Below are 42338 nucleotides of genomic sequence, written 5' to 3'. Positions count from 1 at the left end.
ATTTTAACCGCTTGAAACAGTATCGCCGGGTAGCAACTCGCTACGAAAAAACAGCCAGCAGCTTCTTGGCGATGGTTCATCTGGCTTCAAGTATGATTTTGTTGCTCTGATTGTCCACACACTCTAGCTCTACCCCTACCCGAACAGTTGTTGACTGGCCGCTAAAGCAGACGTCCGATAGATTATATTCATTCAATTGACCTGCGCTGCGAAACCCACAGCCGTCCCCATATTCATCCGGCCGATCAAGACCAAACGAATTGACCGCCACAAAAAAGCCCCTGCTGTAACCTGACAACCTGACGGCATAATCGTCCGTCCTCATACAGCTGCGCCCTGGCGTTGGTGACCCACCGTCCGTAGTTGTAACGACCCGTTGGGGGTAGATTCGGCTCACCCGCAATGACACTACGCTATCTGGTGACAATACCCCGTACAGAACCGGTTTATCCCCATCATAGGGTAGATCAAAACCTAACTCCTTCGTGCACCCGGAAAGAATGCCGAATACAATCGGAGCCAGCGCCAGCTTAGTGATACTTCAAAAAGTGATTGGGTGAATATGGGAAATGACCTTGTTTATACCAGAAAGCCTGCATGGATAGCCGGTTGCTGTGTTTCATACCACAACCAGTCTTTCCATACAGGCTTTACCGATTTTCGGGTAAGCTTTCAGTCGCAGGGTATTGTATTCCCCACCGAATTATTGCCGTACCACTTTTACCGTTTTGGTTCGGGTAGGTGTCGAAATCTGAAGCAGATAGGTGCCTGCCTCCGACCCCAGCGACACCCATTGCCGTACCCCTTGCCCCGTGGGCGCAATAGCCTGGCTACTCATTAAGCGGCCCTGTGCCGATACCACCCGCAGGTGCAGCGACTCACCAGCGGGGTTACCCACCAGCACCTCTACCCAGCTGTCGGGTGTGGGGTTGCCCAGTACGACCACGTCCAGCTCCGAGACAGACTCGGCCGCTATCCGCGCAGGTCGGCTACAGAATTGGCCGAAGTCGAACACAAACGGAGTGCCCTCCACGCCGTTCTGCCGTACCCGAATCGTCACCGGCTTGGGGTCCGCCCGCAGACCGGCCTCAATCACCCCGTTGACGTTCGTTGTCCACCCCGTTATCCCAATCGCAAAGTACTCCACCGCGGCCCCATTGCCCCCCGTAAAGCCAAAGGTGATGGCCCCGGTCTGGCAGTTGTAACTGACCACGGTAGCCGCCAGCGGCCCGCCTACAGGTGGAGTGGTACCGCCTGCCCCAATCACGGTGATGACAAAGCTCGTGCTGGCACTCAGCCCACCCCCATCGGTAGCCGTCAGCGTTACCGTGCTCACGCCTGATACCGAAGGTGTACCCGTGATGGTGCTGCCACTCAGGCTCAGCCCGGCGGGCAGGCCCGAGGCTGACAGCATCAGACTAGCGGGTGTCTGGGCGTCGGTAAACACATTACCCACATTGAGGCTGTAACCCACGCCGACCGTCGCCGATTGTGGCCCTACACCATTGGCCACCGTGGGTGCCGTATTGGTGGGCGGCTGGGGGTTACCCGAGCAGAAACTACCAAAGTCGAACACAAACGACCTGCCGGCCACGCCGTTCTGGCGAATCTGCACGGTAACGGGTTTGGGGTCGGCCCGCAGACCGGCCTCAATCACTTGATTGGGGTTGGTCGTCCAGCCGGTGATCCCGATGGCCAGGTACTCCACGGGTGAACCGCTGCCGCCGGTGAAGCCAAAGGTGATGGCCCCGGTCTGGCAGTTGTAGCTCACCACGGTAGCGGCCAGAGGCCCGCCCACGGGTGGGGTGGTGCCGCCTGCTCCACTCACGGTGATGACAAAGCTCGTGCTGGCACTCAGCCCACCCCCATCGGTAGCCGTCAGCGTTACCGTGCTCACGCCTGATACCGAAGGTGTACCCGTGATGGTGCTGCCACTCAGGCTCAGCCCGGCGGGCAGGCCCGAGGCTGACAGCATCAGACTAGCGGGTGTCTGGGCGTCGGTAAACACATTACCCACATTGAGGCTGTAGCCCACGCCGACCGTCGCCGATTGTGGCCCCACACCATTGGCCACTGTAGGCGGTGTATTAGCAGGCGGGGGCGTACCGGCACAGAAGGCCAGCGCATCCCAGCGGAAGCTGACGGTGATATTGCCCTGAGTCGCAAACAGGGTGAAGGGCTCCACGTTCGGTTTGCCATCCCGGATATCCACAGCTACCTGCGCATCGACCGTGGCCGAGCAGGAGGTGGTGGGCCCAGTGATGCCGATTGCTGCATAGGTAATGGGCGAACCGTTGCCCCCGCTGGTGCGGAACTGAATCTGCCCGGTGGCGCAGTTGTAGATCGGTTCGAGCAGAGTCAGGGGGCCACCGAGGGTGCCGGGTTGTGAACCACACACACTCACAGGGGGCGGAGTCACACTGGCCGAGACGGCAAGGGTGATCTGGGCGGTGGCCGAACAGCCGTTGGGTCCTGTTCCGGTGACGGAGTAAACGGTTGATCCGGTGGCCGACGTAGGCGGGTTGATGGCGGGGGTGGTCGCTCCGGTACTCCAGCGATAGGTAGCTGCCCCGCTGGCGGTGAGGGTAAGGGTTTGTCCCTGGGTGATGGCCGAGCCGGGGTTGGCGCTGATGCTCACGGTGGGCAGCTCCTGACTAGCCTGTACGGTCACGGTGGCTACGGCCGAACAGCCTCCGGCTGCGGTAACGACTACGGAGTAGGTTCCGGCCGTTGATACGGTAGCCGTGTTACCCGGCCCTGACTGGCTCAGGCCCGGTCCCCAGAAGGTGTAACTAGCCCCGGCGGGTGAGGCTGTCAGCGTCACGGTTGGGTTAGCACAGGTAAGCGTGCCCGAGGCCACGAGCGACGCATTCACGGCATTGGTGGCGCTTTCGACCGTGGTGGTGGCCGAAGCCGTACAGCCGTTGGCGGCTGTGACAGTCACCATGTAGACCCCTCCGGCCGCGACGGTGGCCGTGTTAGCGGTACCCGACTGGTTGAGGCCCGGACCGGTGAAGCGGTAGGTGCCCTGCCCGGCTGGCGACGCGGTGAGCGTGACGGTGGGGTTGGCACAGGTCACTGTCCCCGATGCGGCCAGCGAAACCGTTGGCGGAGTTTTGTCTTCGCTAATCATCACCGACGCAGAGGCCGTACAGCCGTTGGCGGCCGTAACCGTCACCGAATACGTCCCGGCCGAGTTGACCGTGCGCAAAGCATTCGTGCTGCCGTCCTCCCAACGGTAGCTACCCCCGCCCGACGCGGTGAGCGTGGCGGTGGGATTAGTACAGGTAAGCGTGGCCGAAGTGGGGGCGATGCCCGCCGTGGGCGGAGTGGTGTTGCCCTGCACGTTTACGGTGGCTACGGCTGAACACCCTCCAGCTGCGGTAACGGTGACCGAATACGTACCGGCTGTTGAAACGGTAGCCGTGTTGGTAGCTCCCGATTGGCTCAGGCCCGGTCCCCAGAAGGTGTAACTAGCCCCGGCGGGTGAAGCCGTCAGGGTCACCGTCGGATTGGCACAGGTAAGGGTGCCTGATGCCACAAGGGAAGCGTTCACCGCATTGGTGGCGCTTTCGACGGTGGTGGTGGCCGAAGCCGTACAGCCATTGGCGGCCGTGACGGTCACCATGTAGACTCCTCCGGCCGCGACGGTGGCCGTGTTAGCGGCACCCGACTGGTTGAGGCCCGGACCGGTGAAGCGGTAGGTGCCTTGGCCCGCCGGTGAAGCGGTGAGCGTGACGGTGGGGTTAGCACAGGTCACCGTGCCAGAGGCCGACAAGCTGACCGCGGGCAGGGTTTTGTCTTCGGAAATCGTCACCGACGCGGTGGCCGTACAGCCGTTAGCAGCCGTAACGGTCACCGAGTATGTCCCGGCCGAGCTAACGCTTCGGATAGCATTGGTGCTACCGTCTTCCCAGCGGTAGTTGCCTCCACCGCTTGCGGTGAGTGTCGCAGTGGGGTTGGTGCAGGTGAGTGTGGCCGAAGTAGGGGCGATGCTCGCTGTGGGCGGGGTGGTGTTCCCCTGCACAGTTACGGTGGCCACCGCCGAACAGCCTCCGGCTGCGGTAACGGTGACCGAGTACGTACCGGCCGTTGAAACGGTGGCCGTGTTGGTAGCTCCCGATTGGCTCAGGCCCGGTCCCGAGAAGGTGTAACTGGCCCCGGCGGGTGAGGCCGTCAGCGTCACCGTCGGGTTAGCACAGGTAAGCGTCCCCGAGGCCACGAGCGACGCGTTCACGGTGCTCGTCGCACTTTCGACCGTGGTCGTCGCCGTGGCCGTACACCCAGCCGCATTCGTGACCACTACGGTGTAGGTGCCCGGCAACGAAACCGGGGCCGTGTTCCCGCTGCCCGACTGGCTCACACCCGGCCCGCTGAAGGCATAGCTGCTGCCCCCCGTGGCCGTCAGTACAACCGAGGTCTGGGCGCAGGTCAGCGTGCCACTGCTGCTCAGGGTGGCCACCGGCAAGGCATTCACCGTGACCATGGTGGTAGCCACACTGCGGCCATTGCCCGCTACCGTCAGCGTAAAGGTCTGCACACCCGAGCCTGCGGTTTGCCACACCTGGCTGAACGACAGGTTCGACGAGGTGCCCGTGCCCGTGCTGCTGCCGTTGGTGAGGGTGTAGGCATAACTGCCCGTTACGTTGCCAATCGTAGCGGTAAACGTAACCGGATTATCCGTACAAATGGCCGTTGGTGAGGCACTCAACCCGGCAATAGTGGGTAGTGGCGCATACGTGAGGGTGAACCGGTTGGATGCCCCGTTGAGGTTGCTTGCCGCATCCTGAGCGACCCCGGCAGCCACACTCACGGACACCAGGCCAGGAGTTGCGGGGATGAAGTTGGCGGTGTACGTGCTCCCCGAGCCGGCAAACCCGCTCAGACTCCCGTTGCCCACCGTGATGTCCTCCACCACAAACCCGGTGACCGACTCCGAGAAGGTGAAGGTAAGGGGAATGGGGCCGGTGGGGGTGGGGTCCGTCGCCGAACTGGTAATGGTCACCGTGGGCGCACTGGTGTCGACGGTAAACGTGTTGGTGTTGCTGTCCACACTGGTGTTCCCCGCCCCATCCGTCGCGCGGGCCCGAAGGGTGTGAGATCCCTGGGCGAGCGGGGTGCTTTGGGCGAAGCTCCAGTTGCCGCTCGCATCGGCGGTGGCGGTGCCCACGGTTGATCCATCCACGATCACCGTCAGGGTGCTCGCAGGCTCGGCTGTGCCGGTGTAGGTGGGCGAGTTGTTGCTCAGCAAAGCGCCGTTGGCGGGAGTGGTCACGACCGGAGCGGGTGGCGGGGTGGTGTCGACGGTAAACGAGTTGGTGTTGCTATTGGCACTCAGTACGCCATCGCGAAACACGCTGGCGTATACGGAATGAGGCCCATCGGGTAGTGGCGAGGAGGACGTGATTGACCAGTTGCCACTCGCATCGGCGGTAACCTGGCCTTCAATAATGTTGTCCACCCGTACCGTGACCACATCGCCCGGGGCGGCTGTGCCGGTGTAGGTAGGCCGGTTCTGGCCTGTTACGCTACCATTGGCGGGTGTGAGCACGACGGGGGCCAGAGGGGCCGACGAGGTGGTGAAGGTTTGGAGGTTGCCGTAGCTGGTGCCCGCCCGGTTGATGGCGTAAGCGCGTAGGCTGTAGGTGGTGGCGGGGCTGAGTCCGGTTACGAGCTGACTATACGTTCCCACGCCGGCCCCCATCATCACTTTGGTGTTGCTGGTGGTTGGCGTGCCTGCCCCGGCCAGATACACTATCCCGAATTCAGTGACCGTCGCCCCTCCGTCGGCAGAAACGGTGCCCCCGAGTGTGGCCGAAATGCCGGAGATGTTGACGGCAGCCGCTGTTGAGACCGTGGCAGTGGTGCTTACGAATAAGGTAAAGAGCGGAGAAAAGCCTGAGCATCCGTTGGCATCCCGAGCCCGTATGATGAACGTAAAACTGCCGGGCTGGGCGGGGTCTCCAATCAGAACCCCTGAAGGAAACAAATTCATCCCCGCAGGCAAGGTGCCACTAACCACGCTAAAGCTGTATGACCCCTGCCCACCGGAGGCCGTAAACGTTTGGCTGAATGTCAATCCCAAAATGCCCGTAGTCGTGGTTGGGTTAGTGACAGTCACGACGGCCGTGTTACTCGTTACGGTTCTGCTAACGGTTGCGGTACAGCCATTAGAACCCGTGACCAGAACTGAGTAAGTACCGGGTGTGGAAACGGCCCGCGTGGGCATGGTCGAATTATCATCCCACTGGTACGAATTGCCGCCAACGGCTACCAGATTGAGTGAGGTTGTGCTACAGGTGAGCGTGGTTCCGTTAGGCGTATTGATTTGGGCACCGGGAGTCGCAGTGTTGCTATTGACCGTAATGGTACCGGTAGCTGTACAGCCAGCCGCATTTGTAACGGTAACTGAGTAGGTGCCTGATGCACTGACAAGTGCAGTACCGGCGGTTGGGCTCTGGCTGAGGATACCCTCTCCCCCACTACGTTCAAATAGATAGTTGTTTCCGCCCGTGGCAGTCAGGGTAATGGAGGTCTGGGCGCAGGTAAGCGGCCCGGAGGCAACAAGCGACACAGATGGTGGCGTTGTATTGACAAAAATATCGCGGAAAGCTGAAGCAGTACAGCCGCTCGGAGCAGTCACCAGCACGGTGTATCGCCCGCCCGTGGAGACATCCAGCGTAGGGCCAGTGCTCAATACAGTACTCGACGGATTTTTTCGAAACTCGTACGAGCCATTGCCTCCCGCCGTAAGCGTCAGGACGGGGTTCGCACAGGTAATCGTGTTTGATGGAGACACCGTTAGTGTGGCTGTCGGCGTTTGGAAATCCACGCTAATGGTAATGCTTGTCACGGACCGACAGCCGTCGGGGCTCACGGTTGTAACGCTATATACCCCACCCGTGGTAACGACAATACTAGACGAGGTAGCGTTAGTACTCCAGGTCTGCGACGCAGCCGTTGAGGCTGCCGTAAGGGTCAGGCTCGGATTGGTGCAGGAAATCGTTGTTGAGGGTGAGGCTGTCAGTGTGGCCACCGACAGAGGCAAAACAGTATGGACAATTGTAGCCGTAGCCCGGCAACCCTGAATATTGATTGCGCTAACTGAGTAAGTGAAGACCCCCGATATAGGCGGGTTCAAGCCATACGTGCCGTTTGAGCTGCTCAACGAACCAGAAAAGGGGGTTAATAAGGTGTAGCTATCAAACCCACTACCCGACTGCAAAACTACGTTGGTCCCCTGGCAGGTATTGTTGTTACTAAGCGACAGGGTGAGCGGTGGCGAAACAGTTGCCCCTGCTGTAGCCGTAGCCTGGCAAAAGCTTGTTGGGTGGCGGGCTGTTACTGAGAAGCTGTACGTATTGGCCGTTAACCCGGCAATTACTGTATTACTCGTCAGGCCCGCGTTAATGGTTTGTCCGGAAGGCAAATAGAAAATGTAATTATCCAAACCGGGTGTGGCACGCAGCGACACGTTTTGCCCGGCACAGGCATTGGTTGCTGTCAGGCTGAGAGTGGGTTGCGTGTAATCGCTAGCAATGCTCTTGGATGCCGTGGCCGTACAGCCATTGGCTCCGGTCGCGGTCACGGTGTGCGGTCGGGCAACATTCACGTTATTTGTTTGCCCGGTTGTGTTATTCTCCCAGCGGTAAGAGGTGCCTCCGTTTGCCGTCAGGGTGATAGCCGTCGTCACACAGTTGAGTACAGATACTGCAGAACCAATTGTGACAATGGGTGGCGTGGTATTACTGGTGATAACCTGTGAATCGACGGCCGTACACCCGTTAGCACCCGTGACGGTGACGGAGTATGTCCCGGCGGTATTCACTGTGCGCGTTGCGGTGGTCGTGTTGTTATCCCAACGGTAGGTACCTCCGCCGGAAGCCGTCAGGGTGATGTTAGGCACCGTACAGGTGATTTCTGTCGCGGGTGCCGAGATGTTGGCCGAGGGCGGGACATTTACGGTCAGCGTGGTGGTAGCGAGCGCCGTACCATTCCCGCTAACAATAAGCGAGAACGTTTGTGTACCACTCCCCCCTGCCGTCCAGGCCTGGCTGAAGGCGGTCGTGTTGGCGGTGCCGGTGATGGTCTCCGTGCCGTTGGTCAGCGTGAAGGCATAAGGCGGACTGACATTGCCCACCGTGGCAGTGAAAGTAGTGGTTTGACCCGTGCAGACAGGGGTTGTTACGGGTGCAAACCCCGCGAGGGTTGGAGACGGGTTCGTTGTTTCCTGTTCGTAGAGGTCAATGGTACCGTCGGCTCGGCCCACGAGCAAATCAAGCATTCCATCCCCATCTATGTCGGTCACGCAGGGTTTGGCATTACTAACTGCGCTAATATTATTGAAGTTAGTAGTAAGCTGGGTGACACTGGTTGAATTAACTGCGTTTTGTTCAAACCGATAGATTCTCCCCCCCCCTACACCCATCAATACATCAATCCGCCCATTTCCGTCCAGATCAACACAAAACGGAGCCGTGTTGCTGGTTAGGGTAAGGTAATCTGAGTTTACACGAAAAAAATCAGGGCTGTTCACATCGCTTTGGTTAAAATAGCCCACAATTCCATCGCCTTTTCCCGTGAGGAACTCCAGCCTTCCCTCGCCACTGAAGTCTGTCATGCCAACCACGGCAAAACTGGTCGTTCCCACTCCCCCAAACGACGTTGTTACTAAAACAAGCTGTGATGACCCTATGGTCGTTTGCTCGTATTCATGAACAAGCCCATCGGAACGCCCCAGGAGTACACTAAATTTCCCGTCGCCATCTGTGTCGACAACGCTCACCGTCACACGCCCCCCCATGTCAATAGTACCATTGCCATCGCTCAGGCTACCCAAATTCGTGAAGACAGTGCCATTAACTGCAGTCTGTTCATAACGACTTACGGTGCCATCGTCCTGTCCGACGAACAAATCCAGACGGCCATCCTGATCAAAATCAACAACTGTTGGAGCCGCTTCAGTCCCAACATCTATACCAGCAAAGTTGTTGGTAACCAGGCTATACGTAAGGGTAGTATTGGTGCGAGTCACCGTGAAGGACGAAGGCGTCAAGGCGTATCCACTGGCGTTTGTTACGTTGATGAGCTGGGTTGAAGCTACTCGGGGTACTGTCACGGTCAACTGTGTATTTGAGTTTACCGTGAATGGAGCTGAAATTTCGCCAAAACGTACGCTAGTCGTACCGCTAAGATTAGTTCCATTGATCGTAAGCGTGGAATGAATAGGCCCACTCGTGGGTAAAAACGAGCTAATTGATGGTGCCTGAGCGAATCCAGCATTCGATATAAAAAGCAGGGTAAATAGGTTGACTCCCAACCAACAAATCACCTTGTAAAAAATGCCCCCCGGCAGATCAGTTATCAGATCTGCACGAAACGTTGGTCTTTTCAGAAAAGAAGTGAGCAGACTTGGCAGTCGTTGCTCTCGCCCGAGCCATTGGGAAGGTGAAACTCGAAAAGAAGACTTCGAATCTACGGAGGCTCTCAACAGAAAACAGTAACGAAGTTTCATGAGAAGGTGAAAGGGGTTAATAGAGGTAGCCTAGGTGCTAACGGTCACTACCCAGCCGAAAAGTAGTAGTGATCGTTTGGCAACTATTTAGAGCTGGTATGTTTGCGCCTGCAAGTACGATCTGGAGCTATTGGAGTGCTAACACTCACGTTACATTGATCAACACCCATGTTACATTTTTAAGAAAACAGGTCTGCACAGCTGCCTGAAAACCCGTTTTTGTATTTCTACCCCAAAATCTGATAAGGTTGCGCTGCGGACAACAAGACGCCAAATTCACAATTGGCTAAAGCCAGGGAAGGCCCCACCCGGTTGCAGTACGAGCAGGGGTATATGAATCCGTATTCGAACAATAGAGGGGGGTGATGGCCTGATCGTCGGTCTTGTTCGATACCACCTGAACAAGCCCGACGATCTTAAAAACGTTGACTACCTCTACCTGTGTACGAAATCAAAATGCCCGTCCCCCAGAGCCGTTCAAGTGTGATTACACAGCGGCTCCGGGGGGCGGGCATACTTAGCCTATATTACTTGACTTGCTACGCCTTAGTCATTGTCAGGCAATGATTCAGCTATTTGCCGAATATTGAAAACAGGTTATTGGCCAATAAAATGATCTGGGGGTTACCCATGTATCCATATCTTTTCTTGATTGTCAACCCACTCTATGAAACCTGCTGCTTCACAGCGTGAACGATAAGATCCTGCAACGTCAGACTAATGAGGTCAACAAGACTGATGCCGTAAAGAGTAGCCACCTGCTGCAAAACGGTTAGCGACAGTTCGGTGCGACCTGTTTCCTTTTTGCTGTATGCAGCCTGACTGACTCCTAACTGAAACGCAACGTACTCCTGGGGGTAGTTGTGGATTTCACGAAGCTTGCGGATTTTGAGCGCAATCGGATTCATGTGCGTGCAGTGTTTAGTTGGGTGCTTTCGCATTGATTGATGAATCGAAGTAAAGACCGTTAACAAAGACGATCAAGTTATTTCGGCGAACCATACGTCTATTTCGGCAAATACACGTATACTTACGATGTATGCTTTCACCGTTTACCCTCGAGGCAAACCTGTCTTATGCAGCAAACTATCCGTTGTTTTATTGTAGACGATGAAGCCCCTGCTCACGTTCTGCTCGAGAAATATATCAAACGCGTTCCTTATCTGGAGTTGGTCGGGCAAACCTATAATGCGGTCGACGCCCTGTTTGCCATTGAGCAGGCCAAGCCCGACCTGATCTTTCTGGATATCGAAATGCCTGAGATGACGGGTATCGAATTCCTGAAAGCCTTACCCGCCAGCCGGCCCGATTTTTTGCGTCCAGCCGTGGTTATGGTGACGGCCTACTCGGAGTATGCGGTACAGGGCTACGAACACGACGTGTTGGACTACCTGCTCAAGCCGGCCCCTTTCGAGCGGTTTATGCAGGCGATCAACAAATACAAAGCCCGGCAGGGAATAACCACCGCTACCGCGCTCCCCCCCGATAGCTTGCCCACTTTACCAGCCCCGGAGCCCCTCACGAAACCAGTAGCAGAATCGGAGCCGGTGGAGACAGCCGGGCAAAAAGGCAATTTCTTTCTGGTCAAAGAAGATAAAAAGCTGATCCGTGTAGCTCCTGCCGACATCGTATTTGTGGAGAGCGACAGCGATTACCTTACCATCCATTTAGGGGATCGGACCATTTTGACCTACATGACAATGGGTAAACTGGAATCGATGCTGCCTGCGGACGAGTTTCTGCGCGTTAATCGTTCGTACCTGATTCGGTTGGGAGCCATTAAGGAAATAGACGGGAATTTGATCACCACTTCGAATGGGAAGCGGGTACCAATCGGCGTCACCTATCGAGATCGAGTGATGGAGAAATTGAAACGGATGATGCGGTAGCGAGTATGGACGAGCAAACAAAGAAAAAGTGGTTACGAGTTGGATTGCATGTCGGGTTATGGCTACTGTTCTACTTTGGTGTAGAACGATGGATGACTACAACAATTCACAGAGATAATAACTTGGTTATAAACATAATTAGTGGCTTAGACCTTATCTTATATGTGTCTTTGTTCTATTTTTTTGGCTACTTTATCTTTCCCAGGTTCTTATATAAAAAGAAAGTTACGGTTGTGATCGTTTCTATTGTAGTGGCCTATTACGTAACTTATTTAATTAACTACTTTACTTTCAAAAGTTTGTTGAGTATTACAGATGGATATGCAGGGAACGAGAAGACATACATAAGACGTGCTTGGGACGTCTTCTTAAAAGAAGAAGGTGGGTGGCTTGGCGGTTTTACAAGTTTACGTTTGTTGGCTTGGAATTACTCAATAAGTCTTTTTATACCAACAATTCTCTTATCGATTAAATCCATTAGGGATATCCTAAACTTTCAAAGAAAAAGTGCGAAACTAGAACATGATAAGCTTATTCTGGAGCGCGATAAATTAGCCTTAGAGCGCGATAAATTAGCCCTTGAGCAAGAGAATCTTCAGTTAGAAGTCAACTTTCTTAAATCGCAGATCAACCCTCACTTCTTGTTCAATACGTTGAATAGTGTCTATGTCGACATTATGGACACCAATGAACAGGCTGCCGAGCAGGTGTTGAAACTCGCCAGCCTGATGCGATATGGTTTGTATGAGTCGAACCAGGGACAGGCTGACTTAGCAAAAGAGATGGCTTACATTCAGAATTACCTGGATCTGGAACGGGTTCGGCACGGGCATCAGGTAAGCATCGGATTTGACCAAACGGGAAACCTGACGGGGTATCAAATCGCCCCACTCTTGTTGATTTCGTTTGTGGAGAATGCCTTTAAACATGGCGTCCGCAAAAGCAAGCAAGCAGCTTTTATTCACATACAGGCGTCTATGCAGGATGGGTTATTTACGTTTATTGTCAAAAATAGCCTCGGAGTCTCCGAAACAAATAAAGCCGGGATTGAACCCGGAGGGGTTGGGTTGGTAAATACCCGTAAGCGACTACAAATTTTATATCCAGACCAGCACGAACTATCAGTTGATGCCAAGCCTGATTCTTACCAGGTGACCCTCCAGCTACGACTCGCTTAGATTCGGCGTATTCATTCGCCGTGTTTTTTTGGGTATTGGCCGGGAGTAGCCGACCGATTGGACGAAATACTTTTTTTCTCGTTTTGTACCGCCATACGTTTGTTTCAGTAATCGCACAAAAAAAACCTAAACTGTATTCTTCATGCAAACGCAACTCCAGCCCCAGCGCCTTGTTCTCGTTAAGGAGCGCATCTACAACCTTAGTTCGGACAGCGTTCAGGGGAAACAAAAATCTGGCTTTTCATGCCTGATCACGATCATTACTGCTCAGTAATCGAATGATTCCCAGTCTTATCCTTTCTCATTACGGAGCCGGCGAATGTCTGCTCACTAAGTTTGTGAATCGCACCGGCTTTCTGGATGTCATCTGGGCCGGTGCATTCACAAATGAGACCGTTGAGCATCTCCAGAACAATGAGATTGGACTGACCTTGGCCTGTTTGCCCCCCCCTGATCGGGTAATTGAACGTTCATTGCTCGACGCATTACGCAGGCAGGAAAAACTGTTGCTCACAGCGCAATATCCTTTCTATCTGTATAGTCATTATGAGCTTCACCCCACGGCGTTTCTAAATGAACCCTATTCGTTCAGCCAATTTCAATATGCTCTGGAGTTGTGTCTGTCCGGACAATTGAATGAATAACAAGTGGGTAGCTCAATCGAATAGATCGTTTTTATACCGTTTATGAGATTCTTTGCCTTTTTTTAGTAGAACACTATGGGTATCTGGTACCTATTTGCAAAATTGAAGGGACCTCTCTTTATCATTTTGCTATATGTTCACTGTTTACCCTTTTCTTTTTGTGCGTCGCCCCGTATTCTCGATCAGCAAACTAAACGAGATGCAGGACCGCCTACTTCATCATACCCTGGACGAACTCCTTCGCGAATGGTACAGTGATCCCGCTGCTCAGGAAGCAATCTATCTGGCTTCCCCCTCCCTACACGAACGCTTTACACGGTGGCTATCGGGTGAGCAACTCTCCGACGTTCATAAATTGCAGCAAACGCTTTATAAGTACGCCATTCGAATGAGCACCCGGTGTACGCCATACGGCCTTTTTGCAGGCTGTACACTGGCTGACTCTGCGGATTATACGCGCTTGAGATCCAAAAGTCCGCAACCGGTTCGGCGGCATATTCGGCTCGACATAGAGTGTTTAATGGCCATTCGGGACTGGCTGATCAGACAACCCGTTATTCGCAACGGGATCTTATTCTACACCAACAATTCTCTGTATGCCGTTGGCGGTAATTTCCGGTATGTTGAGATGCAGCAAACCACCAAAGGCCGCAACTACTTCATTACCGCACTAACGGGCGATCCGTTTCTCAAACGGTTGTTCGAGCGGGCCAGAACGGGCGCAACCGTGCCTCAGCTGGTTAGCTACCTCGTGGAAATGAACGTTGAAGCAGGCGAAGCACACGCCTTTGTTAATCAGCTGATTGATGAACAGCTGCTTAGCTGCAATCTTGACCCACTACTCATTGGGGATTCGTATCTCGATGTACTGATTACCAGAGTGGTAGCTTTGCCACACACCGAGTTGATTACCCAAAAGCTGATACAACTAAAAGAGCTGGTTGCTTCCTCACCCAATGTGATTACACTCGGAAACCAGATCGGTTCCTGGCTGGATGCGCAACAGCTCGATGCCCCCGCAGACCGGCTACAGGTCGATTCGTTCTACGAAGAAGTACTAACCCTTGGGCAGTCGGCCATGGAAAATCTGCGGGAGCAGATTAAAGAGTTGGCCATACTGAATCAGCCCCACCATTGCCCGGATATGGACGACTTTAAACGCCGTTTTTACGACCGGTACGAAGAGGAAGAAATTCCGCTGGCCCTGGCATTGGATAGTGAATTCGGCATTGGTTACGGTATACAGTCTGGTTTAGGGGTTGGTTACGCGCCCATGATCGACGATCTGTCGTTACCCAATATCGAAGGTACCGCACAAGCCCCAGCCTGGAACTGGTGGCAATCGTTTGTACTGGATAAATACTCCGAGAGCCTCTACAGTCGTATGGCCGAGGTTGACTTAAGCCCGGCAGACCTGGACCGAATTACCAAACAACGTCGAGAAACGCCCGTTTTACCCGAAAGCTTTTATGTGTTTGGCAACTGGCTGGCAAAATCAGGGGAGGCCATTGATAGAAATGAGTACCGGTTTGTGATGCAAGCCTGCAAAGGGCCGTCGGCCGCTACCTTACTGAGCCGATTTTGTGAGGGCAGCGCCACCTTAACCGAAGCGGTGCAGCATTGTGTCCGAGTCACCGAGCGCCACCATCCCGATGTTATTTTTGCCGAAATTGTTCACTTTCCGGAGAACAGAGCGGGCAATATACTAACCCGTCCCACGCTTTATCAGTACGAGATTCCTTACCTGGCGCAATCGTCGGTCGATCAGAACCATCAGATTCCGCTCGATGATTTGATGATTTCGGTGCGCGAGGGGCGGGTGGTTCTGCGTTCTCGCCGGCTCAACAAACGGGTTATACCGCGCCTGACCAACGCCCATAACTACCATCAGGGATTACCTACGTACCGTTTTCTGTGTGATTTACAGCATCAGGATAGCTACCTGGATATACGCTGGAACTGGGGCGTACTGGCTGAGCAGGCTTATCTACCACGAGTACGTTACAAGAATATTATTCTGAGCCGGGCTACCTGGCAGCTACAGGCCAAAGATCTGCCATTGGGAAATCTGTTTCAGTTGGCAATCCAGTTGAATGAAAAGGGGCTTCCCCAGCAGTTTGTGGTTGGTATGCACGACCATGAGCTACTCGTGTGTCTGCATAATCCGCATTCGTTAAACCTTTTAGTTGCTGAATTACAGAAGCGAAGCAGCGTTCGGATCTATGAGTACCTCGCTACTACCGACAACTGCCCTGTATCAGTCGGTGGGCAACCCTTTACCAACGAGGTGGTTATCCCGTTCAGTAACCCGGCTGCGCCAAAATTGTCCGGTCTGTTGCCAGGTCTGACAACCTTGCCTCAGCGTCGGTTTTCGGTGGGCAGCGAGTGGCTATACCTGAAAATTTATACCGGCGAAAAAACGTCGGACGATCTGCTGGCCAATGTCCTGTATCCGATTGCTGAGCAACTGCTGTCTAACCGAGTGATCAATCAGTTCTTTTTTGTCCGGTACAAAGACGTCGATCCCCATCTGCGACTGCGGTTTCACGGAAACCCTTACCTTGATTTTCACCACGTAGTGATGCGGAAGGTTGAAGAAGCCCTCCGCGACCGTGTACAGGAGGGCGTTGTTCACCGGGTTCAGATGGACACCTACGTCCGCGAAATTGAACGCTATGGCCACGAGCAAATCGAACTATGTGAATTAATTTTCCACTGCGACAGTCTGACGACGCTTTCATTTCTGGCCCAGCATAAAGCGGTGTTCGACGAGAGCAGTCGCTTCGCCTTTGCCGTGGCCAAAATCAATTGGTTGTTAACAGGGGTAGGATTGTCTATTGCCGAACGAAGCCAGTTAATGAACCAGATGAAAGACGGCTTCTTCAATGAGTTTAACGGAGACGTAAACCTGCGTCGGCAGCAGAACGAAAAGTTTAGACACTACCGTCCGGTAATTGATTACGCACTTGGTACCGCTTATCAGGATGTTTTGAGACAAACCATGCCGGATTGCCTGACAGTGGAGCTGATGAACAAACTCCGCCAGGCATTTCCGGGGACAAAGCAGCTTATGCCAATTCTGCAAAGCCTGATCCACATGCTTATGAACCGGCTTTTCCCGGCTAAACAACGGGCCTATGAGTTAGTGCTTTATCACTGTCTGGCTAAGTATTACGATGCGCAGAAGGCCCGACAACCTGCCAATCAGGCGTTAGCCTAACGAGGGAGCATACGTTATAACCTGGCGGAATAAACTATGACCAAATGGATTATAATACAACCAATAGTTATTGAAAACGGGGGGAAATACGGCCAATTTTGAATGGACAAACAAGCACAAACAAGACGTAATAATGGCTTTCTAAACGGATACGCTCATGAAAAAGCACATCAACCCGGAGTTCTCCTTTGAGGTATGGATCAATAACGATGCGGACTCAATGGCCGATGAAATTGGCTCGTTCGACGACAACTGGATGGTATCGGCCGGCGACTTATTCGACGGTATGGAGCTGCCAACAGATGAGCCGCTTTATCAGTACGACGAGGCCGCCTAATACCGCAGCCGCGTTATAACCTGACGGAATAAACTATAACCTGAGGTTTTTGATCGCTGCGTGGTTGGTGCCCACTTTTGTATAGGCAAAACGAAATAAAAAGTAAGCAAAATAGATAGATCATTCATACGGGTTCTACTAGTAAACATACTAATAAGAGTGCCCTGGGTAGCACAATAGCTACGCCGGAAATCATACAAAGTAATTCATACAGGTGATAAAAGCAGGTATAGAAACTCCCCCGCGCCAATACGCGGGGGAGAACTTCTACCCGAAATGGCAACTTAGTCTAACCAATAAATCAGTCGCGTAATGAGTCAGAAAATTCAGGACTTGAGTGACGAAGCGTTACTCAAACGAAAAAAGACAACAGTACTGGTAACGGGTATATTAGCTGGAATGCTTGTAGCGCTACTGATATTGGCCATCAATTTATCTATTAAGGAGAACTCCTCGGTTGGACTCCCCCTGATGATTATGCCATTTGCGCTGTCGCCGATTTTATTTCTTTGTATAAATGATATAAGAGCAGTGAAAAAAGAGTTGCAAACCCGGAATCGGGTTATTTAACAGCACGAAATTATGGACGCGAACACAACCTACTCAAGACTCACGCTGGAAGAGTTAACCGGTGAGGAAGCCAGGATTAAGAAACAGGCCTCTTTTCTCACAGCTATGGTTGGCATAGCTTTCGGCATTTTGATTTATGCTTTCGCGTTCTATTCGATTGGCTTCCGGCATTCTGCGTTGTTGATTCTGATTGCACTGCTGGCAGCCGGGGCCAACAAAAAGGGGAATGACCTGAAAGCCATTCAGGCGGAAATTAGCAGCAGAAGTTCGGCATAGCCATTTTACACGGCAATGAGTTTTGTACACACCATTAACCACCGAAGTTATATCCTATAACCAAATGGAATAAACTACAACCGGAAGTTATTGAGCACGCAACGAACCCAGCCTACCTTTGAAACAGTGAGTTAATGAGGTTTTCGCCGATTGGAAGTTTTGACCGTTTTTTTGTCAGTTCTGTCAGGAAGTAGCTGAACAACTTTGTGCCAAACCAACATAAACGGACAAAAGCATGAATGCACAGAACACCCCCAAAGACAAGCAGTCGGTCAGCGTTGACCAAACGAACGCGTCAACCATTTCGAATACCCCCCCAGCCGAGCCAAACCTGGAGGACATGGAGCTGAACGAAGAGCAGTTAGATATTATATCAGGTGGTGGTGATGGGAATAAATTGATTATCGGATGACAAGGTCATGGATGTGCATATCGTTGGTAATCATTCTATCAAATTGTATAGAAGCGAAACTGTATGCACAATCCACCTTGAAACAGAAGACAGCCACTTCTGTGAATGTAACAGCAACTCGCAATAAGGAGGTAGCCGATAGCCTCTTTGAACTGGGTTCGCACTACTACAATACGCAAGTCTATAACAAATCCTTGTTGCTGTTTGAAAAAAGCCTGGATATGTATCAGCGTATTGGAGATGGTAAGAAACAGGGAGATTGCTTCAATTTAATGGCGGTAACCCATTTTTACTTAGGCGATTTTTCAAAAGCCGCTATCAATTTTAAGAAAGGAGCAGAAGCTTTCAGAAAGATAAAGTTTGAGAAAGGGGTTGCTTCAACATTAAATAATCTAGGTGCTGTATATAAGAGCCAGGGAAACTATCTGGAAGCGTTGGATCATTTCCGACAGGCTGCTCTTCTGTTCGATAAAATGGGAGATACAAAGAATTTAGCTGCGACTACTCAGAATATAGGCTCCGTATACTCTAAGGTAAAAGATTACAACAATGCTCTAAAATATTTAGGCCAAGCTTTTACTGTTCATACAGTCCAAGGTGATCAGGAGGCAATAGCTCAGGTACTGAATGAGATAGGAAATATTTATGCAAAGCAAGGCAATTACAAGAGCGCGTATGAAAATTTGACTAACTCATTACGAGTCGCTAACAAGAAACAGGATAAGCAGCTACAAGTAATGGCCCTGTCCAGCTTAGGTGATTTATTTTATGCGCAGTCAGATTATGCCCGAGCACTACCCTATTTCACGCGTTGCCTAAACTACTCAGATCAGATTGGTAGTTTGCAAAATCAAGCTGAAGCGCAAGTGGCTATTGGTACTATTATGCACCGGCTGGGTAAGAGTAGAGACGCAGTGAAAAAATGCCAGGACGGATTACAATTAGCCGAAAAAGTGGGTTCGGTACCCATGAAAAAACGGGGATGCGAGTGTCTGTATTTATCACATAAAGCGCTCGGAAATACGCAACAGGCCCTTCGCTATTATGAGCAGACTAATGCGTTTGAAGACAGTCTGAACTTAGCGGAAGCAGCAAACAAGGTGATGGGCATAGAGTTTCAGAAGCAGCAGTTGGTCGATAGCATTGCCTATGTCAAGAAAGAACACTCGATTCAACTAAAGCACAAAGAGGAGGTGCAGCGACGCGAGAAGCAGCGTAACCTAATCATTCTATCGCTGTGCTTTATAGTCCTGGTTGCCGTCGGTTTGTGGGGCCAACTCAACTTTGTCAGGAAGTCGAGAGCGGCAATAAAACTTGAAAAAGACCGCTCTGAGGCCCTGCTGCTGAATATTCTGCCCCAGGAGATAGCCGAGGAACTGAAAGAAAAAGGCAGCGTAAATGCCCGCGATTACAACTTAGTGTCCATACTCTTTACGGACTTCAAGTCGTTCACACAGACCGCCGAGAAGATGACCCCCCAGAGTTTGGTGGAAGAGATAAACATCTGCTTCCGGGCTTTTGACCTGATCACGGAGAAGTATGAGATTGAAAAAATAAAAACCATTGGCGATGCCTACATGGCCGCCGGCGGCATCCCCCACGCCGATGAGAATTCACTGAAGAACATTGTGTTGGCCGGCCTGGAGATGCAGTCGTTTATGACGCAGCGAGCGGATGAGAACAGAAGTATGGGCCGTCCGGCTTTTGAGATGCGCCTGGGCATACACGCGGGGCCAATTGTTGCCGGGATCGTCGGGGTGAAGAAATTCCAGTACGACATATGGGGCGATACGGTCAATACCGCCAGCCGTATGGAGAGTAGTAGCCAGGTAGGAAAGGTTAATATCAGTGAGACATTGTATCAACTAATAAAGGATGAACCGTGCTTCAGCTTCGAGTACCGAGGTAGCGTTAATGCAAAAGGCAAAGGCGATATAGCGATGTACTTCGTTGAGAAAAGCGCTGTAGCTCAGTTGGTCGCTTAATTGGTGAATACGTTCCCCAAATCGTGCTATGAAAACAGAAGAAATTTACTCAAAAATGACGCCTGATGAGTTAGTGTCGGCGGAGAAAAAGTTGAAATCATGGAAGATGCCAACGGCTCTATTCATAGGGGTATTAACTGGTATCGCCATTTGGTCGGCTACACACAACGGTTCTAGCCTCACTTACATGTTGGTGATTGCTGCCATCCTGATAGGAAACGTATATTCTAAAAGGTTAAAGAACATCCAGGCTGAAATCAGCCGACGGAACACGGTCCAATAACAGAAGTTTCGCATTAACCGACTCAGGATACCAAACAGTTGTTGAGTCGGGCCTCTGCCGACTGTTTCCTGAACAGCGACTACCTACAACCTACCCTGTTATCTGCAAAGCTTGCGCTATTTACCTGATAACTAGAAAGATATGGGTAGACACTTTTGACAGTCAATTTGGCAAATTCGTCAGAAAGTATAAAGATAGCTTTGTATCATACAAATAAAGATATGGAACAGAGAAAACAAGAAATCATAGAGGCTGTCATCTCAAAAGCCTGGGAAGACGCGAATTTCAAAACGGAGCTGATAGCTGACCCAGTAAAGGCAATTGAAAAACTGACTGGCGTTAAAGTGGTCCTACCCGAGGGAAAGAGTTTAGTGTTTTTGGATCAAACCGACAAGTCCACGATCTACGTAAACATTCCCGCCGAACCCGAAATTGAAAACATGGAACTGACCGAAGAGCAACTCGAAGCGGTTGCGGGCGGTGGGCAAAGAATTTGGGGCGACTTTATCCGAAACTTGTTCCCAAACCTCAACGATTGCATTACCCTATAATACATCTATAAATAAACCAAAACAAACAAAACAATGGAGTTTACACAAGAGCAAAAATTGTACGGAGAAATTGTACAGAAAGCCTGGGAGGACACACAGTTTAAGAGTGAATTGATGGCTGATCCGGTGGGTGCTATTGAGAAACTAACCGGCCAAAAGCTCAACCTACCCCAGGGCAAAACCCTTGTGGTACGCGATCAGACTGATGAGTCTACGGTGTACATCAACATTCCTGCTAAGCCCGCTACTGAGGATGTAGAGTTAAATGAAGAGCAGCTCGAAACTGTAGCAGGAGGGGCTACGTTTCCAGGTGGGACAATCTTTGATATCATTGATATTTTGAAGCCAACACCAACTTTCCCGGTCCCTGACAAGACGGTTCAATATTAATTTATTCTTATTTAAGCAGTTATCTCAAAAAATGGAATTTACACAAGAGCAAAAAATGTACGGCGAGATCGTACAAAAAGCATGGGAAGATGCCCAGTTTATGAGTGAGTTAATGGCTAGCCCTGTAGCTGCAATCGAAAAGTTGACGGGCCAGAAGCTTAACCTGCCCGAAGGCAAGACGCTGGTTGTCCGTGACCAGACAGACCAGAGCACGGTGTACATCAACCTTCCAGCTAAGCCTAATACGGAGGATTTGGAGCTTAATGAAGAACAACTAGAAGCTGTTGCAGGTGGTACTCTTACAACAGCCATTATTGTAAGTTTACCTTTCCATATTCCCCCAACATCACCAACTACAAGTCTACCACCAGCAAACGACTAATGGTATTGTTTCTAATTTAAAAACACATAAAACATAACAATTATGATGACGCAAGAACAGCAAAAACAAGCGGAAACGTTAGTAAGAACTTTAGCGCAAAAGGCTTGGGAGAGTTCAACTTTCAAAGAGCAATTGATTAGAAATCCAGTTTCTACAATTGAATCGGTTACGGGGCAAGCTATAACACCAAACACAAAAATTGTAGTAGAGGATCAAACAGATAATTCTGTTATCTATCTAAATATTCCAAGAAAAGTTGAATTTGATGAGTTAGAACTAACAGATGAACAGTTAGAAACAGTTTCGGGTGGTTCTACTCCCTTGTGTGTTGGATATGCTGCGTATGCTGTAATCTTGATTGGTGTATTAGCAGCAGGTGTCACAGTTGGTGAATCATTAGGGAATGCTGTTAAGTAATAATATCTATGATATTGTTACTGGATGGTCTAAAATCTGCTCCTTGGTATCTGTATGCTGGGTATGTGGCAGCTTGTATTGCTTTGCTTGCAGCAGGTGTTATAGTTGGTAGAAAAATAGGGGAAGTAGTTAAACGATCAAAAATTTGAAAAATCATGAACGTTGCAGAGAATCAAGATCTTTATTACAAATTAATTTCACAATCTTGGAAGGATGAATCATTTAAAAAAAGTCTTCTAAGTAGCCCTATTCCGACAATAGAAAGCTTTATTGGAAGATCCATTAGTCTTGAAAGTGGAAAACAGAGAATTGTTGTTGAGGATCAAAGTAATAGTAGTACTGTTTACCTCAATATCCCTGAGAAACCGGATTTTATTGAACTAGAACTAACTGATGAACAGTTAGAGATGGTTGCTGGAGGTAGTACTCCACTTTGTGTAGTTGGGGGGGTTTTTCTGGTAGGAGTTGTTATTGGATATTGTGGGGCTAGTGGTAGTGGTGATAGTGGTGGAAACACTACTATTAATAATAACACTACTGTTATTATTAACAAATAATAACATATTGATATATAATTAATTTGTCAATGTAGACGTTATCAAATCGTTAAGGCGTATGCTATAAGCCAACGTTCTGACGTCGTCTGGTTATCAAATAAATTATTTTTAAGTGAATGAACTATGTATAATGTATAATGAACAATTGTATTACCTGCTGATAATCAGTCATCTCATTGTCCATTTTGCACTATTCATTTTACATTTAATTCTGTCTGACTACTTAATACTAATCATTTAGATATAAAACGGATTCGAAAAACATTAAGATTCCATTGAGAATATAGTACATTTCGAATCTGTTTTATATTTATTTTAAATTTTACAATCATGGATAAGAAAAGTTTATATCTATTTGGTGGCTTCGCATCAATTTCTCTAGCTCAAATGTTTGACGACAATCCATTTGTAAAAATTAGCTTGGCTTTGTTGGGTGTTATTCTATTATTATTATTTGGTAAACACGTATATAACAAAGGTTAAATGGGGTGTGCTAAATAGCTCATTTGTTTCATTTAAGTAAACAGTCATTGATAATAGAGTCCCATTGTATGTTTTAATGCTAAATTTATCATGTATGTTAATCTTTTACATCACATTATCAATCTGAATTTGTTTCAACAACTTTTTAAAGATTTACAGATCTTTTATACTTATTAAGTTTTAAAATTAGTATGAAGAAAAAAGGCTCTGTTGAATGACTCTTCCATGTTCAGCAAAACTACTCTAAATGTATTTTCTGCCCCCCTTTAGGTAATTGTAATTGATTCATTTACAATTCGTAGCAGTCAAGCCGGTATATTTTCATGATTAGTAGGTCTCAAAGCCAGGCTTTTTGAAACCATGCAACAAAGGCAAGAAAAACTATAGATACCTTATGAATATTTTAAACATACCATATTTTGCTGGTGGACTATCACATCTAATCCCACTATATGCTTTACACATCAAACATTTAAAAAAAGATACTGAAATTAAAAATCATTTTTTTGTCAGTAAGCACACACAAAATTTTCTTAGAGCACAGGGTATTAGTTGTGTACCATTAGATTATTTTGAGGATGTAAATGAATCAATATTGATGTTGCAAGACAGTGTAAAGACGATAAAGTATGTGACGGAAAAAGAGAGAGAGGCATGTGAGAGAGTAAGGCCTGTTCTGATTATTGAGGACACTTCTTTAACAACTCCGTTGATAGCGGAAAAAAACAATATTCCTAGGATTTCAATTCAGAGAACGGGCATTTTTAGATCCATTGATAATTATTTTAGAAACAAGAATCATGTACATTCACTGCAAAAAGGTGAGCACACAGAAAGATCATTGTTTGTTTCAGATACTATCAGTTTAAAGACAAAAATATTTAATCATTCTGAAACCCTTTTTCTGCAACAATACGTAAAACCTAAAGCAAAGATTATTCCTGGGATACCAACAATTGAGTGCTTACCTGATAACATAGAAAATAGAGAATCGTACTTTTATTCTGGACCCCTTCTTGTAATGGATAAACCTTCAAAGGAATTATCTATCAGATTAGAAGATTTCTTAAATAGAAATAAACAGAAACCAATAGTTTTTATCACTACTGGCACAATAGATAAAACACCCATAGAAAAGTTTATCGAGTATTTTGTAGAGCGTGGCTATGCTGTTATAACCACCTGTAATTGTGATATAAGGGAACCCCACAAGCAATCGGTTTTCTATAAGAAGCTACTGCCACTAAATTATATATGTGGAATTTCTAAGCTTGTAATTCATCAATGTGGCTCAGGAATGTATCATTATCCAATAATGAATAGTGTTCCTTCTCTAACAATCGGTACACTGTGTTACGATAGAGAAGATATAGCTCAAAGACTACAACAACTTGGTGTTTCTGGCCATATTCCACATCCAGAGGACAACCTAAACTATTGGGATATTTTCCTTAAATTGGTTAAGAGATTTGAAGAAAATACATTAGTAGATTTTAATGAAATAAATAGGTTACGTCTTGAAATAACTGAAACGTCATCAAACTTTAAAATAGACCAAGTTTTACAGTATGCGTTGCAATAAAGTATCTAGATTCAAAACTTCTATAAATGTACAACTTATAGATAGTGAGGCACTGATTTAAATGTACATTTTAGTTAAAATGGCTTATAAACTTTCTGTGTGAAAAGACTTAATTAATAATGGATATTGTGACTAATTCGGCAGATATTCAGATACAAATTCTTGTGTTGAATTTAGCGTCGAATTTTGCTGTTCAAAAAAAGTTTTATCAAATCAATTTAATAGGGTTATAGGTGTAAAATTTTTGAATGGAATTGTTATATGTTTTTAAATGAATATTTTTTTTTGCCTTAAAAAAGTCTACCTAAATATGAAAAAATAAGTTTATTAAATTAATCTAAATATACTGTATCAAAAAAATTGTTTGTTAAACTTATTCTTCTAACTCTGAAAAATGACAGTTCAAGCTCCATATTTGGTTAAAGAAAGCTTCAATACGATTCCGTTTGTTGAAATTCTTTTATCATACTCTAAGAATGGTAGTACTATTTCCGATTTAGGATTAGAAACTCTTCTAAATAACAAATTAGAGCAGAAATTATTAGAAGAGTTGAGTTTCGTAGCAGAGGTTACTCTACAATCGGAATTAGATAATTTTACCGCAAACGGTAATATCGATTTTGATGAATTTATTGAAAAAATGATTGTGTCATTACCAATTGATTATCCAGTTTTAGATAGGATATTAAAGGTAAAGGCCAATAATTTCTTAAATCACATTCGTAATATTTTTATCCGTTTTATCAAGGATGCTAAAAATATAGAGTCAGTATTTAATTTAAGTAACATCAAGATTGTAGATATTGATGTTAGCCTTGGTGATGGGCACAATGGCGAAGGTACTTCCTTAGTATTTTTATCAGATGGAACAAAGTTGATATATAAACCCAGAAACATTGGCATAACTACGTCATATAATTCTTTTGTTGACTGGGTTAATTTGAAGCTAAAAGCAGATTTAAGAACATTTAAAGTGTTGGATTGTAAAAATTATGGCTGGATAGAATTTGTCAATTATGAAGAAGTCAGTTCAGAAAAAGAATTACGAGAATATTACCATAAAGCAGGAATACTATTAGCTGTTACTTTACTTTTGGGAAGCAAAGACTGCCACCACGAAAACATAATTGCCTCAGGTAGGAATCCTGTCTTGATAGACCATGAAACGATTATTCAGCCATATTTTAATGATAAATCTTTTCGTTCATGGGATGATCAATTCAAAATACCGCCTTTTTCAGTTTTAGAAAGTGTTTTAATTGTGAACCAGGATACAGGGGCACCATTGGATATTGTAGGATATGGAGTGAAAGGGAATATTGAAGTAACTGAGTTAGAGAAAAAAATTATCAATCCAAATACCCTAAACTCCAAAAGAACAACTCGCTTCGCTACAAGAAGAATAGTAAATAAAAATATACCTGAATACAGCGGAGAATACATTTTTGCAAATGACTATAAAGAACATTTCATTAAGGGTTTTACTTCGGCTTATGATATGTTTTTACATTCAAAGAATGAATTGAGATCTGCAAGTTCTCCTCTTGAACTATTCAAAAATAACGAAGTGCGCTATGTGTGGAGACCCACTTTCGTATATTTCAGAATTTTAAAATATATGAGAGCAGCATCTTTTATGTCAAGTTATGAAACATATAATTCTAAGTTATACGATTTATTATCAAAGGCTTTCAAAGGAGAAAATAGATATAATTTCGGGTACATCCTAAATTTTGAAACAAGCCAAATGCTTAATGGAGATATACCGATCTTTAACCTGGGCAGTCAAGATGCCTTCTTATCAGGTAGTGGAGAAACAAAGCTCTTTGAGTACAGTTGCCTTGAAAATATAAGTTACAGGATAAATCTTCTTTCAGAAAATCACAAAAAAGAGCAATTGGACTATATCTCAAAATGGTTAAGTGTAGAAATCATGTGAGCATAAAGTTCCCTAGGAACTTGAGTGCATTCACATGTGATGCTATGTGATAGAACGAACGTATTACTAATGAAAAAGAAAGCTTTATTTATACCTGCTTCAATCAGAAGCCATGTGCTGCCTTCCTTCTTCTTAGCTGATCTTTTTTCAAAGGATTACGATGTGACATATGCTGTAACGAATAAAATTTTGGAAGAGTCTGTTATTAAGAATGGATTCAAAGCTCAACAAATTTCGAAATATAAAGTAGGAGCTAATCTTGAGAGAACATTTATTGAAGCACAGGGGAAGAAGGGATCATTTTTACAATTAGTTCAGTGCTATTTTACTAACGCTTTATATTGGCACCGTAAAAGAGAGATTGATAGGTTAGTGGAGTGCATAAAGCCTGTTGTTGTTGTCATTGATATTTACAACAGTACTGATTTTATTTTTTTTCATTCGTATTATAAGAAGATCAACGTATTATTTTTCAATCCGATGCCTTCCACGTACAAGGTGGATGGGTTTCCTATTGTTTCTGAGAATGTCTGGTTAAGAGACAATTTCAGCATCGTCACTAATAAGAGAACAAAGTTATCTGATTTTATTAAAGCACCTCAAGAACCACTTCTTGACTGGTTATCACAAAGGCAACTGCGCGAACTTATAAAATCAAGCAAAGTGCCAGTCGAGTTTGAATTTGTAAAAAACAAGTTTGTAAAGACGTTTAGAAATGTTCCTGAGTTATTATTATTACCCCTTGAGTTTGAGTTTTCTCCTATTGTAAAAAAAGATTATCAGCATTACTTAGGACTATGCCAACGTGTAGGCCGAATCGACACGGAATTGGATAATACGTTCGATGACAAATGGAAAATTATCTTAGAGAAAAAGCAGGAGGGGCAGCGAATTATTTATTGCAGTTTCGGGACGTTTTTCAAGGCTGCTGATCCTCGAATGTTAGATTTTATCAATAAAGTATTAGACGCGATCGCTACAATCCCAAATACTTTTTTGGTTTGTTCGGTTAACAAATATGTAAGTCGAACACTGCTGACGAAGAGAAAAAATATTGATAACGCTTTGTTCTTTTCTAGAGTACCACAATTAAAAGTATTAGAAATAGCTGATATCTTTATTACACATGGAGGTTTGGGAGGAATGAAGGAAAGCATTTTTCACAAAGTACCAATGCTGGTTTATCCCCTTGACCCGCATTATGACCAAAATGGAAATTCACTGAAAGTAGAACATCATGGCATTGGACTAAGGGGCAATTTTATCTACGAGCAGACTAAGTACATGCAAGCCAAAATTAAGAAGTTACTGAGTGATAGAATGTATAAGAAGAATATCATAGAGTTTAATGCGAAAGTAAATAATACATACACGCCAAGCTACCACAAAGAATTATTAGATCGGCTCTTAACATGATACTTTCCAAGTACGAAATCAGCGCTTTGGGGGCAGTCAATCGCCTTCTTGATTTAAAAAATGTGAGGATAACGGGCTTACATTTGAAAAACAAACTCCTTCAGGAACCTACATTTCCGAGTTTGTTATCATTGAGCAATGTACTTACGGACTTTACTATCTTCAATGCTCCGTTAATCATCAATCCTAAGCAGTTGGGTAAGATCCCCATTCCTGCCGTTGCTCATCTTGAAAACGGCATGGGATACGTTGTTATTAATAAAGTAGATGTAGAAAATAACCTCATTGAGTGGCATCATGAGCAAGCGGGAGCTTGTAGAGAAACTATTTCAGAATTCTGTCAGAAATGGCAAGGTGCTATTATGGTTGTGAAACCAGACGAAAAAGCAGGAGAAGACTATTATGAAACTAGTCGTATTACCGAAAAAAGTAATAAACTCAGATTGCCTTTCATCTACGCGTCTTTAGCGTTTTTGATTGGATATTTTGTTGTCTATATTTCTACTAATGTTTTAAGTATTCAAAGTGAGCTTTTTCGGAGCATTTTGTCGATTAAAATCATTGGTGTTATTCTATGCGCTATTTTAACTAGACTCAGTATTAATGCTTTGGATGGAAATAGTAAGATAACTGACGTTAAAAGTAAGTTGCAAAATAGCCTTAATTTAAGCACTCGCAAGATCTTAGGTTTTCTTAATTGGTCAGAAATTGGCTTAATCTATTTCGTTTTCGGACTTTCAACTTTATTGTTGTTAGATACTGAAAACCACAGTAATATATATGCTTTTTTAAAATGGCTTAATTTTACAACAGTACTCTACGTACTGTGGGCCATATACTACCAGAGATTTGTAATTCGGAAGCCGTGTTTGCTATGTATAGCATCAGTAGTATTGTTGTTGGGAGAGTTTTATCTTTTGTTTGCTGCTCCTTTGCTCATCGAGAAAAATAACCATTTCCCCTACAATCATTTGCTAACTAATTTTCTATTGATACTGACCTTGTGGGTTTTCATAAGGAAGTATCTGTTCAACTCAATGAGCAATGAAAGTACATACTATGCATTACAAAAATTGAAATTTAGTATTGATTACGTGCAGACTATTTTCAGCAAAAGCTCGACTACTCCGCCTATTTTTGATAAGATGCAGTTTGTAGAAGTTGGAAACCCCGATGCAGCAAATACTCTACTGGTAGTTCTAAATCCAAGCTCAGCTCTAGGTGCTATCAGGTTCAAAGAACTAATTTCTTTATCTGCATCGACCCAACAGATTAGTAGTAAAATAATACTCGTTCCTGATTCACCCAATGATTTTATTGGCATAAACATTATTAAGAACATTTTGGGCTACCCTACCAACCAACGACTAGCGGCTCTTACTGCTTGGTTTGAGTGGACTGACTTTAATAAATGCGGCTTCTCTGTTCAGGTAGAGGAGAATGATGTATTGACTGACGTTGTCGAAGAGCATATAGATTGGGCAAATTTGGCAAGGATACCGTTTACTACTCCAAGCATTTTTTTAGAGGATACTTTACTACCTGCTATCTATGCAATAAAAGAAATTCCCAAGCTTTTTTATCTCCGAAGGTTCATAGTTGAGTGAAATAGCTTCTATTCTTATAGTTGAATTAATAGATAAATCCGGTATCTGTAATCTTCGCTGCTGAACGCTAATCTCCTAAAAATCAAACTTTCTACCAATGTATACTGTAAAGAATATAACCATCAACTGGAACTCCCCCGATATTTTAGAACAGCTTGCCCAGACCATTAAGGGGCCATTGGAGACTATCATTTCAGTGGGGAAAAATAGCGGGGAGTATGATAAAGAGAAGTTAGAAGAGATCTTGTTTTCGAGCAGTATAGAGATCAGCGTAATTATTGAGGATATACTAAACAAAGCCAAAGCCAAGTCTCTGAGCGTCACGTACCACCATCAACCGGAGTTTTTTGGTATTTACGAGTCGAACGAAAACGTGCGGGGCATGTGCGCTGGGGAGGTTAACCCGCAAAAGGTGGCGAAGGTGGATCAGGAATGGCTGGTAGGACTTGAGAAAGAGGTGTACGGCAATATCAGTCAGGACTTTCTTGACCTTGGCGAACTCTCGTACAAGATGGCGGTTAGTGAGCGGCAATTGCACCGGAAAATATTTAACCTGGTGTTTCTGACTCCCAACAAGTATATCCGAATACTGCGTTTACATCGGGCTAAGCAGCTGATCGACAATTACGTGCAGCAGTCCGTTTCACAGATCGCCTATGCCGTTGGGTATAGCGACGTGCATTACTTCTCGAAGTTGTTTGCAGGCCAATATAACGTAGCGCCGAAAGAGTTGCTGCATTCATTGCGGTAACAAGCCTGTCTGATTTGACAGTGATTTTGTCAGGTTCGTCGGTGAGGGCATCGATACATTTGCTCATACTAAGCGAATGTGCAATGCATAATAGACAGTTGGTTTAGCTACTGATAATCAGACATTTCATTGTGCACTTTACCCTCTTCATTATACATTTAATTCTGTCTAAATACGTATATTATTAACTAAGCTAATCATGAAACGAGCACTTTTTTTCCTGGGCCAATTGAACGACAGAGACGTAGAATGGATGCTTCAGAATGGCAGTAAACTATCGTTAGAAACCGGCGATCGGCTAATCAACAAAGGAGAAGCTATTGATAGCCTGTACATTGTACTATCGGGCCAGTTGGCGGTGTGTGCCACCACCAATTCCGACGAGTGCATTGCCACCCTGGGAGCGGGTGAGGTGGTCGGCGAAATGTCATTTCTGGAGTCGCGGCCACCGTCGGTGTCGGTGATCGTAACCAAGCCATCCGATATTTTCCAGATCTCCCGCGACAAGATCAGCGCCCGCATGCTGACAAACGCCGATTTCAAGGCCAACTTCTACTATGCCTTGGCCCTGTTTCTCTCCAACCGTCTGCGGAAAACCACCGATCAGCTTGGCTTTGGCAACCCCGAAGAAGAAGACATGGTGGAAATGGGCGTGCTCGATGGCGTAGCTCAGGCTGGATCGCGATTTACTAAAATCTTACACCGGTTTTCCGAGGTGTAAACGGGCGCACCCAGTCCGGTTTTGCGAACCAGTGGAGGGTGAATATGGAGTACATCAAGCTATCGTATATAGGTATACGTTATTAGATCAATTGGTAGAAAATGAGAAATTTTATACTCGTAGTATGGCTGCTCTGGTTAGGGTTAGACCACTACGCGAACGGGCAAGCAACGATCAAGACAAACCTTCTCGACATTGCATCCAGTGCGCTGGCTAAGAACCCAACCATTGTTCGCAGTGAATACGCCGTGCGGAGTGCGGAGTCGAATTTACAGATTCAGCGGAGCGCCTTCGATCTCAATTCGTTCTCTGAGTTGTTGCTGCAGACCAATCAGTATGTGCTACCCGGCGCAGACCCCCGAACAGCACTGGTTGAAAACAGCCTCCTGAAGTCGAACACGCTGAACATGTCTGCGGGGGTTCGCCAACGACTCCGAACGGGACAGTTGACGGAGGTAAGCATGAACTATCGGTTCTCCAACAACAATTACCCGTTGAATACCTATAATCAGCCGATTAGCACCTTCCTGGGTAACAACGCGGGTACCCTCAACCTGTCTCTGACTCAGCCCCTGCTGCGGGGTCGGGGACGTAGAATTACCACTGCGCTCGAACAGTCTTACACGTTGTACGTCGATAATGCCAAAAGCAACAATGAGTTCGCCAACTCCTACGAGCTGTGGCAGATCGCAACGGCCTATTGGGGCTACACGGCAGCGTACAAGAACCTGGATATTTACAAACAAAGTGAGAACCGGCTCCGCAACGTGCTGTCCGTTACCGAGGAGCTGATTAAGGGCGACAAAAAGCCCGCGGGTGATCTGGTGCAGATTCGCGCCGACTTAGCCAGTCAGGAGCGGCTCACGCTGATGGCCGAGCAGGAGCTGTATGCGGCTAAAATCTTCCTGGGCAAAGTGGTTGGCTTTAGCCCGGAAGAAAGTCAGCTGCTGGACATCCCCCAGAACGATTTTCCGAGCATAGCGGGGTCGGCATACAGGCCCGACCTGGAGAAGGCCGATTTTGTTCGCGTAGCGAAGGAGCGACGAGCTGATTTGCGGGCAGCCAAACAGGGAAACGAAGCCCTGGAGCGGCAATACCAGTTCGCACAGAACAATGTGAAGCCGCAGTTAGACTTGACCGGCTTTATCTCATACGGGGGCGTAAGCACCGGCAACGGCATGACCGACGCACTCTCGTCATTCTCAAACTACCAGGGGCGAACCGTTGGAACGGGGGCCAAACTGACCTTCACGTTTCCAGTAAACAACAACCTGGCAAAGGGTAATCTGGTGAAGAGTTATGTGGCGATGAATGATCAGAACGTGGTGGTGAACAATCTGCTGCGCACCCTTGAGCTGGACATCAGCAATGATCTTAACTACCTGAACAATAGCGTTGCGGGCCTGCAGAAAGCCGAGGAGGTACTGAACTACAACCAGGATGTATACAACAACGAGCGGATCAAGTTTCAGTCGGGCCTGACGACTATGTTGAACCTCATTCTGTTTCAGGACCGCCTGACATCGGCGCAACTGAAGTATCTGCAGGCCTACCGGCAATTTGCCAATGCGATTATTAACCTCCGGCACGATACCGGAACGTTGATTCGATCCGACGCGAAAGGATTTACCATTGATCAGAACGTATTCTACACGATTCCTGACCCAACTAACAATTAACCGAAACAGCCATGTCAGCAGGTTTTTTTAGAAAGTCAGCCTTAGAGAAGCTGTCAACACCCGAAAAATTAGATCAATTAATTAAGGTGACCGGCCCCAAAGCCTGGATTACACTCTCGGTCGTTTTCGTTGCCCTGGCCACGGGTATCACGTGGTCTGTCTTTGGACGAGTAAGTACCAAACTAAATGTGACGGGCGTCGTACTGGGGGGCGAAGTCCACGAAGTAGTGGCTACCGCTCAGGGGCAACTGATGAAACTGAACGTACGAATTGGCGATAAGGTCGCCAAAGGAGACGTCATTGCTACGATTCAGCAACCCGAACTCCAGCAACAGATTGAAAACGCCCGGGCGGTTGTGGCCGAAAAGAAGAACGAACTGAACAAAGTCATTTCGTACGGCAGCAAAGGAACCGCGCTCGAGGGCGAACTCATTGTTCAAAATCGGGTCAGTATTCAGGGCGAGATCGAGGCCGAGAAAAAGAAGCTTTCGTTCCTGTCGAATCAGTTGGAATCGGAGGTGAATTTGCTCGAAAAAGGGCTGATCGTGAAGGCGCAGGTAGCCAACACGAAGCAACAGATCGACGCTTCCCAAAATACTATTGAGCGGCTGAAAGGGCAATTGGCCGAGATGTCGAGCCGGCAGCACGATGTGGGCTATGGGATGCAACAGAAAGTCACCTACCAGCAGCAGCAGATTGCCGAAGCCGAGCGTAGCTTACAGTTCCTGACCGAACGCTACGACACTCAGTCGAACATTGTCAGTTCGTACAGTGGCGAAGTCGTGGAGGTACTCACCGACGCCGGGGTTGTGGTTGGGCCGGGCACGCCCCTGTTCAAGCTCAAAAACGGGCAGGAGGGGCAATTAGTTAGCCTGAAGGGGGTGCTGTATATTCCGTCGCACGATGGCAAGAAGATCAAGCGAAACATGGAAGCCTTCGTGGTGCCTTCCACGGTTCAGCCCCAGGAATACGGCTTTATCAAAGGCAAGGTTACCTACGTTTCTGACTTTCCGATTACGCAGCAGGGCATGATGACCTCCGTAAAAAACGATCAGTTGGCAAAGGGGCTGCTTGCCCTGGGGCCTCTTTTCGAAGTGCATGTCGAGTTTGAAAAGGACACCGAATCGCACAGCGGCTTCCGGTGGACGTCGGCGAAGGGACCAGATATTGCCATCAAAGAGGGCACATCGTGCATGGGCCAAATCACCGTCAAGCAGGAGAACCCCATCTCGATTGTCGTTCCCGCGTTCAAGAAATTCTTCAACCTGTACTGATCCGACTTTTCGAGATGGCAACCACAACAACATTTCCCATTGGGAAACAGGCCGGCCCGGTCAAGGTCCCGACGGTTTTACAGATGGAGAGCGTCGAATGTGGCGCAGCCGCACTCAGCATCATTCTGGGGCACTTTGGCAAATTTGTTCCGCTGGAGAAACTGCGGATTGCCTGTGGTGTTTCGCGCGATGGCCTCAAGGCAACCAACATTATCAAAGCCGCCAAACAGTTTGGGTTAGAATCGAAAGGATACGCCAAGTCGGTGGAGAAGCTGATGCAGATCGAGACTCCGGCCATTATCTTCTGGAACTTCAACCACTTTCTGGTGCTGGAGGGCTTTACCAAGAAAAAGGTGTTTCTGAGCGATCCGGCCCAGGGGCGCTACAGTGTGACGTACGACGAATTCGACGAGGCTTATACCGGCGTAGTGCTCACGTTTAAACCAACCGAGCAGTTTGAAAAGGGTAACGAAAAGCGGGGGTTGGCCTCGTCGCTGGCGTCGCGGATTACCAATTCCAAGCTGAGTATTGTTTACATTCTCCTGGCCAGTCTTTTTCTGGTTGTTCCGGGTTTGGTGATCCCCTCGTTCATCAAAATCTTCATTGACAAGTACTTAGTTAATGGGCACGCCGATTTCGTCATGCCCCTACTGCTGATTATGGCCTCCGTGCTGGCAATCAACGCCGTGTTGGTCTATATTCAGCAGTATTACCTGCTCAAGCTCGAAACGAAGCTTGCTTTAGCCACCTCCAGTAAGTTTCTCTGGCACGTTTTTCACCTGCCCATTTCGTTTTTTACCCAGCGATACAGCGGGGAAATTGGCAACCGGGTGTCGCTCAACGACAAAGTAGCCCGGCTGTTGAGTGGCGATCTGGCCAACGCAGCCCTGAACGTCATCATCGTCGTGTTTTATGCCGTGCTGATGTTCTCCTACGATGTGCCCCTGACGCTGATTGGCATTGGTATGGCGCTATTAAACGTGATTGCCCTGAAGTTTGTGTCGCGGGCACGGAAAGACGGGAGCCGGATGCTCAGTAACGAAACAGGAAAACTACTGGGCACCACCACGTCGGGCATCAGTATGATCGAGACACTGAAAGCATCGGGCCGCGAAAACGACTTCTTCACCAACTGGATCGGCTACATGGCCAAAGTTACGAACGCTCAGCAGGAACTGGGCTGGCTCACGATCCGGCTGAACGTACTGCCCCCACTCATCACATCCCTGACGACCACCCTGATTTTGGGGCTGGGAGCGTTGCGGATTATGGATGGCGAAATGACTCTCGGCTCTCTAGTATCCTTCACCTTCCTGATGGGCAACTTTATTGGGCCGGTAAACCAGCTGATTGCCGTAGGCACCATGCTGCACGAAACCGAAAGTGATATGGGTCGCATCGATGACGTGATGAACTATGAGACCGACGAACAATTTAAAGGCAGCGCTGTCATTGCAACCCATCAGGCGGAGGCTGCCCAGAACAAATTGGTCGGCTACTTCGAGATGCGAAACGTCACCTTCGGATACAACACAACGATAGCCCCGCTGATCGAGAATTTCAATCTGAAAGTGAAGCCCGGAAGCCGGGTAGCGCTGGTTGGCGGCTCGGGTAGTGGCAAATCGACGGTGGCCAAGATTGCTTCCGGCTTGTACCCGCTTTGGAGTGGTGAGGTCTTGTTCGACGGGAAGCCCAAGAGTGAATTCCCCCGGCATGTCATCACGAACTCGGTAGCCGTGATTGATCAGGAGGTACTGATTTTCAACGGAACCATCAAAGAGAACATCAGTTTCTGGGACGCAACTATTCCTGATAAACACATCATTCAGTCGGCCCGCGATGCGGCTATTCACGACATTGTGTCGGTGCGGAAAGACGGGTACGATAGCTCAGTGATGGAAGGTGGATCGAATTTCAGCGGTGGTCAGCGGCAACGCCTGGAAATCGCGCGGGCGCTGGCAACCAATCCGTCGATTCTGATCATGGACGAAGCCACGAGTGCCCTGGACCCTACTGCCGAGAAGATTGTGATGGACAACATCAAAAAGCGGGGATGTACGTGTCTGATTGTGGCGCACCGGCTCAGTACGATCATCGATTGTGATGAGATCATCGTCATGGAATACGGTAAGGTAGTAGAGCGGGGTACGCATGGGGAATTGATGAAGAAAAACGGCGTCTATGCCCATTTGATCGAGACGAAATAAACGCTATTCCTATGTCAGCTATCAATCAAAAGATATACGTTTGCGCCGAAAGCCCGTATGTACTCCATCGCCCGGACACATTCTGGATGGTGCTTTCGGGCGAGGTCAATTTATTCTATACAAAAATTGATGAGGCCGGTAATTATCAGCACCGGCTCAAATACCTATACACCGCACAAAAAGGCGAAGTACTATTTAGCTTATTACCCCAGGATAATACCGAAAATACCCGGCTTCTGGCCTTTTCCAGCGAGGCTACCCTGTTGGCCATTGATAAGAATAATCTGCTCGACGTTGATCATTTCTTCTTGAAGAATATGATTAACAAGTGGATTACCAAAACCTCAGCCGCCCTTAACACGGCGCAGGCACCCCGCGTTTACAAACCGCTCGACCAGTTTGGGGATATTGCCCTGGACGCAAATACGGTGGCGTTCCCGTCATCAGGTATCCACTGGATTCATTTGCAGAAAGGAACCGTGGGCCTGTATGCCGAAAGTACAGAGGTGAGCCACGAACAGTACCAGGACTTCCTGGCCCCTGTGTCGAATAAGCTGTGGCTGAGAGCCAGAACGAAGGATACCGTTGTGCGCGTGTTGAGTACACGGGAAATCCTGTTGCAGGATGAAATTTACTTTCTATTGGCTCTGAGCAAGTTAGAGAGCTATTTCTATAGTCAGATCAACCAGACAATTGCCACGCAGCAGGCTGAAGAGAGCAATCACCTATCTATCAAACAGGCCAACGATCAGGCGGCCCTGGAGAACACCCTCGGCAAAATCAGATCAGTAGTGGCGGGGAACTCGGTCAATGCTGAAGGGGCCACAAACCTCACCGAAAAGGGAAAAAATCTCTTGTTTCGGACGTGTCAGGCGATCGGCGATCAGATTGGTTTTACGCTCGAGGAGCCCAAATACGTTGAGTCGCACCAGAACAACGTCACCAATCAACTGCACCTCATTGCCAAGAGCTCGAAGCTGCGCATCCGCAAAATTATTCTGCGCGATACCTGGTGGAAATCGGAAAACGGCCCGCTGCTGGCCTTCACCAAAGACGGTAAAACGCCCGTCGCGCTCCTCCAGAAAACGTCGAGCAGCTATGTCATGAAGGATTTGTCGGCCGGAATCGAAACGGTTGTAAACCATGAGGTGGCGGCAAAGCTGGAGCCGATTGGCTACATGTTTTTTTCGGGCTTCGACCGCAAGATGACCTCCGTAAAAAAGGTGCTCCGGTTTGCCATCAGCGGAGTCGAAAAAGACGCCAAATGGCTTATGACGGCGGCTTTGGCGGGTAGTTTGATTGGCCTGCTGGTGCCCATCCTGTCGGGTATTATGTACGACGACGTGGTGCCTACGGCCGACCGGTCGCTGCATCTGGAGGTATTCGCGATCCTGATTATGATTGCCTTGGTCAAAGCGGGCATTCAATTGGTGGAGGGTGCCCTGCGGCTGCGGCTCGAGTCAAAATCGAGCGTCAATTTGCAAGCCGGTATGATGGACCATATGCTGCGCCTGCCGGTCACATTCTACAAAAAATACTCCGCTGGCGACCTTACCAACCGGGTGCTGAGTATCAACTCCATCCGGCAGATTATCTCCAGCACCCTGATGACCGCCGTGTTGAGTGGGGCGTTTTCGTCGGTAAACCTGTTTCTTCTCTTTTATTACGACAGTAAATTAGCCTGGGTGGGTGTGGGGCTGGGCCTCCTTGCCGCCCTGTTTATGACCACTATCGGCTGGTTAAAGCTCAAGTACGACCGGGAGGTATCTACCTATCAGGGGCAGATTCAGGGGTTTTTGTTTGAGTTTTTGTCGGGTATTACCAAGATACGCATCACAGGTGGCGAACGGCGGGTATTTGCCCTGTGGGCCGATAAGTTTTCGACCTTAAAAAAGCTGGGCTTCAATTCGGGCACGTACCAGAACTTTGTGGAGGCTTTCAACGCGTCCTACCCCCTACTCACAAACATCTTCTTTTTCGCGTTCCTGTACTACACCGTATCTACAGCCAATGCGACAGCCGGGGTGCTATCCGTCGGGGTGTTTATGGCGTTCATCACCTCCTTCAATCAGTTTCTGAACGACAGTTTGCGGTTGAGCATGGCCCTGATTACGTCGCTGAATGTGATTACCCTCTACGAACGGGTGAAGCCGATCCTGGAAGAGGAAACCGAATCGGCCGATCAGAGCGTCGATCCGGGCGAACTGGCCGGGGAAATCGAAATGAATTCCGTGTCGTTCCGCTACAAGGAAGATCAGCCCCTCGTGCTAAACAACGTCACGTTTAAGATTAAGCCGGGCGAAATGGTTGCCTTTGTGGGGGCTTCGGGCTCGGGCAAATCAACCATCATGCGATTACTGCTGGGCTTTGAACAGGCCGAAGCCGGGTCCATTTATTACGATGGCAACTCGTTTGATTTGATGAACCGAGAACTGGTGCGTCGGCAGATTGGCGTTGTGTTGCAGAACGGGGCCCTGATGTCGGGCAGTATTTTTCAGAACATCATCGGCAACTCGGAGCTGACCTTAGACGATGCCTGGGAGGCTGCGCGTATGGCCGGCATGGAAGAAGACATCAAGCACATGCCGATGGAGATGCACACGGTGGTGAGCGAGGGGGCCGGAACATTTTCGGGAGGGCAGCGGCAACGGCTCATGATTGCGCGGGCCATTGCCCACAAGCCACGACTGCTTTTTATGGACGAAGCCACGAGCGCCCTCGACAACCGGACACAAAATACCGTGACGCAGAGCTTAGATAAGCTCCAGGCAACCCGGATTATCATTGCCCACCGGCTTAGTACGATCAAGAATGCCGACCGTATTTACGTACTCGACAAGGGGACCATTGTCGAGTCAGGAACCTACGACGAGCTCATGGAAAAAGATAGCCTGTTTGCACAATTGGCCAAACGTCAAATCGCCTAAGCCATGATAGCAACCGCATCAGAGTCAGTTGTGAAGGGTTACGGGCTTGAGTTACCCGATGAGCTGAGGGATTATGTTGCAAACAAGTTCTGTTCGTCCGATAACGGCCTAAAGGTCGTTTCGGACGACGAACCAGCCATCCGCTTTTGGAAGAATCACGCATCCGATTGGGCTGGGGATAGGGCGTTTGCGTTCCTGAAAACGTGCTATCCACAACTAAACTTTCCTGTTGCAGAGGGCATCAACAAAACACAGGCTTACATAGATACCGTACTGAAAGGCAAGCCGTTGGGTGAGTACGCTGAACGTTCGCCGGCCTTGAAACAGCTCGAAGCCCTGCGACTGACGCTCCACGAAAGCCTTGCCGGTCCGGTTCCGGTTCTGACTGTGCCCGATGATGCCGATTTTGTCAGGCTCGTGCAGTGTCTTCTCCACAAAAACAACCCGGTGACGGTTCCCTCGTCGATGGGTGCGCTGTTGGTCAACGGTGTCAACAATTGGGAACGGATTCGCGGATTGAAAACCGAGTGGGAGTCGACCGAACAGGTGGGCAGCTGGAATGAACAGTTTACGCGCCATGTGCTGCCGGATCGCAGCTTGTACAAGGACAAGTTGATTATTCTGAGCACCAAACCCTACAGCAACGTGTCGGCCGAACAGGTGGGCGTAGACCCCGACCAGTGGGCATCGTATTCGCTGGCAATACGGCTCGAGCACGAATGCACGCACCTCTACACACTCAACCGATTTGGCTCGGCATCCAACAATCTGCACGATGAGCTTGTGGCCGACTACATGGGCATCTGCAAAGCGGCAGGCCATTTCCGAAAGGAGTGGATGCTGGCGTTTATGGGACTCGAAAATTACCCGGTTTACCGGAAAGGAGCGCGGTTAGAAAACTATGTAGGCAACGCTCAACTCTCGACAGAGAGCTTCGGGCAGCTCACGGGCCTCATCAAACGAGCCATCGATACGATTGATCACTTCGATACCCATGCGGGCGAAATGCGTTCTGACCAGGACGGGGCCTGCCGAATGGATGCGTTGTGTTTGACGGATCTGGCCGTTTTGGCGTCGGCGAACGGAACCGAGCAGCTTCGCCAAACCTACACCGACCGGATAATGGCAGTGTCTTATAACCAGATGGACTAAAGTACAACCTCGTGTTATAGCTTCCGGGAATTCACCACCCGACCTTTGAACTGTAATTAAACATATACCAAATAACTAATAGTAATCATGGATAAGCCAATTAACAACAAAGTTGACGCCCTGCGTAACGAAGCCGAAAACCAGGAAGAACTGATGAAATCGCTGGCCAAAATTGACGAAGAAGGTCAATTGACCGACGACGTCCTGGACGCCGTCAGCGGAGGAACGCTGAGCAAAGGCGATCTGAAAACAATCATCGGCATTGAGCCCATCGGCATTATGCCCATCGGTATGATGCCTGAGCCCGATGTTATGCCGCTTCCGGGTACGATCACACTATAACTAACGCCGAATCAGGCACCAAACGAAACAGACTTCGCTGGTGCCTGATTCGCTCGACCCTCACACAGATTATGGCTACCCTCCTCTGCCCCAGTTCAATCGCTAAGCCCGGTGCTAAACTCTTCGGTGTTCAGAACGCATCGGGCCATATTGAATATCTTGACGAGCCAATTATTGTTGATAAAACGTTTGTAGAAACCGCACGGCAGGGACGTGTACCTGAAGAGCGGTTTCGATTCGCCAGCAACTGCATCAAAACCGGCTGCGGCCACTGGACCGGGGAAGGCACGGGCTGCGGGCTGGTGGTCAGGATTGTCGATGGCATGAACCGCAAGGCCGAAGCCACACTGGTGGCTTGCGCCATCCGCGAACGTTGCCGATGGTTCCATCAGCAGGGCGCAACTGCGTGCGCCAATTGTGACGAGATTGTCCGAAATGTGCGCATCGGGGAAGCCATAGCGGGGGCATCCCAAACAAAGTAAGTCTATCCTCGAAAATACATCATAGTAAGCACTTTCGGCCGATGAAAGGCATTCCCTCACCTTCGCTGATGGCGTACTGAAGGGTATCCAGATAACAACCCTGCTCGTTATCATCGATCTGACCGACACAAACCAACTATTTTGGGTCGGCAATGCCTTGCGACTGGCGGTTGTAAGCTCACCACCCACTCCATTTCACCGCTACGAAACCTCGCGCAGGAGGATGTAAACACCCAGCAGCATCACAAAGTAACCAAACGATTTTTTGAGCCGAGACCCCGACACGTACCGCGACAAGTACGTGCCAATAAAAATCCCTGTGACAGATAGCAGCGTGAAACAGAGCAAAAAGGGCCAGTCGATAGCAACATGACGTAGGTCGCCGGTGAAGCCAAGCAGTGATTTCACGGCGATGATGAGCAGCGATGTCCCAACGGCCATTTTCATGGGCAACCGCGCCAATAGCACGAGCACCGGAATAATCAGAAAGCCCCCTCCTGCCCCAACCAGTCCGGTCAGCAGCCCAACAAGAGCACCCTCGGCTCCAATCAAGGGTAGTTTTAGACCTTTGGTCCGGCCCACCCTACCCGTATGGCCCCCGTCGCGAATCATCGACAGGGAAGCCCCCAGCATGAGCAGGCTAAACAGGACCATGATTAGTCCATTACGGGTGAGCACAAGCGGCCCCACGGCACCGAGTGTTTCGGGAATGGCCGGGAGCAGAAAATGGCGCGAGACGTACACAGCGACAAACGAAGGCACCGAAAAAACCAGTGCTACCCGATAGTCAACCTGTCGTTGCCGCATATACGTGATAGCGCCCACGAGAGAGGTGGTTCCGACCACAAAGAGCGAGTAAGCCGATGAGGTGACCGGGTTTATGTGCAACAGGTACACCAGAATAGGCAAGGTCAGAATGCTGCCCCCTCCGCCAATCAGACCGAGCGAAATGCCCACACAAATCGAAGCCGAGAGCCCGGCAATTTCCAATACATTCATGATTCTTCTCTTCTTGGATAACGCCGGGGCAACGTTTCCTTTTGTACTAGAGTGTGTGGACAATCAGAGCAACAAAATCATACTTGAAGCCAGATGAACCATCGCCAAGAAGCTGCTGGCTGTTTTTTCGTAGCGAGTTGCTACCCGGCGATACTGTTTCAAGCGGTTAAAA

Annotated in this window: 32 protein-coding genes and 2 pseudogenes; 30 read left to right on the top strand and 4 right to left on the bottom strand. The window is 48.4% G+C overall.

The window, feature by feature from the left end:
* Nucleotides 1–110: pseudogene (locus F5984_RS26845) on the top strand (IS5-like element ISMra2 family transposase); the annotation flags it as partial.
* Between the two features lie 593 nt (nt 111–703).
* On the opposite strand, the gene F5984_RS25780 reads toward F5984_RS26845, so the two are convergent.
* Together F5984_RS25780 and F5984_RS25775 are read right to left on the bottom strand one after the other, a co-directional pair.
* The gene (locus F5984_RS25780; RefSeq protein ID WP_185155649.1) at nt 704–9118 is read right to left on the bottom strand and encodes a putative Ig domain-containing protein; all 8415 of its coding nucleotides are present in this window, start codon (nt 9116–9118) and stop codon (nt 704–706) included.
* Between the two features lie 1061 nt (nt 9119–10179).
* Nucleotides 10180–10422, bottom strand: a complete 243-nt coding sequence (locus tag F5984_RS25775) for a helix-turn-helix domain-containing protein (RefSeq protein ID WP_019991429.1) — start codon at nt 10420–10422, stop codon at nt 10180–10182.
* Between the two features lie 168 nt (nt 10423–10590).
* Here F5984_RS25775 and F5984_RS25770 point away from each other — a divergent pair, with 168 nt between their 5' ends.
* From F5984_RS25770 to F5984_RS25640, 29 genes are all read left to right on the top strand, one after another.
* Nucleotides 10591–11403: a LytR/AlgR family response regulator transcription factor gene (locus F5984_RS25770; protein WP_152127183.1), complete on the top strand. Its 813-nt coding sequence runs from the start codon at nt 10591–10593 to the stop codon at nt 11401–11403.
* A 5-nt stretch (nt 11404–11408) separates the two neighbouring features.
* The gene (locus tag F5984_RS25765; RefSeq protein ID WP_152127181.1) at nt 11409–12581 is read left to right on the top strand and encodes a sensor histidine kinase; all 1173 of its coding nucleotides are present in this window, start codon (nt 11409–11411) and stop codon (nt 12579–12581) included.
* 142 nt (nt 12582–12723) lie between these two features.
* Nucleotides 12724–12855, top strand: a complete 132-nt coding sequence (locus F5984_RS26965; RefSeq protein WP_262884523.1) for a hypothetical protein — start codon at nt 12724–12726, stop codon at nt 12853–12855.
* A 4-nt stretch (nt 12856–12859) separates the two neighbouring features.
* The gene (locus tag F5984_RS25760; protein ID WP_152127179.1) at nt 12860–13225 is read left to right on the top strand and encodes a hypothetical protein; all 366 of its coding nucleotides are present in this window, start codon (nt 12860–12862) and stop codon (nt 13223–13225) included.
* 160 nt (nt 13226–13385) lie between these two features.
* Nucleotides 13386–16445 (top strand): lantibiotic dehydratase, encoded by a 3060-nt coding sequence (locus F5984_RS25755; RefSeq protein ID WP_246169395.1) that lies wholly within the window; start codon nt 13386–13388, stop codon nt 16443–16445.
* Nucleotides 16446–16602: 157 nt separating this feature from the next.
* Nucleotides 16603–16782, top strand: coding sequence for a hypothetical protein (locus F5984_RS25750; RefSeq protein WP_152127177.1), 180 nt, complete (start codon nt 16603–16605; stop codon nt 16780–16782).
* 312 nt (nt 16783–17094) lie between these two features.
* Nucleotides 17095–17352, top strand: coding sequence for a redox-active disulfide protein 2 (locus tag F5984_RS25745; RefSeq protein WP_152127175.1), 258 nt, complete (start codon nt 17095–17097; stop codon nt 17350–17352).
* A gap of 12 nt (nt 17353–17364) precedes the next feature.
* On the top strand, nt 17365–17628 hold the full coding sequence (locus F5984_RS25740) for a hypothetical protein (RefSeq protein WP_152127173.1): 264 nt from the start codon (nt 17365–17367) through the stop codon (nt 17626–17628).
* 235 nt (nt 17629–17863) lie between these two features.
* Complete coding sequence (locus F5984_RS26655) at nt 17864–18040, top strand: hypothetical protein (protein ID WP_185155648.1); 177 nt, start codon at nt 17864–17866, stop codon at nt 18038–18040.
* Between the two features lie 77 nt (nt 18041–18117).
* A complete protein-coding gene (locus F5984_RS25735; protein ID WP_185155647.1) occupies nt 18118–20025 on the top strand; it encodes an adenylate/guanylate cyclase domain-containing protein in 1908 nt (635 codons plus the stop codon).
* Nucleotides 20026–20053: 28 nt separating this feature from the next.
* Complete coding sequence (locus F5984_RS25730) at nt 20054–20308, top strand: hypothetical protein (protein WP_152127169.1); 255 nt, start codon at nt 20054–20056, stop codon at nt 20306–20308.
* A gap of 221 nt (nt 20309–20529) precedes the next feature.
* On the top strand, nt 20530–20859 hold the full coding sequence (locus tag F5984_RS25725) for an NHLP leader peptide family RiPP precursor (RefSeq protein ID WP_152127167.1): 330 nt from the start codon (nt 20530–20532) through the stop codon (nt 20857–20859).
* Between the two features lie 33 nt (nt 20860–20892).
* A complete protein-coding gene (locus F5984_RS25720; protein ID WP_152127165.1) occupies nt 20893–21249 on the top strand; it encodes an NHLP leader peptide family RiPP precursor in 357 nt (118 codons plus the stop codon).
* A 31-nt stretch (nt 21250–21280) separates the two neighbouring features.
* The gene (locus tag F5984_RS25715) at nt 21281–21631 is read left to right on the top strand and encodes an NHLP leader peptide family RiPP precursor (protein ID WP_152127163.1); all 351 of its coding nucleotides are present in this window, start codon (nt 21281–21283) and stop codon (nt 21629–21631) included.
* A gap of 42 nt (nt 21632–21673) precedes the next feature.
* Nucleotides 21674–22048: a class IIb bacteriocin, lactobin A/cerein 7B family gene (locus F5984_RS25710; protein ID WP_152127161.1), complete on the top strand. Its 375-nt coding sequence runs from the start codon at nt 21674–21676 to the stop codon at nt 22046–22048.
* Between the two features lie 155 nt (nt 22049–22203).
* Nucleotides 22204–22605: a class IIb bacteriocin, lactobin A/cerein 7B family gene (locus F5984_RS25705; protein WP_152127159.1), complete on the top strand. Its 402-nt coding sequence runs from the start codon at nt 22204–22206 to the stop codon at nt 22603–22605.
* 877 nt (nt 22606–23482) lie between these two features.
* Nucleotides 23483–24670: a glycosyltransferase family protein gene (locus F5984_RS25700; RefSeq protein ID WP_152127157.1), complete on the top strand. Its 1188-nt coding sequence runs from the start codon at nt 23483–23485 to the stop codon at nt 24668–24670.
* Between the two features lie 394 nt (nt 24671–25064).
* On the top strand, nt 25065–26609 hold the full coding sequence (locus tag F5984_RS25695) for a type 2 lanthipeptide synthetase LanM (RefSeq protein WP_152127155.1): 1545 nt from the start codon (nt 25065–25067) through the stop codon (nt 26607–26609).
* A gap of 828 nt (nt 26610–27437) precedes the next feature.
* A complete protein-coding gene (locus tag F5984_RS27070) occupies nt 27438–28025 on the top strand; it encodes a glycosyltransferase (RefSeq protein WP_394367452.1) in 588 nt (195 codons plus the stop codon).
* Nucleotides 28022–29632 carry a vitamin K epoxide reductase family protein gene (locus tag F5984_RS25685; protein WP_152127150.1) on the top strand — a complete coding sequence of 537 codons (1611 nt, stop codon included), beginning with the start codon at nt 28022–28024 and terminating at the stop codon, nt 29630–29632. The genes F5984_RS27070 and F5984_RS25685 overlap by 4 nt, the downstream gene beginning before the upstream one ends.
* A gap of 97 nt (nt 29633–29729) precedes the next feature.
* Complete coding sequence (locus F5984_RS25680; RefSeq protein ID WP_152127148.1) at nt 29730–30383, top strand: helix-turn-helix transcriptional regulator; 654 nt, start codon at nt 29730–29732, stop codon at nt 30381–30383.
* Nucleotides 30384–30582: 199 nt separating this feature from the next.
* Nucleotides 30583–31104, top strand: a complete 522-nt coding sequence (locus tag F5984_RS25675; protein WP_152127146.1) for a cyclic nucleotide-binding domain-containing protein — start codon at nt 30583–30585, stop codon at nt 31102–31104.
* Between the two features lie 101 nt (nt 31105–31205).
* Nucleotides 31206–32783 carry a TolC family protein gene (locus F5984_RS25670; protein WP_152127145.1) on the top strand — a complete coding sequence of 526 codons (1578 nt, stop codon included), beginning with the start codon at nt 31206–31208 and terminating at the stop codon, nt 32781–32783.
* A gap of 11 nt (nt 32784–32794) precedes the next feature.
* Nucleotides 32795–34057: an NHLP bacteriocin system secretion protein gene (locus F5984_RS25665; protein WP_152127143.1), complete on the top strand. Its 1263-nt coding sequence runs from the start codon at nt 32795–32797 to the stop codon at nt 34055–34057.
* 14 nt (nt 34058–34071) lie between these two features.
* Entirely contained in the window at nt 34072–36264 is a 2193-nt protein-coding gene (locus F5984_RS25660) for an NHLP family bacteriocin export ABC transporter peptidase/permease/ATPase subunit (RefSeq protein WP_152127141.1), read from the top strand.
* A gap of 11 nt (nt 36265–36275) precedes the next feature.
* A complete protein-coding gene (locus F5984_RS25655; protein WP_152127139.1) occupies nt 36276–39191 on the top strand; it encodes an NHLP bacteriocin export ABC transporter permease/ATPase subunit in 2916 nt (971 codons plus the stop codon).
* A 3-nt stretch (nt 39192–39194) separates the two neighbouring features.
* Nucleotides 39195–40343: a DUF7005 family protein gene (locus F5984_RS25650; protein ID WP_152127137.1), complete on the top strand. Its 1149-nt coding sequence runs from the start codon at nt 39195–39197 to the stop codon at nt 40341–40343.
* An 87-nt stretch (nt 40344–40430) separates the two neighbouring features.
* Nucleotides 40431–40685: a hypothetical protein gene (locus F5984_RS25645; RefSeq protein WP_152127135.1), complete on the top strand. Its 255-nt coding sequence runs from the start codon at nt 40431–40433 to the stop codon at nt 40683–40685.
* 71 nt (nt 40686–40756) lie between these two features.
* A complete protein-coding gene (locus F5984_RS25640; protein ID WP_152127133.1) occupies nt 40757–41167 on the top strand; it encodes a hypothetical protein in 411 nt (136 codons plus the stop codon).
* Between the two features lie 201 nt (nt 41168–41368).
* Here the strand turns inward: F5984_RS25640 and F5984_RS25635 are convergent, their stop codons facing one another.
* Nucleotides 41369–42166 carry a sulfite exporter TauE/SafE family protein gene (locus tag F5984_RS25635; RefSeq protein WP_152127131.1) on the bottom strand — a complete coding sequence of 266 codons (798 nt, stop codon included), beginning with the start codon at nt 42164–42166 and terminating at the stop codon, nt 41369–41371.
* A gap of 63 nt (nt 42167–42229) precedes the next feature.
* Nucleotides 42230–42338, bottom strand: a pseudogene (locus F5984_RS26840) (IS5-like element ISMra2 family transposase); the annotation flags it as partial.

The sequence above is a fragment of the Rudanella paleaurantiibacter genome (genome assembly GCF_009184635.1).
GTDB lineage: Bacteria > Bacteroidota > Bacteroidia > Cytophagales > Spirosomataceae > Rudanella > Rudanella paleaurantiibacter.
Note: the sequence above shows the minus strand (reverse complement) of the source record. Positions and strands in the feature narration are given on the sequence as shown.

What these genes read in the sequence shown, in the direction of transcription:
- F5984_RS25775 (WP_019991429.1), bottom strand. Translation starts at nt 10,422, where the DNA reads ATGAATCCGATTGCGCTCAAAATCCGCAAGCTTCGTGAAATCCACAAC.
- F5984_RS25770 (WP_152127183.1), top strand. Translation starts at nt 10,591, where the DNA reads ATGCAGCAAACTATCCGTTGTTTTATTGTAGACGATGAAGCCCCTGCT.
- F5984_RS25765 (WP_152127181.1), top strand. Translation starts at nt 11,409, where the DNA reads ATGGACGAGCAAACAAAGAAAAAGTGGTTACGAGTTGGATTGCATGTC.
- F5984_RS26965 (WP_262884523.1), top strand. Translation starts at nt 12,724, where the DNA reads ATGCAAACGCAACTCCAGCCCCAGCGCCTTGTTCTCGTTAAGGAGCGC.
- F5984_RS25760 (WP_152127179.1), top strand. Translation starts at nt 12,860, where the DNA reads ATGATTCCCAGTCTTATCCTTTCTCATTACGGAGCCGGCGAATGTCTG.
- F5984_RS25750 (WP_152127177.1), top strand. Translation starts at nt 16,603, where the DNA reads ATGAAAAAGCACATCAACCCGGAGTTCTCCTTTGAGGTATGGATCAAT.
- F5984_RS25745 (WP_152127175.1), top strand. Translation starts at nt 17,095, where the DNA reads ATGAGTCAGAAAATTCAGGACTTGAGTGACGAAGCGTTACTCAAACGA.
- F5984_RS25740 (WP_152127173.1), top strand. Translation starts at nt 17,365, where the DNA reads ATGGACGCGAACACAACCTACTCAAGACTCACGCTGGAAGAGTTAACC.
- F5984_RS26655 (WP_185155648.1), top strand. Translation starts at nt 17,864, where the DNA reads ATGAATGCACAGAACACCCCCAAAGACAAGCAGTCGGTCAGCGTTGAC.
- F5984_RS25730 (WP_152127169.1), top strand. Translation starts at nt 20,054, where the DNA reads ATGAAAACAGAAGAAATTTACTCAAAAATGACGCCTGATGAGTTAGTG.
- F5984_RS25725 (WP_152127167.1), top strand. Translation starts at nt 20,530, where the DNA reads ATGGAACAGAGAAAACAAGAAATCATAGAGGCTGTCATCTCAAAAGCC.
- F5984_RS25720 (WP_152127165.1), top strand. Translation starts at nt 20,893, where the DNA reads ATGGAGTTTACACAAGAGCAAAAATTGTACGGAGAAATTGTACAGAAA.
- F5984_RS25715 (WP_152127163.1), top strand. Translation starts at nt 21,281, where the DNA reads ATGGAATTTACACAAGAGCAAAAAATGTACGGCGAGATCGTACAAAAA.
- F5984_RS25710 (WP_152127161.1), top strand. Translation starts at nt 21,674, where the DNA reads ATGATGACGCAAGAACAGCAAAAACAAGCGGAAACGTTAGTAAGAACT.
- F5984_RS25705 (WP_152127159.1), top strand. Translation starts at nt 22,204, where the DNA reads ATGAACGTTGCAGAGAATCAAGATCTTTATTACAAATTAATTTCACAA.
- F5984_RS25700 (WP_152127157.1), top strand. Translation starts at nt 23,483, where the DNA reads ATGAATATTTTAAACATACCATATTTTGCTGGTGGACTATCACATCTA.
- F5984_RS25695 (WP_152127155.1), top strand. Translation starts at nt 25,065, where the DNA reads ATGACAGTTCAAGCTCCATATTTGGTTAAAGAAAGCTTCAATACGATT.
- F5984_RS25685 (WP_152127150.1), top strand. Translation starts at nt 28,022, where the DNA reads ATGATACTTTCCAAGTACGAAATCAGCGCTTTGGGGGCAGTCAATCGC.
- F5984_RS25680 (WP_152127148.1), top strand. Translation starts at nt 29,730, where the DNA reads ATGTATACTGTAAAGAATATAACCATCAACTGGAACTCCCCCGATATT.
- F5984_RS25675 (WP_152127146.1), top strand. Translation starts at nt 30,583, where the DNA reads ATGAAACGAGCACTTTTTTTCCTGGGCCAATTGAACGACAGAGACGTA.
- F5984_RS25670 (WP_152127145.1), top strand. Translation starts at nt 31,206, where the DNA reads ATGAGAAATTTTATACTCGTAGTATGGCTGCTCTGGTTAGGGTTAGAC.
- F5984_RS25665 (WP_152127143.1), top strand. Translation starts at nt 32,795, where the DNA reads ATGTCAGCAGGTTTTTTTAGAAAGTCAGCCTTAGAGAAGCTGTCAACA.
- F5984_RS25660 (WP_152127141.1), top strand. Translation starts at nt 34,072, where the DNA reads ATGGCAACCACAACAACATTTCCCATTGGGAAACAGGCCGGCCCGGTC.
- F5984_RS25655 (WP_152127139.1), top strand. Translation starts at nt 36,276, where the DNA reads ATGTCAGCTATCAATCAAAAGATATACGTTTGCGCCGAAAGCCCGTAT.
- F5984_RS25650 (WP_152127137.1), top strand. Translation starts at nt 39,195, where the DNA reads ATGATAGCAACCGCATCAGAGTCAGTTGTGAAGGGTTACGGGCTTGAG.
- F5984_RS25645 (WP_152127135.1), top strand. Translation starts at nt 40,431, where the DNA reads ATGGATAAGCCAATTAACAACAAAGTTGACGCCCTGCGTAACGAAGCC.
- F5984_RS25640 (WP_152127133.1), top strand. Translation starts at nt 40,757, where the DNA reads ATGGCTACCCTCCTCTGCCCCAGTTCAATCGCTAAGCCCGGTGCTAAA.
- F5984_RS25635 (WP_152127131.1), bottom strand. Translation starts at nt 42,166, where the DNA reads ATGAATGTATTGGAAATTGCCGGGCTCTCGGCTTCGATTTGTGTGGGC.